Origin of the sequence: uncultured Lactobacillus sp. (assembly GCF_948948975.1) — a bacterium.
GTDB lineage: Bacteria > Bacillota > Bacilli > Lactobacillales > Lactobacillaceae > Lactobacillus.
The window spans coordinates 57,672-111,483 of record NZ_CARBVX010000004.1; the positions used below are offsets into that span (position 1 = coordinate 57,672).

Below are 53,812 nucleotides of genomic sequence, written 5' to 3' on the forward strand. Positions count from 1 at the left end.
GCAACAATTAAGAAGAATGAACCAATTACCAAAAATGGCAATCCGAAAAGCATCCCATTTGAAATAGCCTGTAGATGCTTTTCATTTCCAAGTTTTTGTCCAATAGGCGTTAAAACTTTATCCAATCTAGTAATCAGTGAATCTTTTTTAGCAGTAGTTTCAGCCATGAGAGATCACCTATTTCCTTACTAAAGATAAATACAACTTAAATTTGATATGGATTAAACTTGAAAGCATTGGGAATAACTTTACTATCATCCCAATTTTCACGAATTTTATGGTATTCGTCCCAATAATTATTATCAACTTTTAATTGAGGCGTAACTTTAGAATCAACTTCGAGAAAATGCATACTCCCTCTTCCCATTTTTTGACCACGAGTAGTATGTTTATCTAATGCATAATCCGGAATTTCAGGAACATAACCTAGAGCAAAATTCTTAATAATGATATTCTTAAGTAAATCAGACGAACGATCTTTAGTTGATTCACATAAGTAACGAATTGCATGTACAAACATCATTGCACGATCTGGCTCATTGTAACTAAAGTTTTGTCTCATTTGATTCAGATTATTAATTAGAATTGGTGCTTGTGGATTTCCCATTCCAATATCTTCAACTGAAATAGCTTGAAGTCTACGCCATAATTTTTCTTCCATTTGAGGTGAGGAAATATACATCTCGTAAGCAAACTCACAAGCAGCCCGTTCTTTTCCTTTTCTGATTGATTTTTGTAGTGCAGAGATAACTTCATCGGCTGCTAATCCATTTCTAGTTCTCGTTCTAGCCCATGGATCTGCTAAAAATTCTTTTTCTCTATTTTGTGGTACTTTATTTTTCTTAAGATCTTTTTCTGACATCGTGAGTCCTTCTTTCAATTTATAGGAGAAAGCAATGAATATTCAAACTATTAGTGAAAAGTTTCAACTAAATACTGATGAACAAAAAATATTAATTTATATGGATCAACACCGTAACGAAATTAAAAACATCAATATACGTGAACTTGCTAAAAAAACTTTTACTTCTCCTAGCTTTATCATTAAGACCTGTAAAAAGATGAAGCTTTCAGGATATTCTGAATTGGTCTTTCTAATATCAGATGCGCCAAATTTCCCTAATAATACTGAAAACGACTTAAAAGTAGAGTCATACGTAAAGCCTTTTTCCAACTTGATGGATAAGCATAAAGACTCAATGATCATGATATTGGGTAGTGGATACTCTCAAAATATTGCTAATTATATGAGTGAATATCTTAATTTGAATGGCTTTCGCTGTACATCAAATTCACATCTTGAAATGCTTAGAAAACACAAAAACACTCTGGTAATTATTATTAGCAATTCTGGAGAAACAAAGCGCCTTGCTGAACTTTGTACACAAGCTGAAAAAAATAATCGTGATATTTTATCTTTCACTGGAGATAAAAATTCAACAATTGCGAAACACTCAACGCTTGCAATAAGTTCAGATACTTTTGGTCCTACATCTTTTGACAGCCATTACCCTCAGCTGTTTTTTGGTCTAACACTCATCTATTTTGAATTATTAATGAGTAACTTTTTGTCTAATTAGGTACCGCCTTAAGACAATTCTTATATTACCTGTGATTATTAATTATTTGAATACTTTGGTGAGTTTTGAAAACATGTTTTTATTTTAAAAAACATTTTTATGCAAGCACCATAAAAAGCATCCCAGTGTGGGATGCTTTTTTACTGCTCTATTCAATATACAGGGCTTGTTTGCCTTGCTGGTTATAACTTGCCTCTATCTTCTTTAAGCTTACCTTTTTATTTTTAACACCATAAGGATCATTTACATACACAATTCCCTTTTTCTTGTTATAACCAGTAATTACACAAGCATGAGATGATGGCGTTACATTAACCTTTCCTTGCTTGGTAGACCAGGTTTGCATATCATTTACACGATCAAACTTCAAAGTTGTAATGATTACTACGGGATGTCCTTCAGAAACTAATTTCAATACTCGAACAAAGTTATTGCCTGTATAGTTGCGAATTCTCTTAGTATATTTTCTTGCAACATTATATAAAGGTTCATTATAAACACACCAGCCTGCATTCTTGATACTCATATAGCCAACAAAGCCAACATGCGGATTCCCACGATAATCATTACCAATAAATGAGGAAACGTGCTTAATATTTGATGACAACTCTAATTTACTTACATTAATATCATAGTATTTCAACAACATTGAAAGTGAGGTAACCTCACATCCATTCGGTAAGTCTGGTAACTGATTTTCTAAGGGAACATTTAACTTCTGTTCTGGTTTTAGAGTAAGCCAATCATATTCATCTTGAATCTTGTCAAAATTGAGTACTAAAGCGACTACTCCTACAGTAATTAATAGTAAAAATGTATACAGAATTCTTCTTCTACGCCGATATTTTCTCACTCTATTTAATCTTTTCATGCTAAGTATTTTAACTATTATGTATTAAGTCTGTCAAAATGCATGAGAATTAACTTTAAATTCTTATCTGCTTACTTTAATAATAAAAATCCCTCTAAATCAAGGTTCTAATGATACCGAGATCCAAGAGGGATTTTATTTTTACTTATTTACGTAAGTTTTTTCATCTAAGTTATCAAACAAAGGGCTTTTCTCACCTGTATAAATTAGATCTAATTTATACATTGCCCGTGAGGCAATCGTGTAAAGCAATTGAGTTTCATCTAATTGATGATAGTTTTCTTTTGAAACACTCCAAGCAACCACTGCATCGAATTCTAGTCCTTTAGCAAGATAGGATGGCATTACTAAAGTACCAGGCACTAAACGCTGGTTCGCAGACCCAATCAAAGTTGCCTTAATATTTCTTTCTTTTAATACTTTAGCGACTTCTTGAGCTTCAGCTAATGTCTTAGTAATAATCGCTGTTGTTAGTTTTTGCTCATCGTTTTCTGCCAATATATCTTGCAAGGCATTGTATTCTTTCTCAATACTATCACGCTTGTAAAAGGCTGGCTTTGGACCACGTCTATCAAAAGCTTCAATCTTTTCACCTTGACGCAAGATTTGCTTAGTAAAGTTAGTTATTTCCTTCGTTGAACGGTACGACTTCGTTAATTGAACAACATCGGTCTTCTCGGGACCAAATAATTTAGAGATTTGACTCAAAAGTGTTTTACTTTCATCTTTAGTAAAAATAGCTTGATTCAAGTCACCTAACATCGTGAACTTAGCTCTAGGGAAATTGTACTTAAGGTACGCTAATTGGAATGGAGTGTAATCCTGAATTTCATCAATAAAGGCATAGCGCATTTCATAATCTGTTCTACGTCCGGTTACTAGATCATATAGGTAAAGGTATGGAGAAATATCAGCCATCTTGATTCTTCCAGCCTTAAACCGCCCTTTAACATTTTCAATATGAGCATCCCACTCCTCTTGAGTAATGTCCCATTTACTTAAGTCAATTATCTTAGGAACGGCACGTAAAAAACGTAAGTATTGTGCACGAATATTTAAAAAGCGATTCTGACGAATCTTGCGACTAACTTGCTTTAATTGATTAATTACAATCTTACGAGCTAAAAAGTGTTCTTCTTTTGCACTAGATTCAAATTCTTGATCTGGGCGATCATACAACTTATTTAATTGCTCTTGATCCAGAGATTCAATGGTCTTATCAACCCATACCTTCTTAGTTTCAGGTTCAATTCTCCGATTTAAGCTATTAATCAAAGCTTCTTTTGTCGCTTCAATTCTATTTCTCAGATGATAGTTTTCATTAAAGCCATAGTAGATTTCCTTGATCTTTTCTTTATCAAAAAATGGTTTTTTCTTACTCTTAAAGTAAATATTCTTAAAAATCAAACCATTCTTTTCAAGATGCTTTGCATAGCGAGTTACTGCATTAAAGAATTGGAGTGAATTCTTCAAGTTAACGATCTTGTCATTTTGCTCATTATCTTCGAATTGCTCAAATAAGTTTTCAACATTCATTCCTGGAACACGTCGAGAAACAAACTGCCAGTAAGTCATTTGAACCATATTCTGTTCTCCCATTTCAGGAAGAACGTTTTTAACATAATCATTAAATAATTGATTTGGGCTGAACATAATAACATCGCTAGAAGTCAGATTGCCACGGTAGCGATATAGTAAGTAAGCCACACGTTGCATAATCGCAGAAGTCTTACCCGAACCAGCAGCTCCTTGAACAAATAGAAGATCAGCACTAGTATTTCTAATAATTTTATTTTGCTCGCGTTGAATGGTAGTCACAATTGACTTCATCTGTGTAGATGATTTTTCATTCAAGACATTTAAGAGCATTTGATCCCCAATGGATTCATTGGTATCAAACATATTAGTAATCTTGCCGTCTTTAATTAAAAATTGACGTTTCTTAGTCATATCAACAGTTTGCACACCATCTGGTGCATTATATGATACTTTTCCTAATTTTCCATCATAGTAAATAGATGATATTGGGGCACGCCAATCATAGATTAAAAAATGATCTTCTTTATCTGCAAAAGAACCTAATCCAATATAAATAGTTTCTGGTTCTTCATTCGGTTCTTGAAAATCAACTCTTGCAAAATATGGCTTCTTTTCTAAACGCTGCAAGGTCGATAATTGCTTAGCTGAATGCTGCCAGGCATTTTGTCTTTCAGCTAACATCTGTTGTTGCTGGTGAATCGACAAAGCAGTATCCATTGAAGTGGAGTAGCCATCATAATCTAATTTCACATCATCAAAAAAGTGTGAATTGATATTTTGAGCTTCATTTTGTGCATGGTCGATTGAATGATCAAGCTCTTTTTCTTTCTTTTTAATTAAGCCAAGAACATCATCTAAATGCTTTTGTTCTTTTTGTTGTTCAGTTTCTTTTACCAAAATTACGTCACCTATTTCTAGCATTAGTAAAAACGTTGCATATTATTCTATCATATGTATACGCTTTCTAAAAGAATTTATAATTTTCAGAAAGTCTCAACTGTTATTTAGTCTTTTCTTAAATAATTAGTTTTATAATTAAATAAAATTACATTGCGAGATGAGAAAGTGAAACGATTTTTTAAAACAATTCTAGTTCTAGCACTTTTATTTGTGGGACTTGATTTTGCCTATCAAAAAGCTGCTCCAGAAATTGAAAAAACATTTGGAACTAGAAATCCCCTTCCATATCTAACTGCAAAAGTACAACAATTTATTTCACCTGAAAAAATCCAAAATGATGATAATAGTGCAGATAATTCTAAAGGACATACTTTTGAATCTAATACAGCCACGGTTTACATAGATCTTTCTGATCCAACTCTAAAACAAGCTGCAATTGATGGAATTAATATTTGGAATAATACAGGTGCCTTTAATTTTAAAATCACAAACGATAGAAATAATGCCAAAATTATTATTAAGTCAATGAATGACGGTGAAACAAATGCGGCTGGATTAACTGATACTCAATATAACTCATTAACTGGGCATTTACTTAAAGCCACGGTTCGCCTAAATTCATATTATCTTTTAAACCCAAGCTATGGCTACAATAATGGCCGGATTGTGAATACCGTTGAACATGAATTAGGTCATGCAATAGGATTAGGTCATAAAGACGGAATTTCAGTTATGTATCCACAAGGATCTTTTTATACAATTCAACCAAGTGACGTCCAAGATGTTAAAAAATTATATAAAAAATAGTAAGAGCAACTCTCAGCATAGAGTCGCTCTTATTTTGTATTTTTCTTCTTCAATTGGCTTTGCTTTTTAAAATATGGAATCCAAAATGTTATCACATATCCCACTGCAATTCCAACAAAAGTCCAGACCATAATATTTTTGACAAATAGGCCAATAAACAAACCAATTAAGCCAAAAATCCCAATAATAAATGATTGATCAAGTTGTTTCATGTTCCTTCCCTCATTTCTCTCTTAACTATAGCAAAGGTATATTATTATAAGCATATTTTTAGACTTAAATTGTCAGTTATTTTATACTATATTTCATAAATATAATTAGCTTTAAATATGTAAATAGCAATATTTATCAAAGCTATACAAATTAAAATTATTCATTTTTAATAAGAAAGGAATGGTATATCCTTTATGGATAGTCAGAAACAACCTCCCGAGTATTCTCAAACAAAAGACGAGTTATTTTCAAATCTAGAAACAAGTTCAGTTGGTTTAAGCGAGGAAGAAGCTAATAGGCGCTTAAAAAAATATGGGCATAATCTTCTAAAAGAAAAGCCTCCTAAGTCAATTTTAAACATGCTCAAAGAGCAAATCTTTGATCCAATGATTTTAATTTTATTAGGGGCAGCTAGTTTTTCTGCTCTCTTAAATGAATGGGTAGAAGCTGGGGTGATTTTCTTTATTGTGATAATCAACTCTATTATTGGTATTATCCAAGAAAAGAAAGCACAAGCTTCTCTTGCCGCTCTAAAAACAATGAGCACCCCAACTGCAACAGTAATTAGAAATGGATCTGAAAAAATTGTTTCAGCTAGTGAATTAGTAGTCGGCGATCTAGTTATCTTGACTAATGGTGATATGGTACCGGCTGATCTACGTTTAACTCAATCCAATAACTTAAAAATTGCTGAAGCCTCTTTAACAGGAGAATCAATTGCCAGTGAAAAGAATGCCTCTGCTATTCTTTCACCTGACTGTCCCTTAGGCGATAGAAAAAATATGGCCTACACTTCTTCGATTGTTACCTATGGCCGAGGAAGTGGAATTGTAACTAAAACTGGGATGGACACAGAAATTGGTCAAATTGCTGGGATGCTAGAAAACGATGATACTAGTGATACTCCACTGAAGCGGAAACTTAATGCTGTTGGTAAAATTCTAACAATTATTGGGTTAATCATTTGTGTTTTAATTTTTGCCATCGGTGCTTTTTATGGACGTCCTCTTCTACCACAATTTTTAGTAGCAATTTCTTTAGCTATTTCAATCATTCCAGAAGGACTTCCAGCAACTGCAACCATCATTATGGCACTTGGAGTACAGCGAATGGCTAAGAAACACGCCTTAATCAAAAATCTACCAGCAGTTGAAACCCTTGGAAATGCAACAGTTATTTGTTCTGACAAAACAGGAACTCTAACGTTAAACAAAATGACAGTAACTCATTTGGCTAACGGAGATGATTTCCTTAACAAAAAAATCTTAAAAACTCAAAAAACAGCTAAAAACAATAATGCTTATAAAGACTTAATGTATGCTGCTAGTCTTTGTAATGATGCTTCTCTTAGTCCTGCTAACCCAGAAGAAATTATTGGTGACCCTACAGAAGGAGCCTTAATTCCGCTAGCACAAGATTTTGGATATTCTGTTTCCAGCTTAAGAAAAGAATATCCAAGACTTGGCGAGTATCCCTTTGATTCAATTAGAAAACGTATGTCTACAATTCATGAAATAAACAATGAATATGTTGCCTACACTAAAGGAGCACTGGACGAATTACTCCCGCTCTGTGACTACATTGCTACAAGCAGTGGAATGCAGAAATTAACTAAGACAGATAAAGAAAATATTTTAGCTTTATCACATCAGATGTCTAACAAAGCATTGAGAGTTTTAGGTTTTGCCAGCCGAACCATTTTAAATTTACCGCAAGAAAATGAAAATATTGAACAACATTTAGTTTTCTTAGGAGCTGTTGGGATGATTGACCCAGCTAGGGATGAAGTTAAAGCCTCAATCAAAATGGCTCGCGAAGCAGGTATTAAAACTATTATGATTACTGGTGACCATAAAAATACTGCAGTTGCTATTGCTAAAAACTTAGGTATTTATGCTAATGGAAATACTGTTATTTCTGGTACTGAACTAAACGAAATGACTGATAATGAATTAGATCAAGCAGTTAAGTCAACCACAGTTTTTGCTCGTGTTTCACCTAATGATAAGTTAAGAATTATTCAAAGTCTAAAGCGAAATGAAGAAGTAGTAACTATGACGGGGGACGGAGTTAATGACTCACCCGCTTTAAAAGCAGCTGACATCGGAGTTGCTATGGGAGTTACTGGTACTGACGTTGCTAAAGATGTCTCGGACATGATTTTGCTTAATGATAGTTTTACAACCATTACTGCCGCCATTAAAGAAGGACGAAAAGTTTACCGCAATATTCAAAAAGTAATTCAATTTTTACTAGTCGGTAATATTGCAGAAATCACTACTTTATTTATTGCTACCCTCTTTAATTGGGATGCTCCACTACTTGCGGTACATATTCTTTGGGTCAACTTAGCTACCGCAAGCTTGCCTGCTCTAGCTTTAGGAGTAGACCCTGCAAGTAAAAATATTATGAAGCATAAACCAGTGAAGACTGGAACCTTATTTGAAAGAGATCTAGTCTGGCGTGTTATCAGCCAAGGAATCTTTGTTGCCTTAATGACACTATTAGCTTACTGGATTGGGGACACTTTTGATAACCCAATTGCTGGTCAAACAATGGCCTTTTGTGTTCTAGCTCTATCTCAAATGCTTCGCGCATTTAATCAACATTCCAATACTGATCCAATCTGGGTTAGGGGAAATAAAGTTAATATTTGGTTAATCATATCCTTTATCGTTTCAGCAATTTTGATGGGAGTTATTCTCTTTACTCCTAACTTACAATCTCTCTTCCATTTAACCACTCTTACACCAAGACAATGGTTAGTAGTAATTATTCTTTCCCTATTCTCAATCTTACAAGTTGAATTAATGAAGCTGGTCAAGCGGTCTATTAAAGCACGACAACAAGCTAGATCATTAGAATCAGTTACCGATTAACAACATTATATTAATAGAATTTTAGCAAGCATATTTTTAGACTTAATATTAAACACCTTGTATAATGAAAACGTAAATTTAACACTTACACAAGCATAAAGGTATACGTAACTTTATGCTTTCTGCTTTTCTGTAATCAAATAACTAACACGTTCTAAATTAGAAAAATAGCCAAATTACTCTATCTTAAGTAGTTTGGCTATTTTTATTGTCCGGATTTAACTTTTATGATAAATAGATTTTTTCATAACTGCTGCAAGCGCCTGCTCCTTAATTTTATTTACATCAACTTTATTAAGCTTTTCATACTATACAATGAATCTTGTTAGATTATCAGTGCTCTTGGTGGTTTAGAAAACATTGAAACTGTTTCAGCTTGTGCAACCAGATTGAGAGTTTCTTTAAAGGATAATAGTTTAGTTAATGATGACGTATTTAAAATGTTGGGCGCTCCTGGGGTATTAAAAGTTGCTGGCGGAGTTCAAGCTATTTTTGGTGGAAAAGCCGATCTATATAGCCAAGAAATCAATGATATTATCGCCCATCCTAATATGCAACCAGCAAATAATCCACAGAATGATGTCTACTCCGTAACTACTAAATAACTTTAATCCCTCTATAAACAAAAAATGTACTCAAGTTTCCATTTTCTTGAGTACATTTTTTATGCTTTTCCATGTTTATCTAGTAGTAACATCGACATCTAGTTCAATTGGACAGTGATCTGAGCCCATAATATTGCTTAAAATCTTAGCATTAGTTAATTTATCTTCCAAATTATTAGATACTAGGAAGTAATCTAGTCTCCAGCCAAGATTTTCTGCCCGAGCTTCCTTATCACGATAGCTCCAATAAGTATACTTAGCTTCATCTGGGTGGAAGTAACGGAAAGTGTCAATGAAGCCAGCATTTAATAATTCAGAAAATTCTTTTCTTTCAATACCAGTAAATCCTGGACGATGGTGATTATCATCCGGCTCAGCTAAATCAATTCTTTCATGAGCGACACTCATATCTCCACCAATAATTACTGGCTTGTATTGCATTAATTTAGTAACATAATTTCTAAAAGTTTGTGCCCATAATTCTCTAAAGTCTAGTCTTTGAAGCTTTTCTCCAGAAAATGGTACTTGAACATTAATAAAGTAAAAGTTTGAAAACTCTAAAGTAATACTTCTTCCTTCGCCATCAACTTCTGGGACACCGAAGCCATTAGCCACAGTAATTGGTTTTTCTTTTGTAAAAACAGCAGTTCCGGCATAGCCCTTTCTTTCAGCATAATTCCAATATTGATAGTATCCTGGTAGATCTACTGATAATTCATCCGGATGAAGACGTGTATCTTGTATTCCAAAAATATCTGCATCTAAGTCCATAAAAGTATTAACAAAACCATGACGTAAAGCGGCCCGGAAGCCATTTACATTCCAAGACATAAATTTCATAATAATTCTTCTTTCCATCACAAAATAATAGGTCTTATCAACTCAATTGTACAAACTTAATCCCCATAGATGAAATATTTCGACCTAAAAAATCGGATTAACTATTTAAGCTAATCCGATTTTTTCTTATCTTGTTTTCAAATGCCAAACAAAGAATCCAATTCCAATTACTAATGCTAAAATTCCGGTCCAGATCAAACCAGCATATAAGCCGCCCAAAATTCCAAGAATTCCGGCAACAATCATCATTGCTAACCCAGCAATATCACCGCCTAACCCCTCACTATTTTCAGTCGAAACATAAACAATACCACTCGCCATAAATAGACCGCAAAGGAGAACTCCAATAATTCCTGCTACCATATTTTTCTCAGCAATTATTCCCAAGAATCCACCTAATAGACCCTGAATAAATAACCAAACTGAATAGACAATCATTAAAATTCCAATTACTAATTTCGTAACTCTCATAAAAAACCCCTCTTCTTTCACCTATTAAGTTAATATACTTAGGCCGAATATTCAAAATTTTTGATACAATACTTCTATGCTATAAATGAAAGACACAAAACATAATGAGAATATTTGAGTTTATTGGATTAAATATTTATTTAGTGCTAATTGCGATTTTAATAGTTCGTCAAGTTAATGTAAGTCGTAATTTTAGAAATAATAAGATTGATAAAGAAACATGTCAGAAATCAACGAAAAGAAACACAATTTTATTAGTGATAGTAGGTGTTCTGCTAATTTTATTTTTATATACACCGTTTAAAATTTTGATTTTTTAGATTTGTTATAATGTGAATTAGTGTTATTCAAGGAGTTTATAAATGAAGAGAATTTATATTGTTCGTCATGGTCAAACTTATATTAACCGCTACGATAAAATGCAAGGTTGGTGTGACACGCCCCTAACTGATGAGGGGGTCCAAGGCGCAAAAGATGCAGGTAAAGCCTTGAGTGAAGTTCCTTTTGATATTGCTATCTCAAGTGACTTAAAAAGAGCTAGTGATACTTGTGATTATATTATTAATGAAAATTGTAAACGAGATGAGTTGCAACACCTTGCAACACCATTTTTTAGAGAACAATTCTATGGCTTCTTTGAAGGAATGAATTCAGACGAAGCATGGCGTATGATTGGTGGGCCTCACGGTTATCCAAGACGAGATGAACTACTTAAAGAAGTAGATATCAATACTATTAAGGACTACATGAAAGAAGCAGATCCATATCATGAAGCTGAAAACGCGAAAGAATACTGGAATCGCGTTGATAAAGGCTTTGATTTAATTAGCAAATTAGATGGAGCTGAAAATATTCTCCTTGTTACCCATGGCTTTACAATTAGAAGTATTGTTTCTCGTTTTGCTCCTGGAGAATATAATTTAGCCCATGGTCCAAGAAATGCATCAATTACAATTATGAATATGACAGATAAAGATATGAAAATTATGTCTTATAACAAAATGTCTGTGTAGAAAAAAGCGCTTATCATTTTGATAAGCGCTTTTTTACTAATCTTCTTTTTGTAAAACAATATGTTGATATAAAATTACTGTTAATAAGTAGTAAATTACGTAAAGTACTCCGAAAATAGTAAATGGAATCCAAAGTTTATCGTAGGTATTCATCCCCAAAATAGACTTAAATAATTGAAGTCCAAATAAAACATCAATTACTCCTAAAGCAGCAGGTAAAGCAAATAGAATTCCAATTTCTTTTGCAATGGATGCTTTTAAAAGGCTCTTTCTTGTTCCAACCTTCCAAAGCATTTGATATCTTGGTTTATCGCTATTTGCCCCAGATAAAACTTTAAACATTAATGTTGAAGCAAGCATTGCTAAAAATGCTAATCCTAAGAAGAAGCCCATAAATTCAAAACCAGAGGTCATACTTGAAACTAAGCGATATTGTGCTGATTTAGAATTAGAGAGATTTACATTAACTGCGTCTTTATCAACTTCTGGTGAACTCATCATTTGAGTTGCTGATAAGTTTTGGAGTTTCTCAATATTATTAAAGTTACTTCTAAAATTGTTAACTCTTAAAAGCTCAATTCTATTTACTTTAGCCTTAACTTGATTATATTGAGTTTCTGGCACAACTTTAGCTTGAGCATCAATATATGGAGTTAAAGATACTAACTGATATTGTGCTTCATTAGTATCAGTCTTATTCTTAAAATCACTTGCTTTAATACGTCTAGTATCATAATGATTCATATCATTTTTTCTTGAATAATGTTGATACATGATCCGATTATTCTTGATTTGATTTTCTGGAATATAAAGTACTCTAGTTTTTTCTTTTCCTTTACCTTCTACCACCATCTTATAGTCAAACGTTGTAGTAGATTTTACAGAAACTTTCTTTAATTGATTATCTACTTTTTTATTATGACCATACAGAACTACATCATAATAGGTACTTTGCATTGACTGTTCAGTCATATTGTTAAAGTTCAAACCAACTGTAATTGCTCCTAAAGCAAGAGCAAATAATAAGGAGACAGTAGATAAAATTCGAGTATAATCACTTAATCTAAACTTAAGTTGTCCTAAAGTGAAGGAATGTAATTTCTTATATTTGTAAGCTAAGTTCTTACGGAGTAAATCAATAATTGCTGTAAAGAAGGAATCAAAAGTAAAGTAAGAACCAAAAACGATTGTAAAGAAGGCTATTGGAATAGTTTTCGTTCCTAATTTTGCTGCATGCATCATTGCCCAATAACCAAGAGCAAGTAACGCAATTCCTAAAAGTGCTTCAATAAATTTCCATAATTTATTTCTATGTAATTTAACTGGTTTTTGATCTTCATGAAGTAAGTTAATCACATTTGACTTAACTAATTTATGACGATTCCAAAAAGCTGCTAAGAAAAACAAAATCGCAAAGAAAGCTATTGTCCAAAGTAAAGCTGGTAAGTAAAAACCAACAAATTTATGGATTTGCAATCCTAGTTGGGAAATCAACACACTGGAAACTCCCTGCGTTAAGCCAACCCCTAAGACTGTACCCAATAAAGTAGCCAGTAAACCAACAACAAGAGTTTCGGTAAATATTAATCTTCCAATTTTGCTTGTTCTAGCTCCTAGCATCATATACATTCCATAGTCTTTTTGTCTCATACTGAGCAAAAAACTATTGGCATATACAATATAGACAAAAGTGATAATAGAAAGTAATGCAATTCCAAAACCAAAAACAATTTGGGTAATTTTAAAAGCAATGCTTAGTGAACCCTTTAAAAAGGCTGGGTTTGTAGCTAGCGTCATAAACATATAAAAGATGGCACTAGCAAAAGTTAAGCCTGAAAAAAGAACTAAGTAGTCTTTGAACCGGCTTTTAATCCCGGTTAATGATAATTTCCAAAGCATAATTATTTCCTTTCTATTCTTAACGTCTACCTAATTCAGCAATAATTTCTTGATAAAATTCTTCTCTACTTTTACCATCTTTTTTAATTTCTTTTCCGATCTTACCATCTTTAATGAAAAGAATTCGACTAGCATATGAAGCGGAGTATGGATCGTGAGTAACCATTAAAATAGAAACTCTATCATTTTCATTTAGACCTTTCATTGTTTCAAGTAATTCAGTAGCACTCTTTGAATCAAGTGCCCCAGTTGGTTCATCTCCATAAAGAATAGCTGGTTCATGAACTAATGCACGCGCTGCTGCAACACGTTGCTTTTGCCCACCAGAGATTTCTGCTGGATATTTACTTAAGATGTGATCAATTCCTAATCGCTTAGCAATTTTATCAACTTTAGGATTAATCTGACTACTCTTCACATTTTGAAGTGAAAGAGGAAGAGCAATATTTTCACGATTAGTTAAATTCTCTAATAAGTTAAAATCTTGAAAAATAAAGCCAATCTCTTGACCCCGGAAATCTGCCATTTGATTTTTATTTAAGCCAGTAATATCGCGGCCATTAATGTATACATTTCCAGTTGTAGGTTGATCTAATGTAGATAAAATATTTAACAAAGTAGTTTTACCAGAACCAGATGCACCCATGATTCCAACAAATTCACCACGTTCTACATCAAAACTAACACCCTTTAAAGCTTGGTATTGTTTTTCACCTTTTTTACCATAAGTCTTAGTAATATTTTGCACTTGAACTACTTCACTCATTTTGACTCCTCTTTTCGTTATAGTGTATTACGTACCTGTTATACTATATAATACAGACACCGTGTAAAAAAGTAAAGTTTGTTTTTTAATTTTTTATCTTTTCTTCTTGTATAATAGAAACCGTGATTATAAATAAAATATGATATGAAATGAGGTATAGAATGCAGGGAAGCTACTTCTTCAACCCACCTCCTAAATTTAGATAAATGATAATAGTATAGGATTTTTAGGAGGAAATTTTTTGGATACTTTTGATGAGGCACAAAAACGTAAAAAACTAACCTGGCCCGTGATTGCCTTAATGGACTTTGTTACAGTTATTGGTTTTGATGACATTATCTATAACTTTCAAAATCAAGGATTAGCTGTAGTTAGTGACTGGATATTACTGTTAATTCTATTTGTAGTTCCATACGAATTAATTGTCGGACAACTAGGGGCTACTTTTTCAGATGACGGCGGAGGTTTATCTTCTTGGCTAAGACACACCTCTGGCGATCGAATGGGTTATATTACAGCTTGGTGTTATTGGGTAGTTTCATTGCCTTACTTGGTTGATGTAGCGAATTCAACGGTTGTTTCTTTTGCATGGCTTTTTAAAGGACATGCATTAAGTGACAAAGAAATGAGCAATTGGGCTTTTGCTTTATTTACAGCAATCATCTTTGTCATCTTTATCTTCTTCCAACATCGCTTTGCTAACTCGCTACAATGGTTATCGATCATTGGTGGCGGTGCAATGTTCATTATGACAATTCTTTTTGTAATTATGACAATTGTATATTTAGGTGAAGGCCGTAGAATTGCTACTCAACCGTTCCACTTTAAGAATTTTTTACCAACTTTTGATATGAAATTCCTAATGTCATTAGGATTATTAATTTTTGCCATGAACGGGGCAGAATTTGTTGCTCCTTATGTTACTGAAATGAAAGATGGCCCCAGAAACTTTCCAAAAGCAATGTATATGCTAGCAATCATGACAGGTTTTCTAACTATTTTTGGTTCATTTGCTCTAGGTGTATTCTTCAATGCACATCACCTGCCTGATGACTTAAAGATGAATGGTTCTTACTATGCCTTCCAAGCCATGGGTGAAAAGTTTGGTATGGGAAAATTTTTCTTATACACTTTCATTATTACCCAAGCTCTTTATATGCTAGCCCAACTAGCTGTTTTAGTTGATGGGGGTGCTAGAATCTTCTTATCAGATACTGCCAAAAAATACTTACCAAAACAATTAACTAAAACTGATAAGAATGGCTTACCAATCAATGGATATTGGTTAACAACAGGAATCTGTTCTGTCCTTCTATTTTTGAGCGCTACGCTTCCTTCAGTGAATGATATTTTTAATCAGTTATTAAACCTAAACGGAATTGTTTCTCCATATGTTACTGGGTTACTCTTCTGGGCATTTATTAAAATTAGACTTCACCCAGAAAAGTTCCCATCTCAGTACGTTTTTATTAAGAATAAAACATTTGCTGTTATTGTCGGCTGGTGGTGTTTAATTATTACTGTTACCGGAGCAACCTTTGGAATCGTGCCAATCGATGCTAAAGCAGGATCCTCTACTTGGTGGCACATGTTAATCTTAAATATTGTTGAACCACTTTTGATGATTGGGTTAGGTGTACTTTTACCATTAATTGCTAAATGGCAAAGAACAAGGGAAAAACAAAATTAAAACAAAGGCCAAATCCTTAGTAGATTTGGCTTTTATTATCATTTGATAACATAACAATATGTAAAAGCCTTTTATTTGCTATTATTTCATTGACGATTTATATTTATAAGTGAAGGCAGTCTTCATAGAGAAGCAAATAAATAACAATTTATTTAATTGCTATTACTTTATATAAATATTTAGTAAATATATTAAGAAGAAGTTTTTGATGTTCTAAATCATAATAATCGTTCACTATTTTCACTACTTTTTCCCGTCTATAGTTCAACAAAATTAAAATAGTGAATTAATTGTTAGTAAAATACAGTTTAACTAAATTCTTCAGGAAGCTGAAACGTATCGCTACATACGATCTCAGTTTAAACTATGTATTACAAAGATAATAAATTTGTCACCCTATATACCCTTAAGTCGTGAGCTTTCCTATTCCCCCATAATTATATGACTTAAGTGATTTTCTTAATTAACTACCTTTGATACAGTCAGTTTAATTCATTTACAAGTGTAAAAATTTATTATGGTATTAGAGCATCAATTACATGCTCCACTCATATTTATGTGCACGGTTAATTAAAGTAATTATCTCTATTGGGATATTACCGTGTTCAAATATCCTAAGGTCACTTCGTTATTCGAAGTGGCCTTTTTGTATCAAAATTGATTTTTATTTAAAAAGAAATTATAATTTTTATACTATTAAATAAAGGAATGGTTATGATGATTTTTTAAGCCATTAAATATAATTATGAAATACTTTTTGAAAGCAGGTGAATTATTTGATCGATAATCAACCAAAAAAGATTAAGGCCTTTATTGCAGGCGTAAATTTAAATGATCCTAATTTTGATTATTATATGACTGAGCTAAGAGAATTAGCACTTGCCAACAACCTAGATGTTGTTGGGGAAGCAAGCCAAAAGGCTGAAAATATCGTTGCGGGAACATATTTTGGTGTTGGTAAACTTAATCAAATTAAAAATATGGCTCGCGAATTACATGCTAAGATCTTGGTCATTAATGATGAGCTTTCGCCAACTCAAATTAGAAATATTGAGCGCATGACAAAACTTAAAGTGCTTGATCGAACTGAATTAATTTTAGAAATTTTCTCTAATCGCGCACGTAGTAGACAAGCTAAACTACAAGTTCAACTTGCTAGATTGCAATATGAACTACCTCGGCTTCATCCATCGGAAAACAATCTAGACCAGCAGCGTGGTTCTGGTGGTGCAAGTGGTGGGTTTGCTAACCGTGGTTCTGGTGAAACTAAACTTGAGCTAAATAGACGAACTATTGGTAAACAAATTAGTGCAATTAAAAAAGAACTAAAAGACATTAGCAAACAAGAAGAAATAAAATCTGCTAGACGAAACAATTCTCGTCTACCACAGGTTGCCCTCGTTGGCTATACTAATGCTGGAAAATCAACAACGATGAATGAGTTGTTGAATATCTTTAGTGATGAAGCGTCTAAAAAGCAAGTATTTGAAAAAAATATGCTATTTGCGACTTTAGACACTAGTGTTAGAAGAATTGACCTAAAAGATGACTTAAGTTTTATCCTTTCGGATACCGTTGGTTTTATCTCCAAGCTACCTCATAACTTAATTGAATCATTTAAGGCTACTTTGCAAGAGGCTAAAGATGCTGACTTGATAATCAATGTCGTAGATGCCTCCGATCATAATATGGTTCAAATGATTAAAACGACCCAAAAAGTTCTAGATGAATTGAAGATTACCAATGTCCCAATGATTACTGCTTATAATAAAGCTGACTTAACAGATCGCAATTATCCACAAATTGAGGGAAATGATATTTTATATTCAGCTAAAGATCCCGAATCAATTAAGCAACTAGCTGATTTAATTGTTAAAAAAGTTTTTGATAATTACGAAAAGGTAAACTTGGTCTTACCTTTATCAGACGGTAAAAATTTAGCCTATCTTCATGAATATGGTCAAATTTTAAATGAAGATTTCAAAGATGATGGCGTTCATGTTACAGTAAGACTATCACCAAAAGATCTAGAAAAATTTAAAACTAAAACTGTTTAACAAACAAAAAAGGTGTAGATTTTAAAATCTACGCCTTTTTATACTATTTATAAATAATTACAGCTTCGTTTTTCTCCACATTATTCCAAACTTTCGGAGCATCACTCGGTCTTAAGTTAACACATCCATAAGAACCATCATTTAGATAAGCTGTTTTCGACCAATTCTTTCGCCAGCTATTATCATGGAAGCCGCAGCCGGTTAAGGTAAATGGCATCCAGTATTTCACATCAACTGAGTATTTCGAACCATCATCATTTGTTCCCTTTAAAACACTTGGAGATTCTTTATAGTGAATATACCAAACTCCAGTAGGTGTTTCTAGATTCTTATGAGCAAGCTTAGTCTCTACTGTACCAGTAACAATTGTATCTAATGTTAATACACATTTGCCATTCTTATAGACCCACGTCTTTTGATCAGTTAAAGAAACAACAATATAATTATTACCAATTCCATTATTGCTTAAACCATAACCAGTTCCATAGGTACTAAAACCTTCACCATAGATATAATTTTTTCCATTAAGGGTTTGAACGTTATTAGCTAATGCATCCTCAACACCAGCTAATAATTTCTTTTCATTAATTGCCCATCCATAACTTTCATTCTTAACCGTCGTAACTTGACCATTTGGAAGCTTAAAGTCATAGGATTTATGAAGAGTAGATACTTCTTTGTTAATGCTGTTAATTTTATCTTCTAGAATTTTTGTATCCAAAAATACGTACTTATTATTTTTATATGATACCTTTGGAAATACTTCTGCTCTTTTAAATACAAAAGACTTACCATTTACAGTATATTTCACCTGTCGGTCTTTAATCTGATTTAATCTATCTTTTGCTGTTAATAAGGTATTGTTTTGAAAATACCATTTTTTCCGGCTAGGGTAACGAGTATGTTGAGTTTCAAAATATGATTGAACTTTTTTACGCATAATCACTTTATTACTCGTCTTCTTTACTACGACTTTATCACCCTCTAAAATCGCATCATTTTTTGCTTTTTCATTTATTTTTGCAGTAGCTTTTTTGACCGTTAGCTTTCCAACAGGAATATTATAAATTACGACATTCGGATTAAAGTGGTTAGAATTAAATTTTTCTGCTTCAGCATTTCTTTTAGACTGAATATGACCAAAAATTAACCAACCTATTAAAATTATTATTAAGCCAATTAAAATACCTATTAGCCACTTCCGATAGTTATTTGTGGGATGGGTATTTTTTTCTTCGTTTTTATTATTCATTAAAAATACCTAATTCCTTAAAAAGTTCTTTTAATTATATCACAAAAAAGAAGGTTAATCTTTTGATTAACCTTCTAAAATAACTATCTTTATTTCAATTTATTAGTTTACACGGATTGCGTAATCCGGCATGAAGTAACTTGAGATAGAAGCCTGAGTTACGTTTTGACCTGGTTGTGGTGCGTGTACGTATTGGTTGTTACCTACATAAATAGCATCGTGGTAGTTACTCCACATTAAGATATCACCAGCTTGTGCTTGGCTAACAGAAATGTGTTGGCCTGCACCAGCTTGTTGGTAAGTAGTACGTCCAACGTTCTTACCAGCTTGGCTGTATGCGTATTGAACTAAACCAGAGCAGTCGTATGCGTTAGGACCAGTTGCACCCCATGCGTAAGGCTTACCAATTTGTGATTGTGCTGCGCTAACTACAGTTTGTGCAGTGCTGCTGTTTGATTGAGTTGAAGCTTGTGGCTTAGCAGTTTGAGTAGTTGCTGCTTGACTTGAAGCTTGTTGTGCAGGCTTAGCAGCAGTGTTGTTTTGTGCAGGTGCAGTGTTAGTAGTGCTTGATTGAGTTGAAGCAGTAGATACTTGCTTAGTAGTTGCTGCAGTATTAGTTTGTACAGGTGTAGTAGTTGCAACAGATGCAGTGTTAGCAGTTGTAGTAGCTGCTTGTTGTGCTACTGGAGCAGTTGCTTGTTGTATAGGTGCTGAAGCTTGTTGTGCGTTGTTAACGTTTGCTGCTGGAGCTTGTGCAACATCATTGTTTGCAACGTTAGCTGCAGGAACTCGACTTACAGCAGTGGCAACTGCAGATAAATCAGCAGTAACTGCGATTGGAGCTTCTTCTTCAACATTGTCAGATGAAATCCATTGGTCTCCACCTAAGTTGTACCAAGTTTCACCCTTAACAGTCTTAACTTTCTTGTATGTCTTCCAGCTTGATTGGTGTGGTAAGTACTTACCAGTTTGTTGCTTACCATCTTCGTAGCTGTTCCAAACAGCAATACTTTCACCAGTCTTAGAGTTTACCTTTACAACACCAATTTCTTTTGAAGGTGCTTGAAGAGTAGAAGCTTGAGCAGTACCGTTAAAAGATAATGAGTTTAATTTAGCTGCACTTAAAGTTGCGATACCTGCAACAGCGAATGATGCAGCAGTTGTAAATTTGATTACTTTAGATTTGATAGTCAAGGGTTATTCCTCCGTAAAATTCATTTTCTTAATTATCAACATAGCCGTCATTAATTAACTAAAAAGTTATGCTATGTGTCTCTTTTTTTATTGACAATGGTTATTGTAGGGCATAAATATTACAGCCCTGTTACAAAGCTAAATCATTGTCGTTACATTTAGCTTATTATCAGCCTTTTTCATATTCAAAATCTATTTATTTTCCAGCTTTGTTACGATCTTATCGAGCTCTTTAGCTGTCTTTTCCCAGTTGTCATTATTTAATACATGTGCTTTTTTAGCAAGTTCATCTGACAAACGTAAATCACGCTTAAATTCAAAACTATTTAATCTTTTATCAATTTCACTAGCTTTATCTCCGCGTCCTAATAACCGCTTTTTTAGAACTGAAAAATCTGAAACAGTTAAATAAATAAAATATGCTTGCTTCCCTAATTTTTCTAAATAGGACTTAACTCCGTCAGTCTCAACAATCAAAGAAACCAAGTCATTCTTTGCCCATGCTTTTTCCAAAGCTTCTTTACTTGAGCCATATTGATATTCCCCATATTTTACATGTTCAAAGAAATGAAGTTTTTTAAAACTCTCATCAGTTTCAAAATAATATGACTTTCCAGGAATTTCTCCTTGTCTAATTGGCCGAGTAGTATGTGTTACTACACGCGGAATATTATATTTTTCCGTTAAGTATTTTGAGACTGTTGTCTTTCCTACTCCACTTGGTCCCGCAATTATGATAATTCTTTGCAAAATATTACTCTCCCGCTTGAAATCGACTATTATATATAATAGTATTTCACTATTGTAAAACATTTCTGTACAGAAAAGGGAGTTTTTTAAATGAAAAAAGCTGATGTAAAAATTGGTCAAATTTTAGCTGCTACTTCTGAGGAAGAACTTAAGCATCCTTTTCAAGGAAAAGTAGAAAAAATTTATGAAAATTCTGCTTTGCTAGCTATAACTTCATATGACCCAGAAGATGAATCTTCAGTTAATGAATTAAACAATAAAATGGTCATTAACTTCAAGCGCTTAAAGAAGGTGAAATCACCTGCACGTGGAAAGACTGCCGCAACAAACGATGTAAAGATTTCTAAAGTTGAACCTGACAAAAAGGACAAAGAATCAAAATAAAAATTAAGCCTAAATATTTTTTGTTTTATCAAAGGAACCTAAAATCACATGAAAAAACGGCTTCAAACATTCTTATTTTGGTTTATTTTAATTCAGCCATTTTTAGATATTTATTGGTTATCTAGGCCACCGCTTCTAAAATTTTCAATCCCCACTATTTTGAGAGTTTTAGGAGTGTTTATTGCCATTGCTTTATTCTTTAGTATCAAAAATAATTGGCAAAGATTCAGAAAACAATGGTGGATTATTTCTTATATTGGTGTTTTAATTTTATACTCAATTTTTCACCTAATTTCGGTAAGAAATTTTACTGATATGGACGCAACAGGTTTCCATTACTCACCTAAAGTTGAAATTTTTTATCTAGTAAGAGCTTGTCTACCACTAATTGTTATCTATATTACCTCATACAGCGGTTTTAAAGAGAAATACTTTTTCCGCGTAATTCAAGGTATCTCAGGCTTATATTCTTTAACAATCGTTATCTCGAATCTATTTCTTTTCTCATTAACTTCATACCATACTACTGAAGCTAAAAGAATTAGTGCTAATATTTTTTCTTGGTTTACTCAAACAAACTATCCTTTTAATGCTTTAGCTTCTAAAGGAATTTTCTTTCAAGCTAATACTTTATCAGCTATTTTGTTTATGATCATGCCTATTATGCTCTATATTCTTTATAAAGAGTTTAATCTTTTAAATATAGTTCTAGTGAGTGCGCAAGCATTAGCAATGTTAATGCTTGGAACAAAAGTTGGAAATTTCGGACTGATTATTAGCCTAGTGGTCTTTTTATTTGTCTTCTTAATTCATAGTTTAATTTTGAAGAATATTAAGTTTTCATCCAAATTTTTAATTACATTAATTTGTATACTAACTGCTTCGGCTGCTATTTTTCCTTATAGTCCAACTCTCAGAAGATCTTCACTTGAAAGTGGTGTAGCTCAAAAGAGAAGTAATCTTGGTGACAAGAAAAAGCTTGATCAAGAACTTAATGCCGGACTGAAAAGATACAAGGGCAAAAAACAAGAAGACTATCTTAAAGAATTTATCAAGAAAAATTACTGGGTCTATTCTTTAAAACATGATCTAGTATTGGAGCATTACTCTTATCAAAATGATCCTTACTACTGGCTTGAAGTGATGAAAAGACCAGCAAATGAACGCCTAAATTACCGACATCTAGAAAAAGATATCTTAAGTCGCGTCATGAAAAATGACAAAAATAAGTTAAATAAATTGTTTGGTATTTCCTTTAGCCGTGAAAATAATATTGCTCCACTAGAGCGAGACTTTTTAGCACAGTATTATTCAATGGGAATATTAGGAGTTATCCTCTTAGATGTTATTTACTTATTTGTTCTCGGCTATGGCATCTTTTATTGGTTGTTCAATAAAAAAATAAGATCCTTTTTAAACTCTTCGCTATTACTATCAGGTGGATTCATCTTGTTTGCTGCTTTTTATGCAGGTAATGTACTTGAATACTTATCAGCAACTTTAGTAATGGCATTTATACTAGGATTTTTATTACAAAATATTCGCTATAGTCGTTATGCAGAAAGATCTTCTAAATAACTAAACAAAAGACCTTATTTCGAATTGTACTCATCGAAATAAGGTCTTTTTATTACCAAATTATCCTTATTATTTTAATTCTCTTACAAAAGTACGGTCCGGTACTCTAATTAAATAGTATTTAGCTGCTGTCTTACCAGCATGCATTCTTAATCCATTCTGCCAGTTTTTCTTATAGGTAGCTGTATAAGTAGCTACATATGCATTTTGATAGCGTGCATCTGCTTGAACTAATTGCTTAGATGAATAAGGAATAGCTCCCGCTTGAACAGACATTGGATTTTTTCCGTCAGAAATTGTAGCATAATTACTCGTAACAGTTACTCTATTTCCGTTACTATAAAAAGTATATGTCTGAATTGGAGTCTTTTTATTGTCAGATTTAGCGGTGACATAGTATGAGCGTTTATTGCCCGCTGTTAAAATTAATGGTTGATATTCAATTTTACTAGATAAAACCTGTTTATTTTCTAAATCAGGATTGTAAAATAAAGTGATGCTAAACATATAGATCGCACCGCATAAAAGAAGTAAAACTTCTAAAATATCTAACAAGGTAGTTTTCCATTCAAAGCGTTTGCGATCTTTAACAATCATTATTAAGTGACGTTTTCGAATATTTTGTACAATAAAAATTAAATATAAAACCAGGATTAACCAGGCCAAAATACCTAAAATATTCCATCCAAGTGTCATAAGGAACCTCCATTTTCTTTAAGTTAAGTATACGGTACTTATTGCCGTTTTTAAAACTTTTTTTGATTTGACTTTAACTTTAAAAATCGCGACAATTGAATATGTAGAAGGTAGTTTTGGTGTATAACAATGGGCAAAACTATGGTAAAAATAGCTTTTTATACAATTACGGGACAAACGCAACGGTTCATAGATAAGACAGGGCTTGATGCACATCGGATTGAGGATGCTCATCCTCAATATCAAATGAATGATAAATATATTTTGATTTTACCTTCATATCAAGACTTTATGATGGATTCAGTTGTTGACTTTTTAACATATAAAGATAATAAAAAAAATCTTTTAGGATTAATTGGATGTGGTAATCGTAACTTTAACGATCTTTTTGCCCAAACGGCAAAAAAAATTTCCATTACATTGCATGTTCCTATTCTTTACTTATTAGAACTTAGTGGCAATTCGACCGATGTCAAAAATGTACGTCAAATTGTTATGGAAGCTCGAAAAAAAGAAAAAGGTGCACAAAAGGATTTACCGATCCAAAATCCAGCTCTTAACAATATTAGTTTTTTAAGTGATTTCAGGCAAAAAAATGAATAAAAAATCTTATTATAAAGCAAATAACTGGAACACTGTAGAAGATCAAGTAGATCGTTCTGCTTGGGCGAGGTTAAATGATATTGTCTATGAACCTCGCCGTGTTCCAATCTACAAAGATCAGAAAGAGTTTCTTCATCTTCCTAAAAACGAACAAACTGTGATTTTGCACAGTTTTGGTTCTTTAACGCTCTCTTCTACTCTCCAAATGAAGGTAGCTCTATCCGAAATAAAAAAAGATGCTGAAAATTCTGAAGAAGTTGCTGTATATAATGCACTTCACTACCTCGAATCAATTAATAATAAAGCATACAGTCATGTATTAGCTGAATTTTCTAACTCTAAAAATCAAGATGAAGCCTATGAATGGGCAAATCAAAATCCTTACCTACAAAAAAAGATGAAACTTCTGAATACAGTATATCAATCAGAAAATGCTATTCAGAAAAAAGCTGCTCATGTTTTTCTCTCAACTGGCCTTTATCATTCATCGTTTTTTGGCCCATTATATTTATTCGGACAGCATAAATTGCCAAGAACTGCCGAATTGATTAAGTATGCTCTTAGAATTACAACTTTAAATGGTATTTATACGGGAATTAAGTTTCGGCGAGATTTTTTCAAACTTTCTAAGAAAGAGCAGAAAAAAGTTCATGATTGGGTACAGGACTTATGTGATAAATTATATGACAATGAGCTTAACCATATTAAATTATTGTATAAACATACTGATCTAGAAGATAAGGTTGAGCATTATATTCATTACACGTTAAATAAAGCTCTTATGAATTTAGGCCAAGAGCCAAAGTACCCAGAAAATGTTGAGACTTTAGATCCAATTTTGACAACTGGTCTGATGGAAAGTGCAATGATTGAGGATTTCTTCTTTTACACTAATGCCCACCCCATCCTAAAAATGCGTGAAATAAAAAAATAAGGAGTTAGCATTAATGCTAGCTCCTTATTTTGTCTCCTTAGTTTTTGACTCTGGTTTTTGATAATTACGAATCACTTCAATTTTCTCTTCAATTGCTTTAACTAGTAACGCACTATACTTTTCTGGCTCGGCTACAATTTCATCACTTGAGCCCAGAATATCAATTCGGAAGTGAGAAACATTTACATATTCTGAAATAGTTTCAAAATAAATATTTACTTCATATTCATCCTCATTGTTACAAAAGTTGCTAATTTTTTTGTAGTTGGCAAATGGAAGATTAATGATGTTACTTTCAAGGGCAAAAGTCATGGGTCTTCTCCCACTAATTGCCAGCTGCGTTTGAATGAGTGAGTTATGTTTAAAAGCTTGCACAGCTTCATTAATCATTTTAGTTGCAATATTTTTTAATTTTGTCTTAGTGATTTCGCTATATTTAATTGTCTCAAGATCTTGAAGATAATCTTGTTCTTCAATTTTTTTAGTTATTTCTTCTTGTTTAATTTTCACGATAAAAATTCCTTTGTGTATCCTTTTTCATTACTAAGATACTCAATAAATCTTTTTCATGCAACTACAAAAATTAACTACTCGTCTAATCAAGTTGCAAAGCAAAACTAAGTAATTCCATTACTTTAAGCATATCTTCTGGCCTAAGATGGTCTACTGGTTTTTCATCTAACAATCTCATCCTAGAAAAAGTTTGAATTTGAGCTGCATTTACACGACCATGAATATGATATCCGAACAAGTCTAAGTAGGTAGGGAAATGATTGCCATGAGATGTAATTGGACAAACCATTAGGTAATTAGTCTTTTCATTATATGAATTAGACGATACTACTACAGCAGGATGTTTTCCCTTCATTTCTTGTCCAACTGACGGTGAGAAGTCCGCCCACACAATATCTCCTTGTTTAAATTTATTCTTCGGCATGACGTAATTCCTCCATAGCCATATTTTCCCAAGCTTCCCTTTCTGGTCCTGGTACATCTTCAAATTTAGCATCGGAGGTATAAGGATTAGAAATTTTCGGTATTAAGATCAAACTTCCATCAGACTTCTGATGAATTGCATACTCAGTTCCCACTTCTACTTTAAAAGAAGCAGGCAGTGAAAAGCCAACTGAATTACCGACCTTTTGAGTTACAATATGATGAATAGATATTTTCATAAGTTTTTACCTCATTAAGTTACTTTCAAGGATATTGTAGTACTAAAAAAGACTAACTTTCAAAAGAAAGCTAGTCTTTTTTGCGAGAAACATACAAAAGTATATCAGGGTCTTTGTTTCACAGCCAAAGTAGCCCATCATCAGCACTTCCCGTGCTTTGACTTCTAAAGTCTAGATGATCTCTGTCAAAGAACGCATCTCGCGTTTTCCTCGACTCGTCGCATCTACTATTATACTAAATTTTTCTTATTTTTTCTATTTTGGCGCTTCTTGAAAAAGATCTCTCCAATTAACTGCGCAAGCATAAAGCCCATCGCTATTGCGATCGTGACAATTGCTACCCGCAAGATCAGATCTTCTGCATCAGATAATTGACCTTCTACCATCGCACGGACTGCTTGATAGGCGGGGACACCAGGAACTAGGGGAACTACACCCGGAATATTAAAAACGGTTACCGGACACTTTTTAATACGAGCAAATACCAAACCTAGAATTCCCACACAGAGCGCCCCTAAAAGATTAGATCCTAATCGTCCAACACCAATTCGATTTGCTAGCCAATATAGAATCCAACCTGCACTTCCACTAATGCCGCATAAAATTAAGGCACGGTGCGGAACGTTAATAATTAGACCAAACCCTACAGCTGCAAGCCACGCAAATACCAAATTAATAATTATCTCTAACCAAAAAGGCATTACATCACACCCCACAACAACTTAATTGCAATACCAATTCCGCCACCCAAAGCAATTGCTGTTAGAACGGCCTCTGTTGTTCGAGCCATTCCTGATAATAAATCGCCACCAAACAGGTCACGCAATGCGTTAGTGATTGCTACACCGGGCACTAAAGTCATCAAAGAACCAATCAAAATATTATCAACGACAAGTTTAGGGAAGATTTTACAAGTCAAAATAGTAATAACTCCCATAAATATTGCAGTTACCATTTCAGCTAAAAAACGAATATTGGTATAGCGCTTAATAGCTAAATAAAGTGCATAGGATACACCACCAATTACAGCAGCTGCCGGGAAATCAATCCAATCATAATCATCCATAAACAAGACCATTAAAGTAGGACTTAAAATAGCAGCTCCAATAATTTGAAGCCATATTGGAAAGTCTGGAATCGAAATGGAAACCTGTTTTAACCGCTCTTGTAATTCCTTTAATGTTATTTCTTTAGCCGCAAATTCGCGTGATAATTCATTAACCCGGTCTACTAATTCCAAGTTGATATTTCTTTTCTTAACTTGTGTAACCTGAGTATAAGAGTGTTCACCCAAACTCATAAAAATTCCGGTTGGAGTTGTAAAACATCTCGCACCAGCAATTCCTGCATTACGTGCTATTCTCATCATCGTATCTTCAACTCGATACGTTTCACTGCCGCCTTCAATCATTAATCTACCAGCTTTTAAGCAAGTATCTAAAACCTCAACAGCATAATCTTGGCTTACCCGCTCTTTATCCATTTCAATCCTCTAACTGTTATTCATTATTCATTTTCTCAATGTCAATCGTCTTATCCACCCAATTTCCTCTAAAGAAATCTCTTTCGTGGCTAACAATAATTACCCCACCATTAAATTCAACAATTGCCTTTCTTAAAGAATCTTTTGTAGCAATATCTAAGTGATTTGTTGGTTCATCTAAGAACAGTAAATTAGATGGTTCAAACTGCATCTTAGCTAGCTTAACCTTCTCTTGTTCTCCACCAGAAAGTTCTTTTAAAGGACTCATAGCCTGCTGTGCAGTTAACCCCATTCTCGCTAAAGCTTGACGTAATTCTCTAGGACGCAAACGTGGAAATTCTTCTTGTAAATATTGCAAAGGCGTCATATTTTTATTAGGCCAAGCCAGATCTTGTTGAAAATAAGCAAGTTTTGCTGTTGAAGATAATTCAAAATTACCATAAATTGGTTTTAACTTTCCTAGTAAAGTCTTTAGCAGTGTAGTTTTTCCGATTCCATTAAAACCCGTTACAGCTACCTTTTCTCCATTTCCAACAGAAAAGTTAAATGCCGATTTTACTAAGGCCTGATCATATCCAATTACTAAATCTTGAGTTTGCAAAAGCAAGTTTGATGCAGTATCAACATAAGGGAAAAGGACATGGGCCTTTTTGTTATTTTGTGGTGGCGTTAAAATCTCCATCTTCGCTAGCTGCTTTTCCCGCGATTTGGCACTTTTAGATCTAGAACCCGCCTTATTCTTTCTAATATATGCCTCAGTCTTTTGAATTTTTCTCTGCTGGTTAGCATAAGCCTTTAAATAACTTTCTCGGTCAGCTTCCTTTTGACGAAGTGCATGCTTTAAATCACCTGTATAGCGTGTAATAGTTCCAAAATCAATGTCAATAATACAATTAGTGATCCTACCTAAAAAGTCATAATCGTGCGAAACGACGATAAAAGCTCCCTCAAAGTTATTCAAATAGTCAGCAAGCCAGTCAATATGATTGACATCTAAGTAGTTTGTCGGCTCATCTAAAACCAATACGTCTGGATTTTGTAATAGCAACTTTGCCAAGATCAATTTAGATCTTTGTCCGCCAGAAAGTTTTGATACATCCCGGCTATAACCCAAATCCGCTAATCCCAACCCTGTCGCTACGCGGTCAATTTTGGTATCAATATCGTAAAATTCTTTTTCCTCAAGTAAAGTCTGAATCTTACCTGCCTTTTCTAAGAGAGTTTCATCCCCATTTTCACCATATTTCACATAGAGTTCATTTAATTCTTTTTCTTTATCAAAAAGATCACTAAAGGCAGTCTGCAAAAATTGCTTAAGCTCTAAACCTTCTTCAAGCTTGGCATATTGATCTAGGTACCCAACGTGAATTTTATTTTGCCATTTAACTTCACCATCATCTTGCGTGATTTCACCAGTCAAAATCTTAATTAAAGTTGATTTACCAACTCCGTTTTGCCCTGTTACCCCCATATGGTCTTCTTTATTTAAGACAAAATTTGCGTCTTCATATAAAGTTTTATCAATAAATGTCTGACTTAAATTTTTAACTGTTAGTAAACTCATTATTTTCTCTCTTTTTCGTTTGATAATTGACGCTGTCGATCATATTCTTGAAGCGCATTTAAGACTTTTGGCCACTGTCTTTTAGGAATAATCAATTGAAGCTTATTGTGATAAATTGGGAAATCACTAGCCTTCATACCAGTTATAGTGGCAAGTTCTTCGTCTGTTAAGTGATATTTAGCTACAATTGCCTTAATTTCATAAGAAGCATGCCCTCTAAAATATGACAGAACATAAAAGAAAGCCGCAAAAATTCCAGCACTTAAAATAGCCATCGATACAGAAAAATGGAAGGTTCTCTGTGCAATAAAAAACACTGCAATAAATGCAATAAGGGCTGATATTACCCCATAAATAACTGGAAAATACTTAGTTTGTTTCATTTTTCATCATCCTTTTTATTACACTGATCTTTCAAATATTACATTAAATTTACGTAATTGAAGTTTTTGTAAAAAAATGTAAATTTCGCTTTAATTTACTGCAATAATCCTCTTCTATAATACAGTTTGTTAAGTAAATTAAAAATAACTTTTTAAATATCACTAGTGTAACATGATTATCATTTAATTATTACTAGATTTAAACTTAAAGGAGTAAACACTTTGACACACAAGAAGGGAATTTCAACAGCGCTTATTGTATTATTAGGCTTTAGCTTTTTAACTAATTCAGTTACCACTTCTCAGGCAGCTGATCAATATACTAATTTTAATGTGTCTAAAAGCCTAGTTGAAAATACCATTAAACCAACTCTCCTAAGTAAAAAGTTCAAAGAAGATCAAATAAAAGAAGAAAAGGAAAATAAGTTAGCCGATATCAAGTTTGAAGAAAAAAGACTTAGTCAAGAAACCACAATTATGAATTAGATAACTAAAACTTTACAAACAACAGTTGCAGTTACGGGCTAAAATCACTAAGATAGAATCATCAACAGATATACTAAAAAAAGCAGTTAGCATTTCGCTAGCTGCTTTTTACTTAATTACCATCCCATGGAATAGTGTCAGAATCTTTGTCGTAAATCACATAATTTCTGAAGTCTTCTGGATCATTCCAATTTAAACCTTGCTGCAGACTATTTTGTCTTGTTTCTTGGTTATGGAGTTTTTCCTGTTTTAATCCTAAACTAGAACGAACTAGATCCGATACGCGTTGTAGTTCCTTTGTAGAGGCCACTTGCATCGCTGCAGCTCCAATCCAAACATTATGTCCTTGAATATAGCCACTCTTAATATTTTGAGTACATCCGCGATAATTCATTGCAATTGAAAGCATATCATCAAAAGTCAGATTAGTTTTAACATACTTGGCAAAAACCTTAAGAATCTTGCGATAGTTAGTAATTGAATTAACTGACATCCCTTTACGTACAATGTCATTAATTACCTGTCTTTGTCTCATTTGTCGACCGTAATCACCTTTTGGATCTTCTTTACGCATCCGCACATAGTCTAAGGCCTCTTTACCATTTAAGTGCTGCTTTCCTTTCTTAAAATGCGTGTGATAAGTAAAGGTAAACGGCACATTAACATCTACTCCGCCCAAAGCTTCTACCATACTTTCTAGAGCCTTCATATTAACTTCCATATAGTAGCTAATTGGTGCATTTAAAAGTGCTTTTACTGTTCGCGTTGCTCCTTTGCTTCCGCCAACTTGATAAGCAGAGTTAACCCGGAACATGTAGTACTTCCCTTCTCCGCTTCCGTCGCCTTTAATGTCAGCTAACAGATCTCTAGGAATTGAGGTCATTGTTGCTTCTTTTTTCTCTGGATTCATAGTTGCTAAGATCATGGTATCAGAATTACCGCGGTCATGCCTTCCCTCAATTCCTTGATCGACGCCAAGAATTAGAATTGAAATCGGCTTTTTCTGAGAAATTAATTGCGATGTTTTTCCTGTTCCCCGATAAGCTTGTTGAACTGAACTCATAGCCGAGAAATATGCATGAGCAAAGTAAGCTACGCTTCCACAAACAAGTAAAATTGATAAAAGACCCACTAAACGAGCAAAACTATTTCCATCTTTATAATTTTTTTTACTCGCCGCAAACACATTATTTCTTCTTAGTTTTTTGGGTTCCTCAGGTCTCATTAATTATTAACTCCTCTGAAAATCAGCTTATCTTTTCATGATACAAAATTACCTAGTTAAGCGCATTAGTTTCATTATTAAAAAATTTTTATTTTTTAGCAAGCGAAATAATGTTCTATAATGGTGATTAATAAAATTTGTATAACGGAAAGAAGGAAAAAGTATGGCTCTTCCAACAAGAAATGAAGTACCTACTGATCTCAAGTGGGATCTTAGTCGTGTTTTTAAAGACGACGAAGAGTGGAAACAAGAATATAATCAAGTGGCGACCGAAATCAAAAATTTAGGTAGATTTAAAGGAAATCTTGCTAAATCTGGCAAAAATTTATATGAAGGCATTACAGAAATTTTATCTGTGAATCGTCGTTTAGAAAAAGTGTACGTTTATGCTACTATGTCAAGCGACGTCGATACTAGTAATACTCATTACTTGGGCTTTGTTGCTAAAGCTCAAAGCTTAGCTAATCAGATGAGCGCTGCTATCTCCTTTGTCGATCCTGAAATTTTATCTATCCCAGAAGAGACACTTGCTAAATTTATGCAAGATGAACCTCGTTTAAAAGAATATCAACATCGACTTGAACAAATTACTCAGAAACGTCCCCACACTTTACCAGCAAGTGAAGAAAAAATTATTGCCGCTGCTGGAGATGCAATGGGTACTTCAGCTAATACTTTCAATGTTTTAACTAATTCTGATATGGACTATGGCTATGTTCAAGATGAAGACGGAGAGATGGTCCAGTTATCTGATGGCTTATATTCACTTCTAATTCAGTCACAAGATAGAAATATTCGCAAAAATGCATTTGATGTTATGTATGCAAGCTATGGCCAGTTTGAAAATAGTCTCGCTTCAACTTTATCAGGTGAGGTAAAAGCCCACAATTTTAATGCTCAAGTACATAAATACAATTCAGCTCGAGAGGCTGCTTTAAGTGAAAATGGCGTACCAACAGCTGTTTACGATACATTGCTCAAAGAAGTAAATAGTCATCTCAATTTACTTCATCGCTACGTTAGTTTAAGAAAAAAGATTTTAGGCCTTTCTGATCTACAAATGTATGATATGTATGTTCCATTAACAGGTGAGCCTAGTCTTTCTTATAACTTTGAAGAAGCAAAAAATGAGGCTAGACGATCCTTAGAGCCATTAGGGAAAGATTACCTTGAACATGTTGACTATATCTTTAATAATCGTGTAATTGATGTGGTTGAAAGCCAAAATAAGGTGACAGGCGCTTATTCTGGTGGTTCTTATGATACTGATCCATATGAATTATTAAATTGGGAGGATAATCTTGATTCTCTCTATACGCTAGTTCATGAAACTGGACACTCAGTGCATTCTTGGTATACAAGAAATACTCAGCCATATGTATATGGAGACTACCCAATTTTTGTTGCTGAAATTGCATCAACAACTAATGAAAATATTTTAACTGAATACTTCTTAGATAAAATTACCGCCCCTAAAACACGTGCATTTGTTTTGAATCACTATCTTGACTCATTTAAGGGCACACTCTTCCGTCAAACACAATTTGCAGAATTTGAGCAGTTTATTCATGAAGCTGACGCAAATGGTCAACCATTAACTGCCGATGTCCTTAATGAATTTTATGGTAATTTAAATCAAAGATATTATGGTGATAGTGTAGAACCAGGCGGAGAGATTGCTAAGGAATGGGCACGGATTCCTCACTTCTATTACAACTTCTATGTTTACCAATATGCAACAGGTTTTGCTGCTGCTACAGCTCTTGCAAATAATGTTGTTCACGGTACGGACGAAGAACGTACAGCTTATATTAATTTCTTAAAGGCTGGCTCTTCAGATTATCCAACAGAAATAATGAAACGTTCTGGTGTCGATATGACAAAGGCGGATTACTTAAGAGACGCATTTAATACCTTTGAAAAGCGACTTAATGAGTTTGAAAAACTCATTAATGAATTGAAAACAATCTAGTAAAAACACAAATACATTTATAAACAAAAAGTTCTTGATCTCACTTCTGAGATCAAGAACTTTTTAATTTATACTAATTTAGTAATCAAACCAACTAAGTATAGAAATACACAGGTAATTAACAAGTATATACTGCCCCACTTAGTCGTTTCTTTTAGAATTTTTCCTTCTAAACCTTCTTTATTAATTGCACCAGTAGCTACTGCAATATTCTGCGGTGATAACATCCCAGCAGTTGCACCAGTCATATTTGAAGCAACAATCCAATATTTGCTTACTCCTAATGATTGAGCAGCAGAATACTGTAAGTTACCAAATAGAACGTTGGCTGACGTTGCAGACCCGGTTAAGAATGTTCCTAGCGCTCCAATTAATGGTGCAAATAAAGGATAAGCTGGTCCAAGTAAACTTACTAAAGCCACCGCTAACGCTTTAGTCATTCCTGCATATACCATAACTTTAGCTAAACCGACAATTGCACAAACTGTAATAGTTGTCATACCAATTGTTTTCAAAACATGAAGCAAGATTTTGAACATTCGGCTTAAACTTAAGCCTTGAATCTTTCCTCCAATTATTCCCGCTAATAAAATTAATGTTCCTGGAGAAGAAAGCCAATTAATTGGTAGATCATTAGGATTCTTTCCTAAGTAAACATGTAAGTGAGTAGTTACACTAGTTAAAAAGTTATTCACAGGTGGACAAAGAGATGAAGCGAGTAGAACGAAAATAAAGACCAAAATAAATGGTGAACAAGCCTTGAGAATCTCGCTAACACTTTCTACTTCCTTTACTGAACCAGTTTTTCTCTTAGTCAACCAGACAGTAACTAAAATTGAAAACAATGATCCGACTAAGGCTGGAAGTTCTGCCCCAGTAAACTTAGCAATAATAACTTGCGGAATTGCCATTCCAATCCCTGACATTAAAGTAATAAAGACAATACCTTTAAGAGCCTTAATACTTTTACCAGTAAGAATAACTAAAATAAAAGGTACTAAAATAACTAAAATGACTAATTGCAAGGTTACTATAAATCCTAATTGCACATCATTAAGATTAGTTACTTCGGCTAATGTCAAAACTGGCAAGCCAATTGCTCCAAATGCGGTTGCTGTACTGTTAGCAACTAAACAAATTACTGAAGCTTGAATCGGTTCTAAACCTAAAGAAATTAAAATTCCCGCACAGATTGCTACAGCAGTCCCAAAACCAGCGATAGATTCCAAAAAGCCACCAAAGCCCCAAGCGATTATTAATACTAAAATTCTTTTATCGGTTGTGATTGATGATAATAATTTTTCAATCGTTCCCATACTCCCTGAATCAGTTGTAATCTGATAAACAAAAAGCGCAGCCAGAATTACATACATGATGGGCCAAATTCCCATTATAATACCTTCTAAGGCTCCAGAAAGAGTATTAATTATTGGTTGTTTAAACATTAAAACAGCATCAGCAATTGTAATAATTAAACCAATCGTACATGCCCGTGAAGCCGGCATACCAATAATTCCAAGAGAAATTATCAACCAGATGATTGGCACTAATGCCCATAAAAAATTTATCCACATAGTTTTCCTCATCTAAAAAAGTAATACTATTTAATTTTATCCTTTTTCCACATATTAAGGAAATTTAAAAACAAAAAACCTACAGGAGCAACAAGGCCCTTGTAGGTTCTAAATAACAGTTTTATTTCTTAAAAGCATGAACGCCATAAACAAATAAATAAATTCCAACTTCAATAATTGAAATAAAGAATGTGACCGGTAGATTAGTTACGTATCCTAAAACTAAACCTGCCCAAACTCCAAACAAGGCGATCCCAACTGACCAACATAACATAGCAGGAATTGTCTTACCTAAGTAGCGAGCACTTGAAGACGGCAAAGTTAATAAAATAAAGACTAATAATGAACCGACTACTTGTGCACCAATTGAAACAGCTAAAGCCAAAGCAATTAAAAATACTACTGAAACTAAGGTTGTATTAATATGATGGCTAACTGCCCCTACATGGTCAAATGAATCATAGTTTAATTGTCTTAAAACTAAGAAAATTATTGCTAAAACAAAGAGAGAAAGAATAACTAATTGAATAACGCCGTCTCTATCAACTCCAATAATTGAACCAAACAAGATGTTAGTCGCATATCGACTATTACCGCCAGCAATAGCTAAAAATAGTACACCCAAGCCGATAAACAAGGCTGAAATCGCACTAATTGCGGATTCCTTCTGATCACTTCTCATGGATAATTCACCAACACTGATTGAGCCAAGCAAAGTAAAAAGAACCATGCCCCAAAGTGGAACCCAACCAATCCAAACCGCAAAAGCCGCTCCAGCAAAACCAATTTCTGATAGAGTGTGAGCTAAGAATGAAAAACTTCGAGCTACAACATATACACCCACTATTCCACAGGTAATAGCAATAAAAGTACTGGCTAAAAATGCATACCGCATAAAATCATATGCAAACATTATTCTTCACCCACCTCTTCATTTAGATCCTTAATTTTTCCAGCAAGTAAGCCTTTATCTTTAAATAAAAGATAATCTTTCATGTATTTCTTAGCTAAAGGAATGTCATGAGTTGTAAACAAAACAGTCATTGCGTGTTTTTCATTTAAGTGCTTAATTAATGACATTAACTCTTCTTTAGCAACTGGATCTAAGCTAGCTGTTGCCTCGTCCAAAATAATAAAATCTGGCTTATCTAACAAAGCTTGAGCTAAATATGCACGCTGCTTTTGACCTCCGGAAGCTTCGCCCATCCTAGTATTTTGAATATCTAGTAAATGGGTCTCTTTTAAAATTTGATTTACTCTTGCCTTTACCCGAGCATTCTTAAATAAAGGAGTATTAAGTTCTACAAAGGCCCGGATTGAGAGGGGATAATCAGCATCTAGATTTCTAAATTGAGGTACATAACCAACTTTTGTATCTGGCGCAAATTTAAACGATCCTGTCGTTGGTTGTAACATTCCCATCAAAATTCTAATCAAAGTTGTTTTTCCTGTACCATTTGCACCCAGTAGAGCTGTCATTGACCCCTTAGATAGAGTAAAATTTAAGTCTTTAAAAATTACCTTATCCTCAAATTTCATCCCCAGGTCTTTAACTGTTAATATATCAGTCATCTCACTACTCCTCTTCTTTTAATAAACCAATCCTATTTAATTATTTTGAATATCAGCTAGTTTTTGATAATTTTCTTTCATCCAAGCTAAGTAAGTAGTTTTATTAGGAATAGTTTCCCGCACATTTAAAACTGGAACATTGTTCTTTTTTGCAAGTTTCACAAAAGACTTAACTGTTGAACTACTTGCCTGAGTGTTATTAACAAAAAAGGCAATCTTCTTTTCTTTAATAGAATTGTTCATTTCATTAATCGTCTTAGGACTAGGATCTGTACCATTTTCAATAGCTTCTTCAAATTCCTTATCGCCTATTTTATAGCCAGCCTCTTGTAAAGCATAGTCAAAGACTGGTTCACTAACAAAAACCGGTTTTTGATCACCCTTATTAGCTTTAACTAACTTTTTAATTTTATCAATCTTAGCTAAGTATTTTTCGCCATTTTCTTTAAAATAAGCGGCATGCTTCTTATCCAACTTAGATAAGCGTTTAACTAAATAATCAACATACTTAGTTGGCATATCTAAATTGTACCAAATATGAGGATTATCACCGCTCTTTAGTCCCATCAAGTCTTCACCAACTAAGACAGGCTTTTTATCAACAGACTTTGCTAGCTTATTCATCCATGAATCATAACCTAACCCATTTGCAACGACAATATTTGCCTGAGCTACCTTTTTAGCATCTGCTGTTGTTGGATCAAAATCGTGTGGATCAACGCTGCTTTTATCGATAATTGCAGTCGCTGTACCATATTTTCCAACAATATTTTTGGCAATATCTGAATAGACATTAGTTGTTGTAACTATTGAAATTTTATCTGATTGACTAGTAGAATTCTGCCTATTCGAACATCCTACCGTTATCAATGATAAGAGGGTTACTAACCCCATAATAGAAATAAATTTTGTAATTTTAGATTTAAAATTTTGCATAAATATCCTCCCGTGCAAAACAAAAAAGCATTAAGTTAGAAAATTCAGCATAAGTTCTAACTTAAAGTTAGACTAAGCTACTTTTTTTATTATGTCAACCATTTTATAGATAGACAAATAGCACCAAGACGTCTCAGACTTGATGCTATCAATAAGTGTAAATAATAAAAAATTTGCTGAATTTTTAATTTAATGCTTTTCTAAAATTACATCTTTATATAAACATATTTTTATATGTTTGTCAAAGAAGTTCAGAAAAAATACCCAAAGTTATTGTAATTATTCAAGCTTTCAAACTAAAAATCTTCGTTAACATGCCGTCTCAAGACATCTAAAATCTTAATAACGTGCTTGTCCTCTAAGCTATAGTACCGCTCTTGCTTAACTTGCTCACTCTTAACTAGCTTAGCCTCTTCTAAGATTCTCAAGTGCCTAGAAATAGCTGGCTGACTAACATCAAACTGTTTTACCAAGTTATTTACACTGCTTTTTTGATTGTCATTTAAGTAATAAAGAATTTGAATTCGAATGGGATGATTTAAAGCTCTAGTAACTCGAATAATTTGATCGTTCAACTTGTTCACCTATCTCAACTTACATTTAATTATGAGAGTAACTCAAGAATTTTCTTTTGCACACTTGATTCTTCACTAGATCCAATGATTTGATTCGCAGCTTTCTTTGCATCTGGAAGAGCGGTAGCCATAGCAAAGCTGGTACCTGCAAACTTAAGCATACCAACATCATTACCACTATCACCAAATGTCACCATTTCACTAGATTTAATCTTAAGTTTTTTACCTAAATATTCTAAACCTACTGCTTTATTCATTCCTTTAGTCTGCATATCAATAGCAGTACTTGCACCTGAGACAAAACCAATCTGTGGATAATCTTCTCTCAGCTTATTTAAGACCTTAGGCATCTCATCTTCTGGAACACGAAGACTTACTTTAAAAATACGATCATCTATATCGTTAAAGCTATCAACAACTTGAATTTTCTTAACGTACTTTTTTATATCTTCCGCAAATTCTTTTCCACTGCTTTTTTCAACATATGCACTAGTTACACCAGCAACAATAGCCTTATATGGTAATTTTTCCACAATTTCAAGCATGGTTTGATAATCTTCGTCGGATAAATCAGATATTTGAAGAATTTCATTTCCATGAGCTACTAAGGCACCATTTTCGGCCACAAAGTACATATGCTTATTAGCTTTTGGAAAACGATCGAGGATATTTTCATACTGATTACCACTGGCAATAACAAATTTAATATCACGATCCTGCATAATTTGAAATTCTTTTTCAAAGAGTTCCTTATCATACGTCTTATCTTCTCTTAGCCAAGTACCATCCATATCAGTTGCAATAAGCTTAATCATTTTCAGTCTCACTTTCCACTTTTATTATCCACACTCCACTATACTAAAAAACGCCACCCGGAGGTAGCGTTTTTCATAAAACTATTTTATTCAACTAGTTTAATCCTTCTTGCGTTTTCTAGTACCTGCTAAGCCTAAAATTGACGCAATGGTTGCTAATCCTAGTCCAATAAGTCCTTCATTAGAATGTTTATAACCTGTTTGCGGTAATGAGACATCCTCAGTTATAGCTGCTTCTGCTTTACCAGATTCTTTGGTTTCTACAGTTGCTACTTCCTTAATAGTAGTATCAGTGGAAAGTTGGTCTGGAAGAATAGGAGCATCATTAGTTGATTCAGTTGGAGTTTCAGCTTGAACTGGAACCTCTGGTTCTTCTGGATCTACTGGATCTTTTGGTTCTTCTGGATCTACGATATCCTTATTGTAAACTACAGTTTCAATGATATCGTCAGTATTACTATCTACATTTTCAAGGCTGCCAATTTCTTTTCTATCTGGAGTGTAGCCGGCAATATCTGGAGAAATGACTTGTATAAATGTAGTTCCATCAAGTGCTGTCCATTTAATTCCATCAGAAATCTTTCTGCCCTTTTCGTCTAAGATAATGACTTCGCCAGTTACTTTATCAATAATGGCTGTACCACGGAATCTTAACTTTTGAACTACGTCATCTTTTGCTTTAGTCCCGTTTGTGTAAACATATTTAATTGTACGAGTAATTGTTTTATCTAAAGCAATTGAATCAAATGGATATTTTGGTCCATCTGGGTTGTCTGGGTTAATTGGATCCTCTTCGGTAAATTTATCATCAGGAGTAACTGTAACTGTTCCATGTTTGAACGTTACATAGAAAGTCTTTGTATCTTCACCGAATTCTCCGCCAACATAACCATCTTTGACTAATTCATAACCTAAGCTTTCGTAGTATTTAATCTTATCGGCTGTGCTGTAGTTAATTGTTTCGTTGTACTTACCGTCAACTACTGCAGTTTCTAATTGTTTACCTGTAGTCTCATCAACGTAGATAATTTCTGCCTTAGCTGCATTAGCTGTGTAGACAACCGTTGTTTCTAAGTTCTTACTATCTTGGTTGATTCCTTCAACTGCATTAACTACTCCTTTATCTGGAGTGTAGCTTACAATCGTTGGAGAAACTACTTCGACAAACGTTGTTCCATCACTAGCTGTCCAAGTTAATCTGCCTGAAATTGGGTTACCATCTGCATCAAGCTTAATATTTCCTTCTTCATCAACCTCTACATATTCTCCGGTTACTTTATTAATGTGACCAGAACCTATAAAAGTTAGAGTTTGTGTATGACTTGGCTTAGCTGTTGTTCCATCTGCGTAAACATAGTGAATAGTATTAGTTACATCCTTATTCAAGTTAGCAGAATCTACTGGGTATTTTGGTCCATCTGGATTGTCTGGGTTAATTGGTTCATCTGGTTTACCTGGAGTTTCTGGATCTACAACTACTGTTCCATGCTTGAATGTTACATAGAAAGTCTTTGTGTCTTCACCGAATTCTCCACCAGTATAGTCATCTTTGACTAATTTATAGCCTAAGCTTTCGTAGTATTTAATCTTATCGGCTGTGCTGTAGTTAATTGTTTCGTTGTACTTACCATCAACTACTGCAGTTTCTAGTTGCTTATCTGTAGTTTCATCAACGTAGATAATTTCTGCCTTAGCTGCATTAGCTGTGTAGACAACCATTGTTTCTAAGTTCTTACTATCCTGGTTGATTCCTTCAACTACATTAACTACTCCTTTATCTGGAGTGTAGCCTACAATCGTTGGAGATACCACTTCGATAAATGTTGTTCCATCATTAGCTGTCCAAGTTAATTTTCCTGGAATTGGGTTACCATTCTCGTCAAACTTAACATTACCATTCTCATCGACTTCTACATATTGACCAGTTACCTTATCAATCACACCTGAACCAACAAAAGTTAAAGTTTGTGTGTGACTTGGTTTAGCTATTGTTCCATCTGCGTAAACATAGTGAATAGTATTAGTTACATCCTTGTTCAAGTTAGCAGAATCTGCTGGGTATTTTGGTCCATCTGGATTGTCTGGGTTAATTGGTTCATCTGGCTTACCCGGAGTTTCTGGATTTACAACTACTGTTCCATGCTTGAATGTTACATAGAAAGTCTTTGTATCTTCACCAAATTCTCCACCAGTATAGCCATCCTTGACTAATTTATAGCCTAAGCTTTCGTAGTATTTAATCTTATCGGCTGTGCTGTAGTTAATTGTTTCGTTGTACTTACCGTCAACTACTGCAGTTTCTAATTGCTTACCTGTAGTCTCATCAACGTAGATAATTTCTGCCTTAGCCGCATTTGCAGTATAAGTAACCACAATTACCTTGTTTGGAGTATTTTCAGTTACAGAACTTCCAGAAACCCAAGTTTTATCTGCTGTATAACCAGCTAGAGTAGGTGATATTACTTCAGCAAATTTCGGATCTGTTACATCTGCTGTCCAAGTAAGTGTCCCTTCAATTGGTTGTTTATTTTCATCAACAACAATCTTACCATTTTCATCAAGAACTACATATTTTCCAGTTGTTTTATCTATAACACCGTATGCTGTAAATTTGATATTTTGCTTATTACTTTCAGCTGCGGTACTGCCATTTTCAAAAACATATTGAATCTCTTGAATTACTTCTTTAATGTAATCTTCTGATCCGTAAGCTGGGCTATCGGGATTCGTTGGATCAATAATGATCAAATCTCTAGTTAAATGAATTGTAAAGTTATTCTTAGCTTCATCTGCAGAATAGTAGTAATCTTTACCAAATTCATAGTCACTACTTACAAGTTTGTATCCACTTTCTATAAACAGGTTAAGGACATTTTCATGGTTTTGTTTCCAGTTAATTTGATGATCCACTTTACCCTGTACTTCATCCCTACCGATAACTAGTCCAGTTACATCATCAATGTATTGGATGCTAGCTCCCGTTTGATTTGCATAATAAAGAACTTCTTCAATGATATTATCAGAACTTCCACTTACTATCTTAGCTTCTACAATTCCTCTATCTGCGCCATATCCTGTAACCTTTGGTGATTCTACTTGAGCAAAAGTATAGTTCACATCGCCGGCTTCAGTTATCCAAACGATATCACCAATCCAAGCTTTATCAACAAAGTCATATTGGCCCGTTCCAATAAATGTAACTTTTTGAGTAATAGAATTTGCAGCTGCTTGGTCTTTATTAGGTCCATCTGCATAAACATAATTAATCACTCGGTTTACTTCTTTATTTTGTGTATTTTCAGCGATTTTATGTTTTAAAATAACCCTAAAATCATTACAGCCCGGATTGTACTCTGCATCCCCAAATGTTGTGGCATAAGTTAACGGATTACTTACTAGGATATAGTTATTATTTTCATAGTCTTTAATGTTATTAAAAACATTCTCAATTATTTGATAGTTAATTACTTCCCGGTAATTACCCGCAATATTGATAGTTGATCCAAGTTGCTTGTTAGAAGTTTCATCCCAAAAAGTAATTGTACCAACTTGTGCTTTTTTCTCATAAACGATATTTTCTACTCTATGCTTTACATCCTGATCTACTTTATCTGCAGTACTCCATTTTTGCGTAGTAGTGTAACCAACAATATCTGGAGATTTGATCGATTCAAAGACATCCGTCTTAGAAGTCCACTGTAAACTAGCGTCCTTATTGGTAATTTCAATAGCAATTAAGTAACCATCATCGTGTTCAACTTCTGTTACTTCTACAATCTTTCCAGTCACTTTATCACGATAACCATTCGTCTTGAAAATGGCTGTTTGTGTAACTGAATCATGTAGCTTATTACCAACCCCATCTACATAGTTGATAATTTTATCTACAGATTGTGATTCATTAATTTCTTCAAGACCATGCTTTAACTCAATCTTAAATTCTAAATCTTTTACATCAAATTTTGTTCCTGGTTTAAAATCATTGCTAATAACTACATATCCTCTATCAATCAAGTCTTGGAGTGTAGTACTTAAGTCAACAAAATTAATTACAGAATATACTTTTCCAGTTGCATTTAATTCTGCAACTTTACCACCATTATTCTCTAAATTATCTAAATCAACAATGGTAATTGTAGCTTTAGCATCCTCACGTAAACGATATACAACCTTGATATCTTTACCCGGATCTTCTGGAGTTACAAATTCAATATCAGCAATATATCCCTCAATAACCGGTGTATAGGTTAGACCAGCCTTAGTCGGATCATCTTTATCATTGTTAAATTTTACAGATGGATGAATTTCTTTCCCGTTTTCATCAACTAAAATTAAAGAACCTAATTCTTTATAAACAAACTGTACTTCATGAGCTAAGTCAGTTACAAATGGGTTTCTTGCTGTGTAATTATTATGAGAGAACTTAACTGATTGACCAGCTTCTACAGTATGGCTTTCAATAACCTTAGTCATGTCTTTGCCATCATACATCAAAACTTCCATCTTACCAGTAGCGTCAATTTGACGGTAAACTACTGTATAATCTACAGTTAATTGATCAATAGTACCTTCATTTTTATCTCCAGCACTGTAGTATACTTTCTTATAGTAACTACCATCTCCAAATTGAGAAAGTGTTCCAGTAAATGAACCAGTAGGAAGTTTTGAAGCATCTAAGTAAAAGCCATTAATTAGCTGTTTGTATTGATCAACGTTGTCAACAATAAATCCTTGCCCAGTCCAACCAGATACGTTAACGTTTGGATATTTATCAGTGCCTGGAATTTCTATTAAATTGCCATTTTGATTGTAATAGTATTTAATCACAGACTGTTCAGTATAAACTGGGATAATTTCACCAATTGAACTCGCATCTATGCTAGTACTATTGCCTAGACAATATTCAATTCTTGTACTTCCCACAACTGTACTAGCGTTTCCAACAGGCGTTTCACTTCCATTAATAGAAATATTAGATTTACCACTGTTAACTACTAAAAATTTTACAGTGTGCCACCCATTGACTACCTCAATATTCTTAAAATGGCCTGCTTGAATAGTATGGGTAGACAAAATTTCAGTAAAACTATTGTCAGTTACATATGCATAAAGATTGTCATCGGATAGATTATTTCGATTTACAGACAAGATAAGCTTTTTGTTATCACTACTCACAAAACTTGTACCATTCAAGTTTAAAATTTGATAAATGTACCTATTATCACCAATTAAATCTCCCGCTTTTTTCGGATAATTATCCGCATCTGTTCCCAGAATAGTTACAGCAGCTTTACTTTGAACTTCCTTAGCATTTGACTGAATAGTCGTATTTTCTTTAACTACTGATTCTTCAATTGGAGAAGCTTCATTTTCAACCTTAGTTTCAGCTTCAATAGGCTGATCTGCTTCTACAGATACAGTATTGTTTTCTACCTTCTCAGCTGGTTGTGTTTCTTCTACGGAAACTGTATTGCTTTCTACGCTTTCAACTGGCTGTACCTCTACAGAAGCAGCATTTTTCTCTACGTCTTCAACTGCTTGAGCTTCTTCTACAGGAGTAGTATTTTCAACTAAATTAGTTTCAGTTGTATTAGTATTTTGATTTTTTACTGCTGTGTCTCCATTAATTGACTCAGCATTATAAGTTACTACTTCGTTAGTTGCTTGTTTGTCTACATTATCTGTTTCTACAGAAGAAATCGACCGATCATTTTTTACTTCTTCATTACCAGTCTCACCAGAAGCAGTTACATCATTTTCTACTTCATTATTTTCTTCTGCCGACATAACTTCTGTTTGATTGTCAGTAGTAGATATACTCTGTTCCTCAGTATTTACTACGTTATCCATCGTCTCTGTTATGTCACTAGCTGTACTACTTTCGACTTTTACGCTTTCCTCTGGAGCAACTGTAGTGTCAGCTTGAGCTTCCTGATTATTAACCCCCATAAAGGTTAAACCAATTAATACAGAAGCAGCCCCTACAGTAAACTTACGAATAGAGAAGCGTTGCTTTTGCGGTCTAATTTTTCGCATTTTTTCACTATAATTGTTCTTGGAAACCATAATTTTATCCTCATACTTCTAGTATTAGGTGAGTATTAAGTTATAGCTTTCTTGCTAGTAAAGAGCATATATAAAGCGCTTACTTTCACCTTTATAATAATTGTTTTTTACATTAAGTAAGTATACGAACAATCTATGATTTAATTATGTACAATTTATGATATTTATGTGAATTTGTAATTTATTTATGTCTATATTTTGTTTATATATCAATAAGAATGCGATTTCATTAAACAGCAATATTAAATACTATACGATTTAATATTATATATACATTATTTATTAAACAAAAAAGTAAGATTCTAAATTTTTCAGAATCTTACTTTTTAATTAGTTATTTTTATTCATCCGGGTCTTCAGAAACAGGTTTCTTCCAGAAACTCATAATTAGACCAGCTACAATTGAACCAACAATTGTAGCTACGAAGTAAAGTAAAATGTGGTTAGATAATGGAGATACCCATAGTCCTCCGTGAGGAGCTGGTACTTGGATATGCCATAGTCCAACAAGTAAACCACCAACTGCTGAACCAATTACGCAGGAAGGAATTACACGACCTGGGTCAGCTGCAGCGAATGGAATAGCACCTTCAGTAATGAATGAGAAACCTAAAATCCAGTTTGATACACCAGCACGACGTTCTTCCTTAGTGTATCGGTTCTTAAAGAAAGTAGTACCAATTGCAGTAGCAAATGGAGGAACCATACCACCAACCATAACAGCAGCCATCATAACTGCAGCAGTTGCAGAATGTGGATCGTTAGCAAATGCACCTGAAGCAAAGACATAAGCAGCCTTGTTGAAAGGACCACCCATATCGATAGCCATCATACCAGCTAAGATCATTGTCAAAATTACAAGGTTACCAGTACCCATACTGTTCAAGAAGTGGGTAATAGCAAAGTTAACTGAACTAAAAATTGGGTTGATGATGTAGAACATAATCAAAGCAATGAAAAGCAAGCCCAAAATTGGGTAAAGCAACATTGGCTTCATACCTTCTACTGATTTTGGAAGTTTAGCAAATAACTTCTTCAATCCAATCATCATATATCCAGCAATGAAACCTGCAGCGATACCACCTAAGAATCCAGCTGGAGAGACAGCATGTGCTTGTGCGTTAACTTGTAAGCCGTTAGTACCGTTAACAATGGCTGCCATGTATCCACCAACAAATCCTGGCATCAAGGCAGGTAAATCACCAATTGATTCAGCAATATAAGCAGCTAAAACAGGAACCATGAATGCAAAGGCTAAGTTACCAGCACTGTTTAAGAAAATAAATGCAGGATTCTTAGCACCACCCGCCATATAGTTTTCAACTATAAAGGAGATGGCCATCAAAATACCACCACCGATAACGAATGGAAGCATGTGACTAATACCACTCATTAAGTTCTTGTAGATAGATGCCCATACACCTTGTTTTTCTTTTGCATCACTATCGCTAAAACTAGCACTGCTATCAGCATGATAAATTGGAGCCTTATTCTCTAAGATATCTTCAATTAACTCTTTTGGATGGTTAATACCATCTACAACAGGCTTCATAATAAGTTCTTTACCATTGAAACGTGGCATATCAACTTTTTTATCAGAGGCAATGATGACACCTTTTGCTCGCTTAATTTCTTCTGGAGTAAGCTTATCCTTTACACCTTCAGAACCGTTAGTTTCAATACGAACATCAACGCCTAATTTTTTACCAGCCTTAATTAAAGCTTCTTGAGCCATATAAGTGTGTGCAATACCATTGATACATGCAGTAACACCAACAATTAAAGGCTTTTGCTCGCTAGCAGGCTTAGATGCTTCTTTTGCAGCTTCGGCCTTTCTCTTTTCGGCATCGGCCTTGTCCTGAGCATCCTTTTCAGCTTCTGCTTTTTTAAAGATATCAATAACTTCTTCTGGTGTAGTTGCTGCCTTTAAAGCATTAACAACATCTGGATTAATTAGTAAACTTGATAACTTAGCTAAAGCTTGTAAGTGTGTGTTATCAGCACCGGCTGGTGCAGTAATCATAAAGAATAAATGAACTGGTTGTCCATCAAGAGCTTTATAATCAATTCCTTTAGGACTTTTTGCAAATAAAACAGCGGCACGATTAATGTACTTGTTTCTTGCGTGTGGCATGGCGATTCCTTCACCAATACCAGTTGTTGATTCTTTTTCACGAGCCCAGATTGATTTAATGAATTCCTCTTCGTTATTTACAACACCTTGCTTTACTTCAAGATCAGCCATTTCTTTAATAGCTTCTTCTTGAGTAGTAGCCCTCAGATCCATAATCATTAAATCAGGACTTAAAAGATCTTCAATTTTCATGAAAATAACTCCCTATCCTAACTGTATTATTTAGTTTTAACTACTTTACTTCTTCAACTGTAATTTGGGGTAAAACAGCATCAATTTGACTCTTAACTGCAATATCTTCAGTAAATGCAGTAGCACCACCACAAGCAGATCCGACTTTCAATGCTTCAACAACATTATGAGTCTTGTAGTAAGTACCTACAAAGCCGGCAATCATTGAATCTCCAGCGCCAACTGAGTTAACAGCAGTACCAACAGCAGCACTTGCATGGTAAATATGATCCTTAGTTACTAAGTATGCACCGTCGCCAGCCATAGAAATCATGACGTTTTGTGCACCCATGTCTAAAAGTTTCTTAGCTGCTTCAAGCATTTCTTGATCATTAGCAAAGCTTGTATCAAATAAAGCTGCTAATTCATGATGGTTAGGCTTAATAACTAATGGGTGGTACTTCAAAGTTGCAAGTAAAGCTTCCCCAGTAGTATCAATTGCAAATTCAGCACCAGCTTCTCTGATAGTTGGTAATAATTGTTCATAGAAGTCAGTTGGTAAACTTGGTGCTAAACTACCACTTAATACAACAATATCGCCTTCATTAAGATCATCCAAACGCGCCTTAAATGCAGTAATTTCTTGTGCATCAATCTTTGGACCAGCCGCATTAATTTCAGTTTCTTTTTGAGCATGAATTTTCACATTAACACGGGTATCGTCAGAAATAGTTACAAAATCACTTTCAATTTTTTTAACGTTTAATTGGCGAACTAATTCTTTGCCAGTAAAACCACCAACAAATCCCCAAGCAGTGTTATCAACATCAAGTTGGTTCAAAATTTGAGAAACATTAATTCCTTTACCACCAGCTAAAAATTGACAATCATTTGAACGGTTAACACTACCAGCTTCCACCTTTTCTAATTGCATAACATAGTCTAATGCTGGATTAACTGTAACAGTATAAATCATGACCGAGCCTCCTCAACTCTGATTTGTTCAGGCAAGATACTTTCTTTACCTGTGCTTAAATTGTTAGTGATGAGTATTGCCTCATTGATATGTGCAAAACTTGCAAAATTTGCTACACCAATCTTACTACTATCCATTAAAATAAACGATTCTTTAGCCTGCTCAATTGCAGCTTTTTTTATCCCAGCTTCTGCTGGATCGGGCGTAGTAAATTGGCCATCTGCTGTTAAACCATTAGCTCCAATAAATGAAACTGTAAAATTCATTTCTTGTAGCTGCTTCATAGCTGTATTGCCTATGACTGCATGCGTTTCAAGCTTAGCCTCGCCCCCTAACAAGCGAGTATGAATTCCATTGTCTAAACATGCTAGTGCAACATCAACGCCATTAGTAACTACATGTAAATCATTAACTTCTCGCAAGAATGGCACCATTTCATAAGTTGTCGTTCCAGCATCAAGAAAAATATGATCTCCATTAGTAACATGATTTATCACAGCAAAACGTGCAATCTCACGTTTATTGTCAACATTAAGATTAAATCTCACTTGTTGTTCAACATCACGTGAATAATCTTGCAGTGAGCGTGCTCCTCCGTGTACACGAACAATCACGCCACGCTTTTCTAATTCAATGAGGTCACGGCGAATTGTTGACTCTGATGACTTAGTCAACTTACACAATTCATTAACACGACAGATACTGTGCTTATTAACATAGGTTGCTATAGCTTGTTGACGTTCCTCGGTCAGCATCGTTCATCATCACCTCATTTAATATGATAAACGCTTTCAGATATAAATTCAATCATTTTTCGTCAAAATCATTCACATTCATTCAATATTAGTCAAAACTGAAGCTATTAAAAGTGAAAAGTTTTCTATATAAAAAGTGAGCTAGCACACCATCGCACTAGCTCATTTTCATTAAATTAATTAACCTGTATATATTTTTTATCTTTATAAATAAAATTCATTTTTTCATTAGTAGTCCTAATTTCAATTCTTTGATAATTTGGCTCATATCCATGCTTTTTCAAATTGATAGTAACTTTATGACCATCTACATTTATCTCATAAAGATTGTACTCACCCTTTTGATAAGCAAAATCGGTTCCATTATCTTGATAATGAGTATATTTACCACGTTCACCAAACACTCTAAATACCATTTTTTCATCTGGTCTAGAGGAAACATGTTCCTTAACTTCTCCCCACGGTAAAATAGTATTTTTCTTAATAAATAAGGGTAGCGTGTCAATTGGAGCACTAACTAAAATAGTACTATTACCGCTATAAGTAACATTATTCCAAAAATCAATCCATTCCCCTTGTGGTAAATAAACAGCTCTCCAGTTTTTACCTTCTTCAACAATTGGCGCTACTACAATATTTGTACCAATCATATATTCGTCATTCATATTTTTAACTGCTGGATCAGTTGGATAGTTTAAAACCAAAGGTCGCATAATCGGCAGACCTGTCTTACTTTCTTGAGCAAATAAATCATAAAGATAGGGAATAAAATGATATCGCAAATTTAAGTACTTACGGTATATCGATAGAGTTGGTTCTCCAAAGATCCATGGCTCTTGCGACCTTGTCCCCATAGCTGCATGATTTCGAAGAAGAGGACTAAAAATTGCCGCTTCAATCCATCTTGTTAGGAGTTCTGGTGTAGTATCTGCACCAAATCCTCCAATATCCGTCCCAGAAAAAGCAAAACCGCTCATTCCTAAATTGCATAGCTGCGGAATCATCATTTGTAAATGGATCCATAAGCTTTGATTATCCCCGGTCCAAACTGTGGAGTATTTTTGTGTTCCCGCATAAGCAGCACGAGTAATCACAAATGGGCGTTTACCTGTTAAATTCTTTAAGCCGTAATAGGTTGCTTTAGCCATATTATGACCATAAACGTTATGCATTTTAGAATGTGTTGATTCATTTTCTTCATCATTAAAAATAATATCTTTCGGAATTTCTCCATTAAATGACGCTGGTTCATTCATATCGTCCCAGATTCCATCAACACCTATATCAACTAAAAACTTACAATTTTCTGACCACCATTTTCTGACTGCTTCACGACCAAAATCTGGGTAAACTGCATCTCCGGGCCAAACTTTATTAACATAAACTTGCCCATTCGGTGCTTTTACAAAATATCCTTTTTTAATTCCTTCTTGGTAGATTTGATAAGTATCATCTTTTTTAACACCAGGATCAATAATCGTAACCACATGGAATCCTAATTTATGAAGTTTATCAATAAACTTTCTTGGATCATCATAGGTATCTGTCCTCCAGGTAAAAACTCGATAGCCATCCATATAATCAATATCTAAATGGATAGCATCACAGGGCAGGTGATATTTGCGCATTTTAGTAACAATTTCTTCTACTTTTTCAGCACTTATACTATATCCCCAACGAGATTGTTGATAACCTAATGTCCACTTTTGCGGCAACGGTGTCTTGCCAGTTAAGTAAGTATAGTTTTTAACAATTTCTTTTAAGTCACTGCCGCCAATAATGTAATAATCAATATTTCCATTATCAGCTGCAATGTAGTAGTAGTTATTACTTTCTTTCCCTAAATCAAAGTAACTATGATAAGTATTATCGAAAAAAATCCCGTATGGATGATTGTTCTTCAATCCAATTAAAAATGGAATCGACTTATATAAACGAGTAAAACTTTCCACCTGCGGCTCGGGATTATCTGTATTCCAGTTTTCATAGGCATAGTGACGTTTATTTAAAAATCCAGTCTTATCGCCTAAACCATAAAATTGCTCATTATCTGCTAATTCTTTGACTAGTTCATAGTAGTGGCCATCTTTTTTTCTACTAGTAACCACTTCATGCCCTTCCGACTCGGCCAACTTTTGCTGGCTAGAATCTACTTGTCGATCAATTGGAATTCTAGAGCCCCGATAGTCAATAATTAAGGGATTTTCTTCTGCATCATAAACATCTATTTTTTCGTCGTGATAAATTTTAATAATTAATTTTGAAGTTTTTATTTCAAGATAGTCATTCTTTTTCTCAACTTTAAATTTAGTTTCTTTTGTCTTATTTCCTTCAATTGCATATGAATTAGTATGCTCACCGCGATTTTGAAATACGTGAATTATTTCAGGGGTTAAGATTGTTAACTCAAGAATAGAATTAGTGAAACTTATCTTTATTTTGTTTTTATTAATCGCATATGTTTTCAAACTATTTGTATTCATATTAAGCCTCTATGTCCTTTTGTATTCGCTTTCAATTTTATCACAAAAAACTACCCAACTTTTGAAAGTTGAGTAGCTAAATTTCTATTCCTTAATACCTTGTAAGGCACGCTTCATATTCTTCCACATTCCATTATCATCGGTTTGTAAAATAAGGCTTGGATAGATTTTTCTAATCCACCAAATCGATCCTAGTAAAAATACGAATAGAATTATTAAAGAGATAGCTGCTTCTAGGTCAGTCGCATTTCCTTTAATTAGGCGAAGGGGCATTAAGAAAGATGATAAAAATGGTACATAAGACATAATCATGGCAAAAATACCATCAGGATTATTAGATAAACTCATACTACTAAATAGTCCAAGCAAAGTTAAATAAACTAAAGGTTGGACTGCCTTATTAGCGTCTTCAGCCTTAGTGACAATTGCACCACAAACAGCTGCATAAACGATGTATAAAATCAATCCAAGCACAACAAATAGTAATCCCCAAGAAATTATTTGTCCCAAAACTTGATCAATAGCCGGCTTTATTTGAGCAAATATATCCTTTACCCCATCAATATGAGGAGCTACATAATAAAAGCCAGAAAACATCACAGCATAAATTAACAATTGAGTAAGAATTTCGAGGAAAATGCCTAACACTTTCCCATCGAAATATTTTCCACCAGGCATACTTGAAAAGATCATTTCCATAATTTTAGTTCCCTTTTCACTGGCAATATCTTGTGCCATGATGGTGCTATAAGTCTGAACCAAAAAGTATAAAACAAAGATTAAGATCCAAAAAGTAGCTGTCTTTAAGTTCTTTTCATCACTTGCATTCAACTTTTTATCATTAGTTTTCTCAGTAAATTTAACTTTTTGAGAAAGTGACTGTATCTGTTGCTCACTGAGCTTAGCGTTTTTTAGATTAAGTGCTTGCTGCTGAGTGTTTAAAACTCTAATCAACTCAGTCTTAACATCATTATCAAGGCTTTCGGTACCATAGTAGTTCGCAACTAATTGAGTAGAAGTCTCTTTAACCACAATATAGCCGCTAATATCACCATCTTTATAGGCTTTTTCAGCTTTTGTCTTGTTTTTATATCCATCAAAATCTTCTGTTTTCTTTAATGGCTGAACTATACTCTGATTTTGACTTACAATTCCTACCTTTGTATCACTGTCGAAAGCCGAAGATGAACTCATTCCGAAGAAAAAAGAAATCAACAATACAAAAAATGGTGCGAAAATCATCAATAAAAATGACCAATTTTTCACTTCTCTACGATATGTTTCTTTAGCGACTAACCAAGTTTTATTCATTCTCTTCACCGGCTTTCATTTTAAAAATTTCATCTAAAGTTGGTGGTTCTTGATCAAATGTTTGCAAGTATTTCCCATGGGAGAGCCGATCAAAAATTTCTTCTCCGTAACTAGCATCTGTTAACCAAAGTTTATAAATACCATTATTCTGTAAAATAGCATCTTCCACACCAGGTAAATTTTTAACATTATCAAGATTCAAGTCAGTTCTGATAAACAATCGAGTCAAGCCAAAATTATTGCGAACATCATTTACAGCACCGCTCAACACAATATGCCCATTATTAATCATTACTACATCATCACACAATTCTTCAACATTAGACATATCATGATCCGAAAATAGGATAGTAGCTCCGCGTTTCTTTTCTTGTAAAATTACTTCTTTAATTATTTCGACATTTACTGGGTCGAGTCCACTAAAAGGCTCATCCAAAATAATTAAGTTTGGTTGATGAATAAGAGTTGCAATTAATTGGATTTTTTGTTGATTACCTTTAGATAAACTTTTTATTTTATCGGTAATCTGACCCTTAACTTCTAGCTTTTGCATCCAATCTTGCAAATCATGTTTTACTTTATCTTTTTTCATTCCTTTTAAACTAGCCAAAAAACTCACTTGCTCTAAAACAGTT

The 53,812-nt window shown here is 33.9% G+C and carries 47 protein-coding genes and 1 pseudogene (1 of these 48 running past the window's edge); 14 read left to right on the forward strand and 34 right to left on the reverse strand.

All coding sequences use genetic code 11. The annotated features are described in order from the left end of the window. Both Q9R40_RS02875 and Q9R40_RS02880 read right to left on the reverse strand, forming a co-directional pair. Positions 1-167: the 5' end (the start) of a PTS sugar transporter subunit IIC gene (locus Q9R40_RS02875; RefSeq protein ID WP_304676264.1), read on the reverse strand. It extends 1,159 nt beyond the left edge of the window; 167 of the gene's 1,326 nt are visible here — the first part of the coding sequence; its start codon is at positions 165-167; its stop codon lies beyond the left edge, outside the window. Positions 168-205: 38 nt separating this feature from the next. Next, positions 206-862: a hypothetical protein gene (locus tag Q9R40_RS02880; RefSeq protein WP_304676266.1), complete on the reverse strand. Its 657-nt coding sequence runs from the start codon at positions 860-862 to the stop codon at positions 206-208. Positions 863-896: 34 nt separating this feature from the next. Between Q9R40_RS02880 and Q9R40_RS02885 the strand changes: the two genes are divergently transcribed. Beyond that, positions 897-1,580 carry a MurR/RpiR family transcriptional regulator gene (locus Q9R40_RS02885; RefSeq protein ID WP_304676269.1) on the forward strand — a complete coding sequence of 228 codons (684 nt, stop codon included), beginning with the start codon at positions 897-899 and terminating at the stop codon, positions 1,578-1,580. A gap of 148 nt (positions 1,581-1,728) precedes the next feature. On the opposite strand, the gene Q9R40_RS02890 is transcribed toward Q9R40_RS02885, so the two are convergent. Together Q9R40_RS02890 and helD are read right to left on the reverse strand one after the other, a co-directional pair. Beyond that, on the reverse strand, positions 1,729-2,451 hold the full coding sequence (locus Q9R40_RS02890; protein WP_304676273.1) for a C39 family peptidase: 723 nt from the start codon (positions 2,449-2,451) through the stop codon (positions 1,729-1,731). A 141-nt stretch (positions 2,452-2,592) separates the two neighbouring features. Beyond that, the gene (gene helD / locus Q9R40_RS02895; protein ID WP_304676274.1) at positions 2,593-4,911 is read right to left on the reverse strand and encodes an RNA polymerase recycling motor HelD; all 2,319 of its coding nucleotides are present in this window, start codon (positions 4,909-4,911) and stop codon (positions 2,593-2,595) included. A 144-nt stretch (positions 4,912-5,055) separates the two neighbouring features. Between helD and Q9R40_RS02900 the strand changes: the two genes are divergently transcribed. Continuing rightward, positions 5,056-5,697: a matrixin family metalloprotease gene (locus Q9R40_RS02900; RefSeq protein ID WP_304676276.1), complete on the forward strand. Its 642-nt coding sequence runs from the start codon at positions 5,056-5,058 to the stop codon at positions 5,695-5,697. Between the two features lie 29 nt (positions 5,698-5,726). Here the strand turns inward: Q9R40_RS02900 and Q9R40_RS02905 are convergent, their stop codons facing one another. After that, positions 5,727-5,909: a hypothetical protein gene (locus Q9R40_RS02905; RefSeq protein ID WP_061399988.1), complete on the reverse strand. Its 183-nt coding sequence runs from the start codon at positions 5,907-5,909 to the stop codon at positions 5,727-5,729. A 195-nt stretch (positions 5,910-6,104) separates the two neighbouring features. Between Q9R40_RS02905 and Q9R40_RS02910 the strand changes: the two genes are divergently transcribed. Together Q9R40_RS02910 and Q9R40_RS02915 are read left to right on the forward strand one after the other, a co-directional pair. After that, on the forward strand, positions 6,105-8,789 hold the full coding sequence (locus tag Q9R40_RS02910; RefSeq protein WP_304676282.1) for a cation-translocating P-type ATPase: 2,685 nt from the start codon (positions 6,105-6,107) through the stop codon (positions 8,787-8,789). 308 nt (positions 8,790-9,097) lie between these two features. Beyond that, a pseudogene (locus tag Q9R40_RS02915) lies at positions 9,098-9,394 on the forward strand (glucose PTS transporter subunit EIIB); the annotation flags it as partial. A 75-nt stretch (positions 9,395-9,469) separates the two neighbouring features. Here the strand turns inward: Q9R40_RS02915 and Q9R40_RS02920 are convergent. Together Q9R40_RS02920 and Q9R40_RS02925 are read right to left on the reverse strand one after the other, a co-directional pair. After that, entirely contained in the window at positions 9,470-10,234 is a 765-nt protein-coding gene (locus tag Q9R40_RS02920; RefSeq protein ID WP_300591834.1) for an exodeoxyribonuclease III, read from the reverse strand. Between the two features lie 126 nt (positions 10,235-10,360). Next, entirely contained in the window at positions 10,361-10,705 is a 345-nt protein-coding gene (locus Q9R40_RS02925; protein ID WP_297937479.1) for a hypothetical protein, read from the reverse strand. Positions 10,706-10,809: 104 nt separating this feature from the next. Between Q9R40_RS02925 and Q9R40_RS09515 the strand changes: the two genes are divergently transcribed. After that, positions 10,810-11,025: a hypothetical protein gene (locus tag Q9R40_RS09515; RefSeq protein ID WP_370648946.1), complete on the forward strand. Its 216-nt coding sequence runs from the start codon at positions 10,810-10,812 to the stop codon at positions 11,023-11,025. Between the two features lie 42 nt (positions 11,026-11,067). Continuing rightward, positions 11,068-11,718, forward strand: coding sequence for a histidine phosphatase family protein (locus Q9R40_RS02930; RefSeq protein WP_304676287.1), 651 nt, complete (start codon positions 11,068-11,070; stop codon positions 11,716-11,718). A 36-nt stretch (positions 11,719-11,754) separates the two neighbouring features. Here Q9R40_RS02930 and Q9R40_RS02935 read toward each other — a convergent pair whose 3' ends face one another. Further along, entirely contained in the window at positions 11,755-13,617 is a 1,863-nt protein-coding gene (locus Q9R40_RS02935; RefSeq protein ID WP_304676288.1) for an ABC transporter permease, read from the reverse strand. A gap of 19 nt (positions 13,618-13,636) precedes the next feature. Then, positions 13,637-14,383: an ABC transporter ATP-binding protein gene (locus tag Q9R40_RS02940; RefSeq protein WP_297937470.1), complete on the reverse strand. Its 747-nt coding sequence runs from the start codon at positions 14,381-14,383 to the stop codon at positions 13,637-13,639. Positions 14,384-14,624: 241 nt separating this feature from the next. On the opposite strand from Q9R40_RS02940, the gene Q9R40_RS02945 reads away from it, so the two are divergent. Together Q9R40_RS02945 and hflX are read left to right on the forward strand one after the other, a co-directional pair. Beyond that, the gene (locus tag Q9R40_RS02945) at positions 14,625-16,073 is read left to right on the forward strand and encodes an APC family permease (RefSeq protein ID WP_180873199.1); all 1,449 of its coding nucleotides are present in this window, start codon (positions 14,625-14,627) and stop codon (positions 16,071-16,073) included. 776 nt (positions 16,074-16,849) lie between these two features. Beyond that, a complete protein-coding gene (gene hflX, locus Q9R40_RS02950) occupies positions 16,850-18,130 on the forward strand; it encodes a GTPase HflX (protein ID WP_297937464.1) in 1,281 nt (426 codons plus the stop codon). Positions 18,131-18,173: 43 nt separating this feature from the next. Here the strand turns inward: hflX and Q9R40_RS02955 are convergent, their stop codons facing one another. The 3 genes from Q9R40_RS02955 to Q9R40_RS02965 form a co-directional block, all read right to left on the reverse strand. Further along, a complete protein-coding gene (locus tag Q9R40_RS02955; RefSeq protein ID WP_304676292.1) occupies positions 18,174-19,382 on the reverse strand; it encodes a L,D-transpeptidase/peptidoglycan binding protein in 1,209 nt (402 codons plus the stop codon). Between the two features lie 102 nt (positions 19,383-19,484). Beyond that, positions 19,485-20,576 (reverse strand): C40 family peptidase, encoded by a 1,092-nt coding sequence (locus Q9R40_RS02960; protein ID WP_304676293.1) that lies wholly within the window; start codon positions 20,574-20,576, stop codon positions 19,485-19,487. Positions 20,577-20,768: 192 nt separating this feature from the next. Then, positions 20,769-21,326, reverse strand: coding sequence for a guanylate kinase (locus Q9R40_RS02965; RefSeq protein ID WP_297937455.1), 558 nt, complete (start codon positions 21,324-21,326; stop codon positions 20,769-20,771). 90 nt (positions 21,327-21,416) lie between these two features. On the opposite strand from Q9R40_RS02965, the gene Q9R40_RS02970 reads away from it, so the two are divergent. Then, complete coding sequence (locus Q9R40_RS02970) at positions 21,417-21,710, forward strand: DUF2187 domain-containing protein (protein ID WP_297937452.1); 294 nt, start codon at positions 21,417-21,419, stop codon at positions 21,708-21,710. Positions 21,711-21,758: 48 nt separating this feature from the next. Continuing rightward, positions 21,759-23,288 (forward strand): O-antigen ligase family protein, encoded by a 1,530-nt coding sequence (locus Q9R40_RS02975; protein ID WP_304676296.1) that lies wholly within the window; start codon positions 21,759-21,761, stop codon positions 23,286-23,288. 69 nt (positions 23,289-23,357) lie between these two features. Here Q9R40_RS02975 and Q9R40_RS02980 read toward each other — a convergent pair whose 3' ends face one another. Beyond that, a complete protein-coding gene (locus Q9R40_RS02980; RefSeq protein WP_135352654.1) occupies positions 23,358-23,984 on the reverse strand; it encodes an LVIS_2131 family protein in 627 nt (208 codons plus the stop codon). A 141-nt stretch (positions 23,985-24,125) separates the two neighbouring features. Here Q9R40_RS02980 and nrdI point away from each other — a divergent pair, with 141 nt between their 5' ends. Continuing rightward, positions 24,126-24,587 (forward strand): class Ib ribonucleoside-diphosphate reductase assembly flavoprotein NrdI, encoded by a 462-nt coding sequence (gene nrdI / locus Q9R40_RS02985; protein WP_297937445.1) that lies wholly within the window; start codon positions 24,126-24,128, stop codon positions 24,585-24,587. Continuing rightward, positions 24,580-25,521 carry a ribonucleotide-diphosphate reductase subunit beta gene (locus Q9R40_RS02990; RefSeq protein WP_304676300.1) on the forward strand — a complete coding sequence of 314 codons (942 nt, stop codon included), beginning with the start codon at positions 24,580-24,582 and terminating at the stop codon, positions 25,519-25,521. Before nrdI ends, Q9R40_RS02990 begins: the two co-directional genes overlap by 8 nt. A 24-nt stretch (positions 25,522-25,545) precedes the next feature. Here the strand turns inward: Q9R40_RS02990 and Q9R40_RS02995 are convergent, their stop codons facing one another. The 7 genes from Q9R40_RS02995 to Q9R40_RS03025 all read right to left on the reverse strand — a co-directional run bounded on the left by Q9R40_RS02995 (position 25,546) and on the right by Q9R40_RS03025 (position 30,126). Then, positions 25,546-26,031: a hypothetical protein gene (locus Q9R40_RS02995; protein WP_297937438.1), complete on the reverse strand. Its 486-nt coding sequence runs from the start codon at positions 26,029-26,031 to the stop codon at positions 25,546-25,548. An 85-nt stretch (positions 26,032-26,116) separates the two neighbouring features. Further along, positions 26,117-26,458 carry a type II toxin-antitoxin system PemK/MazF family toxin gene (locus Q9R40_RS03000; RefSeq protein WP_127836025.1) on the reverse strand — a complete coding sequence of 114 codons (342 nt, stop codon included), beginning with the start codon at positions 26,456-26,458 and terminating at the stop codon, positions 26,117-26,119. After that, complete coding sequence (mazE, locus tag Q9R40_RS03005) at positions 26,445-26,696, reverse strand: type II toxin-antitoxin system PemI/MazE family antitoxin (protein ID WP_057718611.1); 252 nt, start codon at positions 26,694-26,696, stop codon at positions 26,445-26,447. The genes Q9R40_RS03000 and mazE overlap by 14 nt, the downstream gene beginning before the upstream one ends. A 230-nt stretch (positions 26,697-26,926) precedes the next feature. Beyond that, positions 26,927-27,397 carry a threonine/serine exporter family protein gene (locus tag Q9R40_RS03010; RefSeq protein WP_094497928.1) on the reverse strand — a complete coding sequence of 157 codons (471 nt, stop codon included), beginning with the start codon at positions 27,395-27,397 and terminating at the stop codon, positions 26,927-26,929. Continuing rightward, a complete protein-coding gene (locus Q9R40_RS03015) occupies positions 27,397-28,179 on the reverse strand; it encodes a threonine/serine exporter family protein (protein WP_304676313.1) in 783 nt (260 codons plus the stop codon). The genes Q9R40_RS03010 and Q9R40_RS03015 overlap by 1 nt, the downstream gene beginning before the upstream one ends. Before the next feature lie 16 nt (positions 28,180-28,195). After that, positions 28,196-29,743: an ABC-F family ATP-binding cassette domain-containing protein gene (locus tag Q9R40_RS03020; RefSeq protein WP_300591810.1), complete on the reverse strand. Its 1,548-nt coding sequence runs from the start codon at positions 29,741-29,743 to the stop codon at positions 28,196-28,198. Continuing rightward, entirely contained in the window at positions 29,743-30,126 is a 384-nt protein-coding gene (locus Q9R40_RS03025; RefSeq protein ID WP_304676315.1) for a hypothetical protein, read from the reverse strand. Before Q9R40_RS03025 ends, Q9R40_RS03020 begins: the two co-directional genes overlap by 1 nt. A 222-nt stretch (positions 30,127-30,348) precedes the next feature. Here Q9R40_RS03025 and Q9R40_RS03030 point away from each other — a divergent pair, with 222 nt between their 5' ends. Further along, positions 30,349-30,612 (forward strand): hypothetical protein, encoded by a 264-nt coding sequence (locus Q9R40_RS03030; protein WP_304676317.1) that lies wholly within the window; start codon positions 30,349-30,351, stop codon positions 30,610-30,612. 112 nt (positions 30,613-30,724) lie between these two features. Here the strand turns inward: Q9R40_RS03030 and Q9R40_RS03035 are convergent, their stop codons facing one another. Then, positions 30,725-31,837 carry an LCP family protein gene (locus Q9R40_RS03035; RefSeq protein WP_300591806.1) on the reverse strand — a complete coding sequence of 371 codons (1,113 nt, stop codon included), beginning with the start codon at positions 31,835-31,837 and terminating at the stop codon, positions 30,725-30,727. A 163-nt stretch (positions 31,838-32,000) separates the two neighbouring features. Here Q9R40_RS03035 and pepF point away from each other — a divergent pair, with 163 nt between their 5' ends. Beyond that, on the forward strand, positions 32,001-33,809 hold the full coding sequence (gene pepF, locus Q9R40_RS03040) for an oligoendopeptidase F (RefSeq protein ID WP_304676320.1): 1,809 nt from the start codon (positions 32,001-32,003) through the stop codon (positions 33,807-33,809). 68 nt (positions 33,810-33,877) lie between these two features. On the opposite strand, the gene Q9R40_RS03045 is transcribed toward pepF, so the two are convergent. The 13 genes from Q9R40_RS03045 to Q9R40_RS03105 all read right to left on the reverse strand — a co-directional run. Beyond that, on the reverse strand, positions 33,878-35,383 hold the full coding sequence (locus tag Q9R40_RS03045) for an L-lactate permease (RefSeq protein ID WP_297937411.1): 1,506 nt from the start codon (positions 35,381-35,383) through the stop codon (positions 33,878-33,880). A gap of 121 nt (positions 35,384-35,504) precedes the next feature. After that, positions 35,505-36,296 (reverse strand): metal ABC transporter permease, encoded by a 792-nt coding sequence (locus Q9R40_RS03050; protein ID WP_300591800.1) that lies wholly within the window; start codon positions 36,294-36,296, stop codon positions 35,505-35,507. Beyond that, positions 36,296-36,955, reverse strand: a complete 660-nt coding sequence (locus Q9R40_RS03055; RefSeq protein WP_297937406.1) for a metal ABC transporter ATP-binding protein — start codon at positions 36,953-36,955, stop codon at positions 36,296-36,298. Before Q9R40_RS03055 ends, Q9R40_RS03050 begins: the two co-directional genes overlap by 1 nt. A gap of 36 nt (positions 36,956-36,991) precedes the next feature. Continuing rightward, entirely contained in the window at positions 36,992-37,891 is a 900-nt protein-coding gene (locus Q9R40_RS03060; protein ID WP_304676321.1) for a metal ABC transporter solute-binding protein, Zn/Mn family, read from the reverse strand. Positions 37,892-38,187: 296 nt separating this feature from the next. Further along, entirely contained in the window at positions 38,188-38,466 is a 279-nt protein-coding gene (locus tag Q9R40_RS03065; protein WP_011162513.1) for a helix-turn-helix transcriptional regulator, read from the reverse strand. A 29-nt stretch (positions 38,467-38,495) separates the two neighbouring features. After that, positions 38,496-39,281, reverse strand: a complete 786-nt coding sequence (locus tag Q9R40_RS03070; protein ID WP_300591794.1) for a Cof-type HAD-IIB family hydrolase — start codon at positions 39,279-39,281, stop codon at positions 38,496-38,498. A 99-nt stretch (positions 39,282-39,380) separates the two neighbouring features. Then, positions 39,381-45,347: a YSIRK-type signal peptide-containing protein gene (locus tag Q9R40_RS03075; protein ID WP_304676323.1), complete on the reverse strand. Its 5,967-nt coding sequence runs from the start codon at positions 45,345-45,347 to the stop codon at positions 39,381-39,383. A 340-nt stretch (positions 45,348-45,687) separates the two neighbouring features. Beyond that, complete coding sequence (locus Q9R40_RS03080) at positions 45,688-47,673, reverse strand: fructose-specific PTS transporter subunit EIIC (RefSeq protein WP_304676325.1); 1,986 nt, start codon at positions 47,671-47,673, stop codon at positions 45,688-45,690. Positions 47,674-47,713: 40 nt separating this feature from the next. After that, complete coding sequence (pfkB, locus tag Q9R40_RS03085; protein WP_011162517.1) at positions 47,714-48,628, reverse strand: 1-phosphofructokinase; 915 nt, start codon at positions 48,626-48,628, stop codon at positions 47,714-47,716. Then, positions 48,625-49,383, reverse strand: a complete 759-nt coding sequence (locus Q9R40_RS03090; protein ID WP_304676326.1) for a DeoR/GlpR family DNA-binding transcription regulator — start codon at positions 49,381-49,383, stop codon at positions 48,625-48,627. The genes pfkB and Q9R40_RS03090 overlap by 4 nt, the downstream gene beginning before the upstream one ends. Before the next feature lie 176 nt (positions 49,384-49,559). Beyond that, positions 49,560-51,866 (reverse strand): glycoside hydrolase family 31 protein, encoded by a 2,307-nt coding sequence (locus tag Q9R40_RS03095; RefSeq protein WP_304676328.1) that lies wholly within the window; start codon positions 51,864-51,866, stop codon positions 49,560-49,562. An 84-nt stretch (positions 51,867-51,950) separates the two neighbouring features. Then, the gene (locus Q9R40_RS03100) at positions 51,951-53,177 is read right to left on the reverse strand and encodes an ABC transporter permease (protein ID WP_304676329.1); all 1,227 of its coding nucleotides are present in this window, start codon (positions 53,175-53,177) and stop codon (positions 51,951-51,953) included. Beyond that, positions 53,170-53,812 (reverse strand): ABC transporter ATP-binding protein (locus Q9R40_RS03105; RefSeq protein WP_304676330.1); only part of this gene is annotated, 643 nt, incomplete at its 5' end. The genes Q9R40_RS03100 and Q9R40_RS03105, both read right to left, overlap by 8 nt.

What these genes read in the sequence shown, in the direction of transcription:
- Q9R40_RS02880 (WP_304676266.1), bottom strand. Translation starts at nt 862, where the DNA reads ATGTCAGAAAAAGATCTTAAGAAAAATAAAGTACCACAAAATAGAGAA.
- Q9R40_RS02885 (WP_304676269.1), top strand. Translation starts at nt 897, where the DNA reads ATGAATATTCAAACTATTAGTGAAAAGTTTCAACTAAATACTGATGAA.
- Q9R40_RS02890 (WP_304676273.1), bottom strand. Translation starts at nt 2,451, where the DNA reads ATGAAAAGATTAAATAGAGTGAGAAAATATCGGCGTAGAAGAAGAATT.
- helD (WP_304676274.1), bottom strand. Translation starts at nt 4,911, where the DNA reads ATGCTAGAAATAGGTGACGTAATTTTGGTAAAAGAAACTGAACAACAA.
- Q9R40_RS02905 (WP_061399988.1), bottom strand. Translation starts at nt 5,909, where the DNA reads ATGAAACAACTTGATCAATCATTTATTATTGGGATTTTTGGCTTAATT.
- Q9R40_RS02910 (WP_304676282.1), top strand. Translation starts at nt 6,105, where the DNA reads ATGGATAGTCAGAAACAACCTCCCGAGTATTCTCAAACAAAAGACGAG.
- Q9R40_RS02920 (WP_300591834.1), bottom strand. Translation starts at nt 10,234, where the DNA reads ATGAAATTTATGTCTTGGAATGTAAATGGCTTCCGGGCCGCTTTACGT.
- Q9R40_RS02925 (WP_297937479.1), bottom strand. Translation starts at nt 10,705, where the DNA reads ATGAGAGTTACGAAATTAGTAATTGGAATTTTAATGATTGTCTATTCA.
- Q9R40_RS09515 (WP_370648946.1), top strand. Translation starts at nt 10,810, where the DNA reads ATGAGAATATTTGAGTTTATTGGATTAAATATTTATTTAGTGCTAATT.
- Q9R40_RS02930 (WP_304676287.1), top strand. Translation starts at nt 11,068, where the DNA reads ATGAAGAGAATTTATATTGTTCGTCATGGTCAAACTTATATTAACCGC.
- Q9R40_RS02935 (WP_304676288.1), bottom strand. Translation starts at nt 13,617, where the DNA reads ATGCTTTGGAAATTATCATTAACCGGGATTAAAAGCCGGTTCAAAGAC.
- Q9R40_RS02940 (WP_297937470.1), bottom strand. Translation starts at nt 14,383, where the DNA reads ATGAGTGAAGTAGTTCAAGTGCAAAATATTACTAAGACTTATGGTAAA.
- Q9R40_RS02955 (WP_304676292.1), bottom strand. Translation starts at nt 19,382, where the DNA reads ATGAATAATAAAAACGAAGAAAAAAATACCCATCCCACAAATAACTAT.
- Q9R40_RS02970 (WP_297937452.1), top strand. Translation starts at nt 21,417, where the DNA reads ATGAAAAAAGCTGATGTAAAAATTGGTCAAATTTTAGCTGCTACTTCT.
- Q9R40_RS02975 (WP_304676296.1), top strand. Translation starts at nt 21,759, where the DNA reads ATGAAAAAACGGCTTCAAACATTCTTATTTTGGTTTATTTTAATTCAG.
- Q9R40_RS02980 (WP_135352654.1), bottom strand. Translation starts at nt 23,984, where the DNA reads ATGACACTTGGATGGAATATTTTAGGTATTTTGGCCTGGTTAATCCTG.
- nrdI (WP_297937445.1), top strand. Translation starts at nt 24,126, where the DNA reads ATGGTAAAAATAGCTTTTTATACAATTACGGGACAAACGCAACGGTTC.
- Q9R40_RS02990 (WP_304676300.1), top strand. Translation starts at nt 24,580, where the DNA reads ATGAATAAAAAATCTTATTATAAAGCAAATAACTGGAACACTGTAGAA.
- Q9R40_RS03000 (WP_127836025.1), bottom strand. Translation starts at nt 26,458, where the DNA reads ATGCCGAAGAATAAATTTAAACAAGGAGATATTGTGTGGGCGGACTTC.
- mazE (WP_057718611.1), bottom strand. Translation starts at nt 26,696, where the DNA reads ATGAAAATATCTATTCATCATATTGTAACTCAAAAGGTCGGTAATTCA.
- Q9R40_RS03010 (WP_094497928.1), bottom strand. Translation starts at nt 27,397, where the DNA reads ATGCCTTTTTGGTTAGAGATAATTATTAATTTGGTATTTGCGTGGCTT.
- Q9R40_RS03015 (WP_304676313.1), bottom strand. Translation starts at nt 28,179, where the DNA reads ATGGATAAAGAGCGGGTAAGCCAAGATTATGCTGTTGAGGTTTTAGAT.
- Q9R40_RS03020 (WP_300591810.1), bottom strand. Translation starts at nt 29,743, where the DNA reads ATGAGTTTACTAACAGTTAAAAATTTAAGTCAGACATTTATTGATAAA.
- Q9R40_RS03025 (WP_304676315.1), bottom strand. Translation starts at nt 30,126, where the DNA reads ATGAAACAAACTAAGTATTTTCCAGTTATTTATGGGGTAATATCAGCC.
- Q9R40_RS03035 (WP_300591806.1), bottom strand. Translation starts at nt 31,837, where the DNA reads ATGAGACCTGAGGAACCCAAAAAACTAAGAAGAAATAATGTGTTTGCG.
- pepF (WP_304676320.1), top strand. Translation starts at nt 32,001, where the DNA reads ATGGCTCTTCCAACAAGAAATGAAGTACCTACTGATCTCAAGTGGGAT.
- Q9R40_RS03045 (WP_297937411.1), bottom strand. Translation starts at nt 35,383, where the DNA reads ATGTGGATAAATTTTTTATGGGCATTAGTGCCAATCATCTGGTTGATA.
- Q9R40_RS03050 (WP_300591800.1), bottom strand. Translation starts at nt 36,296, where the DNA reads ATGTTTGCATATGATTTTATGCGGTATGCATTTTTAGCCAGTACTTTT.
- Q9R40_RS03055 (WP_297937406.1), bottom strand. Translation starts at nt 36,955, where the DNA reads ATGACTGATATATTAACAGTTAAAGACCTGGGGATGAAATTTGAGGAT.
- Q9R40_RS03060 (WP_304676321.1), bottom strand. Translation starts at nt 37,891, where the DNA reads ATGCAAAATTTTAAATCTAAAATTACAAAATTTATTTCTATTATGGGG.
- Q9R40_RS03070 (WP_300591794.1), bottom strand. Translation starts at nt 39,281, where the DNA reads ATGATTAAGCTTATTGCAACTGATATGGATGGTACTTGGCTAAGAGAA.
- Q9R40_RS03075 (WP_304676323.1), bottom strand. Translation starts at nt 45,347, where the DNA reads ATGGTTTCCAAGAACAATTATAGTGAAAAAATGCGAAAAATTAGACCG.
- Q9R40_RS03080 (WP_304676325.1), bottom strand. Translation starts at nt 47,673, where the DNA reads ATGAAAATTGAAGATCTTTTAAGTCCTGATTTAATGATTATGGATCTG.
- pfkB (WP_011162517.1), bottom strand. Translation starts at nt 48,628, where the DNA reads ATGATTTATACTGTTACAGTTAATCCAGCATTAGACTATGTTATGCAA.
- Q9R40_RS03090 (WP_304676326.1), bottom strand. Translation starts at nt 49,383, where the DNA reads ATGCTGACCGAGGAACGTCAACAAGCTATAGCAACCTATGTTAATAAG.
- Q9R40_RS03095 (WP_304676328.1), bottom strand. Translation starts at nt 51,866, where the DNA reads ATGAATACAAATAGTTTGAAAACATATGCGATTAATAAAAACAAAATA.
- Q9R40_RS03100 (WP_304676329.1), bottom strand. Translation starts at nt 53,177, where the DNA reads ATGAATAAAACTTGGTTAGTCGCTAAAGAAACATATCGTAGAGAAGTG.